The 57671-nt window shown below is 53.5% G+C and carries 51 protein-coding genes and 3 tRNA genes (1 of these 54 cut by a window edge); 24 read left to right on the top strand and 30 right to left on the bottom strand.

The window, feature by feature from the left end:
* On the top strand, positions 1-940 hold the 3' portion of the coding sequence (locus OGW17_RS01860) for a DUF2955 domain-containing protein (RefSeq protein WP_071257453.1). It extends 125 nt beyond the left edge of the window; the window shows 940 of its 1065 coding nt (coding positions 126-1065); the start codon falls outside the window, past its left edge; the stop codon is at positions 938-940.
* 104 nt (positions 941-1044) lie between these two features.
* On the opposite strand, the gene symE is transcribed toward OGW17_RS01860, so the two are convergent.
* The 4 genes from symE to hsdR all read right to left on the bottom strand — a co-directional run bounded on the left by symE (position 1045) and on the right by hsdR (position 7249).
* Positions 1045-1389, bottom strand: coding sequence for an endoribonuclease SymE (gene symE, locus OGW17_RS01855; protein WP_071257458.1), 345 nt, complete (start codon positions 1387-1389; stop codon positions 1045-1047).
* Between the two features lie 215 nt (positions 1390-1604).
* A complete protein-coding gene (locus OGW17_RS01850) occupies positions 1605-3281 on the bottom strand; it encodes a restriction endonuclease subunit S (RefSeq protein ID WP_071257461.1) in 1677 nt (558 codons plus the stop codon).
* The gene (locus OGW17_RS01845; protein WP_071257463.1) at positions 3281-4750 is read right to left on the bottom strand and encodes an N-6 DNA methylase; all 1470 of its coding nucleotides are present in this window, start codon (positions 4748-4750) and stop codon (positions 3281-3283) included. Before OGW17_RS01845 ends, OGW17_RS01850 begins: the two co-directional genes overlap by 1 nt.
* Positions 4751-4825: 75 nt before the next feature.
* The gene (hsdR, locus tag OGW17_RS01840; protein WP_071257466.1) at positions 4826-7249 is read right to left on the bottom strand and encodes an EcoAI/FtnUII family type I restriction enzme subunit R; all 2424 of its coding nucleotides are present in this window, start codon (positions 7247-7249) and stop codon (positions 4826-4828) included.
* Positions 7250-7390: 141 nt separating this feature from the next.
* Between hsdR and OGW17_RS01835 the strand changes: the two genes are divergently transcribed.
* Positions 7391-8359, top strand: coding sequence for a hypothetical protein (locus tag OGW17_RS01835; protein WP_071257468.1), 969 nt, complete (start codon positions 7391-7393; stop codon positions 8357-8359).
* 117 nt (positions 8360-8476) lie between these two features.
* On the opposite strand, the gene yjiA is transcribed toward OGW17_RS01835, so the two are convergent.
* The 3 genes from yjiA to btsT all read right to left on the bottom strand — a co-directional run bounded on the left by yjiA (position 8477) and on the right by btsT (position 11930).
* Positions 8477-9433 carry a GTPase gene (gene yjiA, locus OGW17_RS01830; protein WP_049008293.1) on the bottom strand — a complete coding sequence of 319 codons (957 nt, stop codon included), beginning with the start codon at positions 9431-9433 and terminating at the stop codon, positions 8477-8479.
* Positions 9434-9444: 11 nt separating this feature from the next.
* On the bottom strand, positions 9445-9648 hold the full coding sequence (locus tag OGW17_RS01825) for a YbdD/YjiX family protein (RefSeq protein WP_024130742.1): 204 nt from the start codon (positions 9646-9648) through the stop codon (positions 9445-9447).
* A gap of 131 nt (positions 9649-9779) precedes the next feature.
* Positions 9780-11930: a pyruvate/proton symporter BtsT gene (btsT, locus tag OGW17_RS01820; RefSeq protein ID WP_047459136.1), complete on the bottom strand. Its 2151-nt coding sequence runs from the start codon at positions 11928-11930 to the stop codon at positions 9780-9782.
* A gap of 366 nt (positions 11931-12296) precedes the next feature.
* On the opposite strand from btsT, the gene tsr reads away from it, so the two are divergent.
* Positions 12297-13961: a methyl-accepting chemotaxis protein gene (gene tsr, locus OGW17_RS01815; RefSeq protein ID WP_012134223.1), complete on the top strand. Its 1665-nt coding sequence runs from the start codon at positions 12297-12299 to the stop codon at positions 13959-13961.
* Between the two features lie 134 nt (positions 13962-14095).
* Here the strand turns inward: tsr and OGW17_RS01810 are convergent, their stop codons facing one another.
* The 7 genes from OGW17_RS01810 to OGW17_RS01780 all read right to left on the bottom strand — a co-directional run bounded on the left by OGW17_RS01810 (position 14096) and on the right by OGW17_RS01780 (position 20422).
* On the bottom strand, positions 14096-14611 hold the full coding sequence (locus OGW17_RS01810) for a GNAT family N-acetyltransferase (RefSeq protein WP_071257470.1): 516 nt from the start codon (positions 14609-14611) through the stop codon (positions 14096-14098).
* A gap of 65 nt (positions 14612-14676) precedes the next feature.
* A complete protein-coding gene (gene opgB, locus OGW17_RS01805; RefSeq protein WP_058668532.1) occupies positions 14677-16968 on the bottom strand; it encodes a phosphatidylglycerol--membrane-oligosaccharide glycerophosphotransferase in 2292 nt (763 codons plus the stop codon).
* Between the two features lie 254 nt (positions 16969-17222).
* On the bottom strand, positions 17223-17714 hold the full coding sequence (locus tag OGW17_RS01800) for a YjjA family protein (protein ID WP_058668533.1): 492 nt from the start codon (positions 17712-17714) through the stop codon (positions 17223-17225).
* A 63-nt stretch (positions 17715-17777) separates the two neighbouring features.
* Entirely contained in the window at positions 17778-18515 is a 738-nt protein-coding gene (gene dnaC / locus OGW17_RS01795; protein ID WP_049008305.1) for a replicative helicase loader DnaC, read from the bottom strand.
* A 2-nt stretch (positions 18516-18517) separates the two neighbouring features.
* Positions 18518-19057, bottom strand: coding sequence for a primosomal protein DnaT (gene dnaT / locus OGW17_RS01790; protein ID WP_049008309.1), 540 nt, complete (start codon positions 19055-19057; stop codon positions 18518-18520).
* A 124-nt stretch (positions 19058-19181) separates the two neighbouring features.
* Positions 19182-19655: a threonine/serine exporter gene (locus tag OGW17_RS01785; RefSeq protein ID WP_012134217.1), complete on the bottom strand. Its 474-nt coding sequence runs from the start codon at positions 19653-19655 to the stop codon at positions 19182-19184.
* Positions 19646-20422 carry a threonine/serine exporter family protein gene (locus OGW17_RS01780; RefSeq protein WP_047459113.1) on the bottom strand — a complete coding sequence of 259 codons (777 nt, stop codon included), beginning with the start codon at positions 20420-20422 and terminating at the stop codon, positions 19646-19648. The genes OGW17_RS01785 and OGW17_RS01780 overlap by 10 nt, the downstream gene beginning before the upstream one ends.
* A gap of 569 nt (positions 20423-20991) precedes the next feature.
* On the opposite strand from OGW17_RS01780, the gene OGW17_RS01775 reads away from it, so the two are divergent.
* Together OGW17_RS01775 and bglJ are read left to right on the top strand one after the other, a co-directional pair.
* Positions 20992-21714 (top strand): LuxR C-terminal-related transcriptional regulator, encoded by a 723-nt coding sequence (locus OGW17_RS01775; protein WP_012134215.1) that lies wholly within the window; start codon positions 20992-20994, stop codon positions 21712-21714.
* Positions 21675-22343 carry a DNA-binding transcriptional activator BglJ gene (gene bglJ, locus OGW17_RS01770; RefSeq protein ID WP_049008312.1) on the top strand — a complete coding sequence of 223 codons (669 nt, stop codon included), beginning with the start codon at positions 21675-21677 and terminating at the stop codon, positions 22341-22343. Before OGW17_RS01775 ends, bglJ begins: the two co-directional genes overlap by 40 nt.
* Positions 22344-22407: 64 nt before the next feature.
* Here bglJ and OGW17_RS01765 read toward each other — a convergent pair whose 3' ends face one another.
* On the bottom strand, positions 22408-22866 hold the full coding sequence (locus tag OGW17_RS01765) for a YbaK/EbsC family protein (protein ID WP_012134213.1): 459 nt from the start codon (positions 22864-22866) through the stop codon (positions 22408-22410).
* Between the two features lie 363 nt (positions 22867-23229).
* On the opposite strand from OGW17_RS01765, the gene OGW17_RS01760 reads away from it, so the two are divergent.
* Positions 23230-24573 (top strand): PTS sugar transporter subunit IIC, encoded by a 1344-nt coding sequence (locus OGW17_RS01760; RefSeq protein ID WP_071257472.1) that lies wholly within the window; start codon positions 23230-23232, stop codon positions 24571-24573.
* A 30-nt stretch (positions 24574-24603) separates the two neighbouring features.
* On the opposite strand, the gene fhuF is transcribed toward OGW17_RS01760, so the two are convergent.
* Both fhuF and OGW17_RS01750 read right to left on the bottom strand, forming a co-directional pair.
* Entirely contained in the window at positions 24604-25392 is a 789-nt protein-coding gene (fhuF, locus tag OGW17_RS01755) for a siderophore-iron reductase FhuF (protein ID WP_012134210.1), read from the bottom strand.
* Between the two features lie 122 nt (positions 25393-25514).
* Positions 25515-26582: a GGDEF domain-containing protein gene (locus OGW17_RS01750; protein WP_071257474.1), complete on the bottom strand. Its 1068-nt coding sequence runs from the start codon at positions 26580-26582 to the stop codon at positions 25515-25517.
* A 252-nt stretch (positions 26583-26834) separates the two neighbouring features.
* On the opposite strand from OGW17_RS01750, the gene OGW17_RS01745 reads away from it, so the two are divergent.
* Complete coding sequence (locus OGW17_RS01745) at positions 26835-27071, top strand: DUF1435 domain-containing protein (RefSeq protein WP_080516675.1); 237 nt, start codon at positions 26835-26837, stop codon at positions 27069-27071.
* A gap of 39 nt (positions 27072-27110) precedes the next feature.
* On the opposite strand, the gene OGW17_RS01740 is transcribed toward OGW17_RS01745, so the two are convergent.
* From OGW17_RS01740 to rsmC, 4 genes are all read right to left on the bottom strand, one after another.
* A tRNA-Leu gene (locus OGW17_RS01740) sits at positions 27111-27197 on the bottom strand.
* 32 nt (positions 27198-27229) lie between these two features.
* A tRNA-Leu gene (locus OGW17_RS01735) sits at positions 27230-27316 on the bottom strand.
* Between the two features lie 27 nt (positions 27317-27343).
* Positions 27344-27430, bottom strand: a tRNA-Leu gene (locus OGW17_RS01730).
* 206 nt (positions 27431-27636) lie between these two features.
* Entirely contained in the window at positions 27637-28665 is a 1029-nt protein-coding gene (rsmC, locus tag OGW17_RS01725; RefSeq protein WP_071257476.1) for a 16S rRNA (guanine(1207)-N(2))-methyltransferase RsmC, read from the bottom strand.
* A 103-nt stretch (positions 28666-28768) separates the two neighbouring features.
* Between rsmC and OGW17_RS01720 the strand changes: the two genes are divergently transcribed.
* From OGW17_RS01720 to OGW17_RS01685, 8 genes are all read left to right on the top strand, one after another.
* A complete protein-coding gene (locus OGW17_RS01720) occupies positions 28769-29182 on the top strand; it encodes a DNA polymerase III subunit psi (protein WP_024130737.1) in 414 nt (137 codons plus the stop codon).
* Positions 29151-29597 carry a ribosomal protein S18-alanine N-acetyltransferase gene (gene rimI / locus OGW17_RS01715; protein ID WP_012134203.1) on the top strand — a complete coding sequence of 149 codons (447 nt, stop codon included), beginning with the start codon at positions 29151-29153 and terminating at the stop codon, positions 29595-29597. Before OGW17_RS01720 ends, rimI begins: the two co-directional genes overlap by 32 nt.
* Before the next feature lie 14 nt (positions 29598-29611).
* Positions 29612-30289: a pyrimidine 5'-nucleotidase gene (gene yjjG, locus OGW17_RS01710; protein ID WP_024130736.1), complete on the top strand. Its 678-nt coding sequence runs from the start codon at positions 29612-29614 to the stop codon at positions 30287-30289.
* A gap of 92 nt (positions 30290-30381) precedes the next feature.
* A complete protein-coding gene (prfC, locus tag OGW17_RS01705) occupies positions 30382-31971 on the top strand; it encodes a peptide chain release factor 3 (protein WP_012134201.1) in 1590 nt (529 codons plus the stop codon).
* Between the two features lie 329 nt (positions 31972-32300).
* Complete coding sequence (gene osmY / locus OGW17_RS01700; RefSeq protein WP_047459081.1) at positions 32301-32918, top strand: molecular chaperone OsmY; 618 nt, start codon at positions 32301-32303, stop codon at positions 32916-32918.
* 128 nt (positions 32919-33046) lie between these two features.
* Complete coding sequence (locus OGW17_RS01695; protein ID WP_047459078.1) at positions 33047-33208, top strand: DUF1328 domain-containing protein; 162 nt, start codon at positions 33047-33049, stop codon at positions 33206-33208.
* A 123-nt stretch (positions 33209-33331) separates the two neighbouring features.
* On the top strand, positions 33332-34405 hold the full coding sequence (locus OGW17_RS01690; RefSeq protein ID WP_071257478.1) for a patatin-like phospholipase family protein: 1074 nt from the start codon (positions 33332-33334) through the stop codon (positions 34403-34405).
* A complete protein-coding gene (locus tag OGW17_RS01685; protein WP_071257480.1) occupies positions 34402-35178 on the top strand; it encodes a metal-dependent hydrolase in 777 nt (258 codons plus the stop codon). The genes OGW17_RS01690 and OGW17_RS01685 overlap by 4 nt, the downstream gene beginning before the upstream one ends.
* A 126-nt stretch (positions 35179-35304) precedes the next feature.
* On the opposite strand, the gene OGW17_RS01680 is transcribed toward OGW17_RS01685, so the two are convergent.
* Positions 35305-36159 (bottom strand): YjjW family glycine radical enzyme activase, encoded by an 855-nt coding sequence (locus tag OGW17_RS01680; RefSeq protein WP_071257482.1) that lies wholly within the window; start codon positions 36157-36159, stop codon positions 35305-35307.
* A gap of 71 nt (positions 36160-36230) precedes the next feature.
* Positions 36231-37817, bottom strand: coding sequence for a YjjI family glycine radical enzyme (locus OGW17_RS01675; protein ID WP_071257483.1), 1587 nt, complete (start codon positions 37815-37817; stop codon positions 36231-36233).
* Positions 37818-38079: 262 nt separating this feature from the next.
* On the opposite strand from OGW17_RS01675, the gene deoC reads away from it, so the two are divergent.
* The 4 genes from deoC to deoD all read left to right on the top strand — a co-directional run bounded on the left by deoC (position 38080) and on the right by deoD (position 42412).
* The gene (gene deoC, locus OGW17_RS01670; protein ID WP_024130733.1) at positions 38080-38859 is read left to right on the top strand and encodes a deoxyribose-phosphate aldolase; all 780 of its coding nucleotides are present in this window, start codon (positions 38080-38082) and stop codon (positions 38857-38859) included.
* A 135-nt stretch (positions 38860-38994) separates the two neighbouring features.
* Positions 38995-40317 carry a thymidine phosphorylase gene (gene deoA / locus OGW17_RS01665; RefSeq protein WP_071257485.1) on the top strand — a complete coding sequence of 441 codons (1323 nt, stop codon included), beginning with the start codon at positions 38995-38997 and terminating at the stop codon, positions 40315-40317.
* A gap of 52 nt (positions 40318-40369) precedes the next feature.
* Positions 40370-41593, top strand: a complete 1224-nt coding sequence (deoB, locus tag OGW17_RS01660; protein WP_024130731.1) for a phosphopentomutase — start codon at positions 40370-40372, stop codon at positions 41591-41593.
* Between the two features lie 99 nt (positions 41594-41692).
* Positions 41693-42412, top strand: a complete 720-nt coding sequence (gene deoD / locus OGW17_RS01655; RefSeq protein ID WP_012134191.1) for a purine-nucleoside phosphorylase — start codon at positions 41693-41695, stop codon at positions 42410-42412.
* Between the two features lie 193 nt (positions 42413-42605).
* Here the strand turns inward: deoD and OGW17_RS01650 are convergent, their stop codons facing one another.
* The 6 genes from OGW17_RS01650 to OGW17_RS01625 form a co-directional block, all read right to left on the bottom strand.
* Entirely contained in the window at positions 42606-43172 is a 567-nt protein-coding gene (locus OGW17_RS01650; RefSeq protein WP_071257487.1) for a DUF1120 domain-containing protein, read from the bottom strand.
* The gene (locus OGW17_RS01645) at positions 43169-45589 is read right to left on the bottom strand and encodes a fimbrial biogenesis outer membrane usher protein (RefSeq protein ID WP_071257489.1); all 2421 of its coding nucleotides are present in this window, start codon (positions 45587-45589) and stop codon (positions 43169-43171) included. Before OGW17_RS01645 ends, OGW17_RS01650 begins: the two co-directional genes overlap by 4 nt.
* 31 nt (positions 45590-45620) lie before the next feature.
* Positions 45621-46331, bottom strand: a complete 711-nt coding sequence (locus tag OGW17_RS01640; RefSeq protein WP_071257491.1) for a fimbria/pilus chaperone family protein — start codon at positions 46329-46331, stop codon at positions 45621-45623.
* Positions 46332-46413: 82 nt separating this feature from the next.
* Complete coding sequence (locus tag OGW17_RS01635; protein WP_012134187.1) at positions 46414-47112, bottom strand: DUF1120 domain-containing protein; 699 nt, start codon at positions 47110-47112, stop codon at positions 46414-46416.
* Between the two features lie 398 nt (positions 47113-47510).
* Positions 47511-48527, bottom strand: coding sequence for a lipoate--protein ligase (gene lplA, locus OGW17_RS01630; protein WP_012134186.1), 1017 nt, complete (start codon positions 48525-48527; stop codon positions 47511-47513).
* Between the two features lie 54 nt (positions 48528-48581).
* A complete protein-coding gene (locus OGW17_RS01625) occupies positions 48582-49229 on the bottom strand; it encodes a YtjB family periplasmic protein (protein ID WP_012134185.1) in 648 nt (215 codons plus the stop codon).
* Between the two features lie 117 nt (positions 49230-49346).
* Between OGW17_RS01625 and serB the strand changes: the two genes are divergently transcribed.
* The 3 genes from serB (at position 49347) to nadR (ending at position 53166) form a co-directional block, all read left to right on the top strand.
* A complete protein-coding gene (gene serB / locus OGW17_RS01620; RefSeq protein WP_047459052.1) occupies positions 49347-50315 on the top strand; it encodes a phosphoserine phosphatase in 969 nt (322 codons plus the stop codon).
* Between the two features lie 97 nt (positions 50316-50412).
* On the top strand, positions 50413-51795 hold the full coding sequence (gene radA / locus OGW17_RS01615) for a DNA repair protein RadA (protein ID WP_024130728.1): 1383 nt from the start codon (positions 50413-50415) through the stop codon (positions 51793-51795).
* Between the two features lie 138 nt (positions 51796-51933).
* Positions 51934-53166: a multifunctional transcriptional regulator/nicotinamide-nucleotide adenylyltransferase/ribosylnicotinamide kinase NadR gene (gene nadR, locus OGW17_RS01610; protein WP_012134180.1), complete on the top strand. Its 1233-nt coding sequence runs from the start codon at positions 51934-51936 to the stop codon at positions 53164-53166.
* Positions 53167-53254: 88 nt separating this feature from the next.
* Here nadR and ettA read toward each other — a convergent pair whose 3' ends face one another.
* The gene (ettA, locus tag OGW17_RS01605) at positions 53255-54922 is read right to left on the bottom strand and encodes an energy-dependent translational throttle protein EttA (protein WP_071257493.1); all 1668 of its coding nucleotides are present in this window, start codon (positions 54920-54922) and stop codon (positions 53255-53257) included.
* A 214-nt stretch (positions 54923-55136) separates the two neighbouring features.
* On the opposite strand from ettA, the gene sltY reads away from it, so the two are divergent.
* Positions 55137-57074 (top strand): murein transglycosylase, encoded by a 1938-nt coding sequence (gene sltY, locus OGW17_RS01600; RefSeq protein ID WP_012134178.1) that lies wholly within the window; start codon positions 55137-55139, stop codon positions 57072-57074.
* A 90-nt stretch (positions 57075-57164) separates the two neighbouring features.
* Positions 57165-57494, top strand: a complete 330-nt coding sequence (gene trpR / locus OGW17_RS01595) for a trp operon repressor (RefSeq protein WP_024130726.1) — start codon at positions 57165-57167, stop codon at positions 57492-57494.
* Positions 57495-57671: the final 177 nt, after the last annotated feature.

The following is a 57671-nucleotide window of genomic DNA, read 5'->3' as shown; positions in this document are numbered from 1 at the left end:
CTACAACGTGCAGTACGGCGTGTTTTTTGTGGTTTATCCGCTGATGCTGTTGTCGCTGGTGCCGGTGTTTAACCGCCATGTTGCTCGTCAGTTTGTATTCAGCGCGGCGGTGAACTGCGTTGAAATGGTGTTGATTGTCGGCTATCTCTCACAGTGGCCGGTAATTATGACGCTGGTGGTGTTTGGCCTGTACGTGATGCGCTTTCGTTTTATGAGCAAGGGGCCGCTGTTTTTGCTCGGTTCGATGGGCGTGGTGTGCCAGAGCACGATGCTCAACTTTATGAGTTACCCTGGCACCAACTGGCACACGCTGATGTTCTCCAATATGGAGGCCTGCGTGATGGCGGTAGCCCTGAGCGCGCTGCTGCACTATCTGATCCCGGATGTCGAACCGCGTCAGCCGCCGCCGCGTATTGAGAAGGATGATGCCCGTATTCGCCATGAATCGCTGCTTTCCGGCACCGTGGCGACGATGATCTTTGTGATTTTCCAGATCTGCGATTTGAGCGACTCGCTGTCGGCGCTGATGGCGGGAATTTTGATTTTGTTTCCGATGCATTATCGTGGCGCGGTGCTCAGCTCTATCTGGCGCGTCGTCGGCGTGGTGCTGGCCTGCCTGTATATCCTGCTGGTGCAACTGCTCATTTATGACTTCAGCAACCATATGCTGCTGATGATGCCGCTGATCGGCCTCGGGCTAGGCTTCAGCGCTCGTCTGCATGTGATGGAAAAGGTTGGTGCGGGCGTTGGTTTTGCCAGTATCACCACCATCGGCATTATGTTCGGCCAGAACCTGCACCCGGACAGCGATCTGGTGTTCAGCGATCTGTACCGCATCACCTCAGTCACCGTCGCGCTAGTAGCGACGCTGACGATGGTGTTTCTGGTGCACCGCATCCTCAACTGCTTTGCAGCGACACGGTTTGTGATTACTGAGTGAGTGGGGGAAGGGGTAGTGAGTGCCGGATGGCGGCTGCGCCTTATCCGGCCTACGTAGTTGATTTCCAGGCCCGGTAAGCGCAGCGCCACCGGGCATCCGGGCGGCTATTTCTGCCTGGCAGGCTTCGCCGAAATTACGTCGATAAACTCCTGCACCTGCTGTTGCTTACGCGCGGACAGCTTGCACACCCGACGCAGCGACTGTAATAACGCCGGTTCTTCCGGCTCCGGTAGCTTTGCCGTTAATACAATGCAACTGGGCATCACTCTGACATCGAATTTGCAGCCGGTGGCGAAACCGGCGGTTTCCAGCCACTGGCCTTTCATAATAATTGCCGGAACATGCGTGTAATCCGGATAACGACTCGCATAAGTGACGGTGCCCAGACGATTATTTGCCGGGGAGACTTCTGGATCGGTGAATTCTGCAATAGAATGCGGGGTAGTCATGATGGCTATTCTCTGTAAATAGTGATTGTGATTAGCGAGGCGCTCGTGTTGCAGCACGGGCGCCTTGCGAAAAGTACCTGTACATATCATCAGGGAATAGAAGGAAAGTCCAGCTGAAAATGAATGAAAATAATGGCGTGGATGCGGGGATAGATTATTTTTGGTGATGGGAATAAAGCGGCTATTTAGCCGCTTTATTGGTTTCTGGGGAAGGGTTAATTTATGGCGGCCTCGGTGAGGGCGTCGGCCAGGTGGAGCTGGGTTTGTTGGGCGGATTGAATGTGTGATCTTAATTGTTCACAAACTCCATTCAGTTCATTGATCTTTTCAATTATCTGATTCTGCTCTTCAAGTGGAGGGTAAGGAATGGGATATCCTTTTACAGTTGAAACATTAATTCTTGGAGCAGCTCCGCCAGTAGTCATTTTTTGAGCCAAAGACGTAATTAAAGGGCTGTTTAATACAATCTCAAGATACTCAGAAGAAATATTCTCCTTAGGTCTAATCAACATCATCCTTTGCCCTAAACAAATCTTAATTTTTTCGGGAACTCGGCATGCGACCCCTAATATTCCACCTTCCCTGCTATAAAGTATGTCACCATACGATGGTTCTAAACGTTGGGTTCGTTCAATATAAGTTTGTTCGCTGACGTATCTTGAATTATTTAAATCTAGATATCCTGGTTTAAATTGGTTTGTTCTTACACAAATAAAACCTTGTTCTGTCCATTTAGGTGTCGAATGTGGACAATCTATGATAGCTGCTGATATCTGATCCAAGGTACAAAGATTCCAATGTGCTGGAATATATTGCATTAGGTCACTGAAGATAGAGTTGTTTTGTGCGGTTGTATTTTTGTTCTTTGTAGAGGGAGATATTTTCGGAGTTGTTATTTTGCCCATCACTGCCAGTTGCAGAATGGTCTGTTTTAAGGCGTCAATGCTGGCTTCGGTGGTAAAAAACGTGTCGAAATGCTCGCTGATACGCGCCCAGTTTTCGGCCAGTTCATCGGCGTTCTGGCTGTCGGTGAGTGTGGTTAGCAGGGTTTCAACCAGCTGTTGATGAGCGTCCAGACTGGTCAGGGAGTGCTGTTCCAGTTGGTCACAGAGGGACATCAACTCCTTAACTTTAACAACAATTTTATTTTGTTCATTAAATGGAGGGAATCCCGTGATGTAATTCACCAATTGTTCTTGCTTGATTCCTTCTACTGTTGTGCCTGTACCTTTTATTTTTACAGTGGAATAGGTATTAAAGAAAAAATCAGGAATAATATTACTTGTGAGCTTTACCGATTTTAAATCTTGGTTAAATGCTATTGGGCAAGAAGCAATAGCAATCTTTCCTAATCCCATACGAGTGCAAATTAATACATCTCCAGAATCAGCTAATTTACTACCAGATAACAAACCTGCCTCTGTAATATAGTCTTGGGTTTTCGAAATATATTGCGAAGAGCCTAGGTCTTTTACGCTGGCCCAAGGTATATCCCCTCCCCAAAATGCAGGGTTGATTTTGCTTGGAGTTCCTCCACTCTGGATTGAGTTAAATAAGGTTCCCAGCCGCACCCATTCCCACCCCACCGGTAGCTCAAACGGTTTCTCCTCCTCGCTAATCTCCGGCAGCGGCTTGGGTTTCTTAATTTTCCCCAGCTTCACCAGCTCGGCTTTTTCCGTCGCAATACGCTCCAGCAGCACCGACGCTGGCTCATCGTTCGGATCCTGCGGCACCAGCTTGCCGCGCACCGCCAGCTCCAGAATCAGCTCGCGCAGCTTCTTGATGCCGTACAGGTCAATCTTACCCGAACTGCCGCGCCCGGCCGTGGAGCGGGTTTGCAGCGCCGTGGTCCAGGTATCGATATGGTCGACAATCAGTTTTTCCACCGCCATCAGTTGGCCTCCTTGCCGGAGAGCGCCGCGCCGAGGATATCGCGCAGCTGGTGGCGTAGGGTCTGAATCGCTTCCTGCTGCTTGGCGTACTGCGCCAGCAGTTCATCCGGATCGTGACTGACGGTTTCCGCCTGGTGGGGGTTCTTGATATCGAGGTTAAAGTTGCGGGCAATCACCTCATCGATGCTGACCTTCCACGCCTGCTCGTTTTCGACGCGGCTGGCGAAGCCGTCGGCCTCGTTGCCCCACCAGTCGATCTCGGCCTGGAATTCTTCAAACTTCATCGGCTTGGTTTTGCTGTAGTTCTTCACGCCCGCCGGGTACGGATGCTCGTAGAACCAGATGTCTTTGGTCGGCTGGCCTTTGGTAAAGAACAGCAGGTTGGTTTTGATCCCGGTGTACGGGTTAAACACGCCGTTCGGCAGGCGTACGATGGTGTGCAGGTTGCACTCCTCGGTGAGCAGCTTTTTGATCTTGGTTTTCACGCCTTCGCCAAACAGCGTACCGTCCGGCAGCACCACCGCTGCGCGGCCGTTTTTCGCCAGCACTTCAACGATCAATTGCAGGAACAGATCCGCCGTTTCGCGGGTCTGCATCTCTGCCGGGAAGTTCTTCTCAATGCCGTCTTCTTCGGTGCCGCCGAACGGCGGGTTGGTGACAATCACATCCAGCTGTTCATCCCACGACGACAGTGGCTTGTTGAGGGTGTTGTCGTGACGAATTTTCACTGGCACTTCGATGCCGTGCAGCAGCATATTGGTGGTCGCCAGCAGGTGCGGGAGCTGCTTTTTCTCCACGCCGTGGATCTGCTGTTGCAGCGTCTGGTGATCGGCTACGCTCTTCACGTAGTTGTTTTTTACGTGATCGAACGCGCAGGCGAGGAAGCCGCCGGTGCCGCAGGCCGGGTCCATAATTGACTCGCCGAGCTTCGGATCAACGCGATCGACCATAAAGCGGGTGACGGCGCGCGGGGTATAAAACTCACCGGCATTGCCCGCCGATTGCAGATCTTTGAGGATCTGTTCGTAAATGTCGCCGAACAGGTGACGTTCGCTGGCGCTGGTGAAGTCGATTTCGTTGAGTTTGTTGATCACCTGACGCAGCAGGGTGCCGTTTTTCATGTAGTTATAGGCATCGCTGAACGCCTGTCTGACCACAAAGCCGCGCGGATTTTTATCGATGGGGGCGGTGAGGTTTTTCAGTGTCGGGAACAGGTCGTCGTTGACGAATTCCAGCAGGGAATCGCCGGTAATGCCCTCGGCGTTCGCCGCCCAGGTGCGCCACAGGTAGCGCTGTGGGATCGGGTACTGATAGTTATCCTGCTCCAGTTCCAGCGCCTCTTCCTGGGCGTCAAAGATTTTCAGAAACAGCAGCCAGGAGAGCTGGCCGAGGCGCTGCGCATCGCCGTCCACGCCGGCGTCTTTGCGCATAATGTCCTGTAATGATTTGATAACCGAGCTGATTGACATGATGTGTTCCATGTTTCATTAACAATAAGGCCTTCTGCTACGCGGTGGCAGCAGAAGGCGCAAAAGGGGGAGTGGTTACGCGGAGCGGGGCGGTAAGTGGTAGATTTCGCTCTCCAGCTCGCTGATGGCCTGATTATACCCGTTACGGTCGCCGAATCCGCTTTTAATGATCTCCGGCAGCGTACCCATGCTGTCGAACGGCTTGAGCTTCAGCACCTGAATACTCTCTATCTCCTGCACGCCCGCGTCGGCGTATTTATCCAGCAGCGTATTCAGCACCGCCTGCGCGGCGTCGGAGTATTTGGTGAAATAGTTGCGCTTACGCACGTTCTCCGCCCGCTCTTTGCGGGTTAACGGCGGCTGACCATACACCACGTGGCACAGCATGTCGAACGGGTCGAGGTCTTTACCGACCTCTTCCGCCAGCACTTCCCAGATGATGCCTTGTTGTTCCAGTTCCTTGATGATGGCCTCTTTGCGCTCAGCGTCCAGCCATTTGCGGGTGAAATCATCCAGCGAGGCGTACTCTTTGAGCAGCGTTTTGCGGGTGTAGTCTTTAAAGGATTCGGTGACCAGCTTGCCGTCGGCATCGTAATACTGCACGCGCTGGGCGATCACGCCGACGGCCACGCCGTTGACGTGGAACTTCCGCACTTTGTTCTCGTCGTCTTCCGGCAGCGGGCCGACATCATCTGAACCGGTGACGGTATACGGCGCGGGATCTTCATTGGCACCGATGATGTCGTCTTCGGCTTCTTCCTCGTGCTCGTCGAACTGCTCTTCAAAATCAGACTCCGGGTCGGCGATATCTTCCGGCGTGGTATCCATCACCTTTTCCGGGATGCCGTCGAAGCGTTCGTCGGCGAACAGTTCGGTGGCCTTTTTGAAGTCGAGGATGGTGAACCATAGCTTGCCGTAGCGTTCATCGATGCGGGTGCCGCGACCGATGATCTGCTTGAATTTAGTCATCGACTGAATGTTTTGGTCCAGCACCACCAGTTTGCAGGTTTTGGCATCCACGCCGGTGGTCATCAGTTCGGAGGTGGTGGCTATAACCGGATAGGCTTTTTTGGGGTTAATAAAGTTATCCAGTTGGGCTTTGCCGATGTCGTCATCGCCGGTGATTTTCATCACGTACTTGTCGTTCTTTTTCACCTGTTCCGGGTTGAGATTGACCAGCGCGCGGCGCATTCGCTCCGCGTGATCGATGTCGTTACAAAAGATGATGGTTTTATCCATCGGGTTGGTGCGTTTGAGGTAATCGGTAATGGTTTTGGCCACCAGTTCGGTGCGCTCATCAATCACCATCGTGCGATCAAAATCTTTCTGGTTGTAGATGCGGTCGTCAATCAGCTCGCCGTTTTTATCCGCCTGGCCTTTGGTCGGGCGCCAGCCCTGGAGATCGACGTCGATATCGACGCGCACCACTTTATAAGGGGCAAGGAAGCCGTCCTCGATGCCTTCTTTGAGCGAGTAGATATACACCGGGTCGCCGAAGTAATCGGTGCTGGAGACTTCATGAGTCTCTTTCGGCGTGGCGGTTAGGCCAATCTGCGTGGCGGCGCTGAAATAGTCGAGGATTTCGCGCCACGCGCTGTCTTCCGAGGCGCTGCCGCGATGGCATTCGTCGATCACAATCAGGTCGAAGAAATCCGGGGCCACCTGTTTAAAGGCTTTTTGATCTTCTTCCGGGCCGGTGATGGCCTGGTACAGCGCGAGATGGATTTCAAATGCCGGGTCGATGGTGCGCCCGGTGACCTTAGTCATCGCCGTGCCAAACGGCAGGAAGTCGTTGTTTTTGGTCTGATCAACCAGAATGTTGCGATCGGCGAGAAACAGGATCCGCTTCTTACTTTTCGCTTTCCATAAGCGCCAGATAATCTGGAAGGCGGTGTAGGTTTTCCCCGTTCCGGTCGCCATCACCAGCAGAACGCGGTTCTGCCCGGCAGAGACCGCTTCAATCGTTTTATTGATGGCCTGTAGCTGATAGTAGCGCGGCGCTTTGCCACTGCCGTCATCGTAGTAGTCCTGGGTAATAACCGGAAGCTGAGTTTCGGTGTAACCTTTCCAGACGCAGTATTTTTGCCACAATTCGTCAGGCGTTGGGAATTCGTCGAGGGTAATTTCTCGCTCAATCGCGCCGATTGCCGTTTTATCGTGGAAGATAAAGCCATCGCCGTTAGAAGCAAACGCAAAGGGAACGTCCAGCAGGTGGGCATAACCCAGTGCCTGCTGCATGCCTTTGCCGATTTCATGTTTATTGGCTTTGGCTTCGATCACCGCCAGTGGCATGTTTAATTTGTGATACAGCACGATATCGGCAGATTTCACCGTTCTGCGCGCCGCGACTTTGCCGCGCACAATGACCTTACCGTCCCGGAGTTTGACCTCTTGTCTGATTTGCGTTGTGTCGTTCCAGCCAGCATCAAGGATGGCGGGCATAACGCGTTTGGTGATGATGTCTGCTTCCGTCAGGGTACTCAGGTTCAGGTCAGCCATTGGGGATTCTCATCAAATAGCGATGCGCGAATTCTACACAAAAAATCAGATGAAATCATTACACGCTATGTGCATTATTGGTGTTAAGTCTCTGTTTTAGATGAATTCGTGAATTCTGTACCCAACATATAAGGTTTTAATATGGAAGTTATTAATATTTGGAGATCCTTTCTTAAACATTTTAAACAGAAAAAATTAGACTCTGCGGTGGTTGTCTACGGCATGATCGCAATCTATTTAATTCCCTATAAGTTTCCTTTAAAAAGTTACCTGGTTGCATTTCTTTTTATATCTATTCTGATATTCTCTTGTACTCAAGAAAATCGAGTCAGGGAATATATTAGTTTCTTTATACGTACAGACAATAACTATTTATTGACTCGGTTTGCTGGTATTCTATCGCTAACTGCATGGTCAATTTTTTTGCTTTTGTTGTTGTCTGCTAATGTGTTTGTTAACACCATAACGTATTGGTTAGCAATTTTATTTTCAGTCTCTATCCTCATTAGTAGCATTTTGACTGTTTTAGATCTTGCCAGAAATAATACAGCAAAAACCCTTAAGGTAATCGGCCTGGCTGTTACCGCATTTTCAGGTATTTTTGCTTTTACTAGTAGTTACTCTGCCAGCATTTTCTGGCAAATTAGTAATCTGGCGCTATCCTCTTCTCCGTGGTTAGAATATTGTTGGAAAGCCACCGCATTTCTTATGTTTTTCTTGTGGTTATCACAACCTATTTGCTATGGGCTATTTTTGCGTTACGGTGATAAAGCAAAAGGGTATCGAATCTTTACATTAACGGGTGCCTTTATCATGTCAATATTTTTGTTTCTGCTTGTTCCTATGCTGATCGGTGATGCCGCTTATTTTGTGCTAAAAAAGACCATCAACTATGAATGGCGTGATGAAGCAAAATGTGGTGAGCTAAAAATTAAGAATAAAAACGAAAAGTATTTTGGTTTTAATACTAATAAATATACTGTCTTTTATTCAGATAAAAATGAAAAATGGGGGTTCTATGAGCTTACCTGCAAAAAAGGGAGTGACAGGAGAGATTCTTATATTGTAGAACCTTTGCCGGAATATAATATACCCTCGTGGTTAAGGTAGCTTGTATTTATCCTTATGTGGTGGTGTGCTGGTGATGGGAAGAGTACGACAACGGCGAATGGGGTGTTTCTTATCAGCTCAGCAGGGGCCATCATCCCGTGATGGCCCTGATACGCATTACTTCTTCAACCCCGCAAACGCGGCTCTGATCTCATCTTCCGGCAGTTGAATGCCGATAAACACCAGCGTGCTGTGCGGCTGTTCGTCGCCCCACGGGCGGTCCCAGTCGGCGCTGTACAGACGCTGGACGCCCTGGAACAGCAGGCGGTTCGGTTCGCCTTCAATCCATAGCATTCCTTTGTAGCGCAACAGTTTCTCGGCGGACTCCAGCAGCAGGTTTTCCATGACGCGGGAAACGTCGCTGATGTCTACCGGATAATCCAGCTCCACCACAATTGATGAGATATCGTTTTGTTTGTCGGCGATAAAGTGGAAGCGCGGTGTGGCGCTGACTACGTTCTCCTCCAGCATAAAGCCGTTGGTGTCGAACAACAGGGAGAGGTCGATATCGCCGTGCGTGACGGTGTAAACCGGAGCGCGGGCGTTGATGCGCGCTAAGCGTTCACGCAGTTTTTCGCTAACTCCCGCCACGTCGGTTTTGGTCAGCAGGATGCGGTCGGCATAACCGACCTGCGACTGGGCGATGGTGAACTGGTTCATCTGATCGTCGGCGTGTACCGCATCGACCAGCGAAATCACGCCGTCCAGCAGGTAGCGCTGGCAAATCACGTCATGGGAGAAAAAGGTCTGAATGATCGGGCCGGGGTCGGCCATACCGGTGCACTCAATCACCAGACGGTCGAAATGGATGTTGCCCTGGTCGAGGTTGTCGAGCAGGTCTAACAGCGCGTCCTCCAGTTCACTGGAGCGGGTGCAGCAAATGCAGCCGTTAGTCAGGGTTTTGATCTGGGTGGCGCGGTCGCCAATCAGCTGATCGTCAACGGAAACTTCGCCGAATTCGTTTTCGATAACGGCAATCTTGTAGCCGTGCTTTTCGTTAAGAATGTGGCGCAGCAGGGTGGTTTTACCCGCGCCGAGAAAACCGGTGAGTAGGGTAACTGCAATCGGGGTCATCAGTGCCTCCATTAACAGCAGCGCATGCCGCCTTTTCCGTCGCCGCCGTAACGTGCCTGCTGGCGCTCGCGGAAGAATTCTTCATAGCTCATGTACGGCTTGTCTGGATGGTTGGTTTGCATATGCTCGACATAGTTGTCGTAGTCTGGAATGCCAATCAACATCTTCGCCGCCTGGCCGAGATATTTTTTTGCCTGACCTAAGTTACCAAACATTTTCTCATCCAGATATGAATAAAGCCCAGCGAACCGGGCGTTGGTTTTGCCGGATGGCGGCTTGCGCCTTATCCGGCCTACGTTAACTGCATTTTGTAGGCCGGGTAAGCGTAGCGCCACCCGGCATCCGATTAATGGTGTGAAGAGGTCTTCACGCCGCCTTCCGGCACCGGTACATACGGCGTCTCTTTATCGGTACGACCGTTGATGGTGCGGGCTTTCTGCCAGGTACGGAACCCATAGAAGATGATGCTGTACACCACTACCAGGAACAGAATACTCAGGCCTGCGTTGGTGTAGTTGTTCACGACGATGTGGTTCATATTGGCAATTTGCTGCGCGGTCAGTTCGCTGCCGTTGGCAATCTTCTCTTTGTACTGGTTAGCCATGTAGAAGAAGCCTTCCATCTGCGGGTTGGTGCTGAACAGTTTCAGACCCAGCGCCCAGGTGGTGCAGATCAGCAGCCATACTGCCGGGATAACGGTAACCCAGATGTATTTGGTGCGCTGCATTTTAACCAGTACCACGGTGCCCAGAACCAGCGCCACAGCGGCCAGCATTTGGTTGGAGATACCGAACAGCGGCCACAGGCTCTTCACGCCGCCCAGCGGATCAACCACGCCCTGATACAGCAGGTAGCCCCACAGACCGACGCAACCCGCAGTACCGATGACGCCAGCAACCAGAGAGTCGGTTTTCTTCAGGAACGGGACGAAGTTACCCAGCAGATCCTGCAACATAAAGCGGCCGGAGCGGGTGCCTGCATCCAGCGCGGTCAGGATGAACAGCGCTTCGAACAGAATACCGAAGTGATACCAGAAGCCCATGTCAGCCATCGGCAACACTTTGTGGAATACGTGAGCGATACCGACCGCCAGCGTCGGTGCGCCACCTGCGCGGTTCAGTACCGACGGTTCGCCGATGTCTTTCGCGGTTTGCAGGATCTGCTCAGGCGAAATCACAAAGCCCCAGGAACTGACGGTTGCCGCCGCGTGCGCGGTGACGTCTTTCAGCTGCGCCATAATCAGCGGCGCGTTCTCGCCACCCATTTCGTGCAGGTTCGGCATGGTGATACCGAGGCCCGCTGGCGGGGTGTTCATCGCGAAGTAGAGACCCGGTTCGATGATAGACGCCGCAACCAGCGCCATGATCGCCACGAAAGACTCCATCAGCATTGCGCCATAGCCGATGAAACGCGCGTCGGTTTCACAAGCCAGCAGTTTCGGCGTCGTACCGGAAGAGATCAGCGCGTGGAAGCCAGATACCGCGCCACAGGCGATGGTGATGAACAGGAACGGGAACAGCGCGCCTTTCCACAGCGGGCCGGTACCGTCGATGTACTGGGTCATCGCCGGCATTTTCAGCTCTGGGTTGAGGATCAGAATCCCCAGCGCCAGACCGACGATAACGCCGATTTTCAGGAAGGTTGCCAGATAGTCGCGCGGGGCGAGGATCAGCCATACCGGCAGCAGTGCGGAAATAAACGCGTAACCGATCAGCGCGAAGGTAATGGTGGTGTCTTTAAAGGTCAGCGCCGGGCCCCAGTACGGGTCGTGCGCAATCACGCCGCCGAAGTAAATAGAGGCAACCAGCAGCACGATGCCAATAACGGAGACTTCACCCACACGTCCCGGACGCAGGAAGCGCATGTAGATCCCCATAAACAGCGCGATAGGTACGGTTGAGCAAACGGTGAAGACGCCCCACGGGCTTTCGGCCAGCGCTTTTACCACGATCAGCGCTAGTACCGCGAGGATGATGATCATGATTAAGAAGCAGCCAAACAGGGCGATGGTACCCGGCACCGGGCCCATCTCTTCTTTGATCATCTCACCGAGAGACGCGCCGTTACGGCGGGAAGAGATAAACAGCACCATGAAGTCCTGTACCGCACCGGCCAGCACTACGCCCGCCAGCAGCCACAGCGTACCCGGCAGGTAGCCCATTTGCGCGGCCAGAACCGGGCCGACCAGCGGGCCGGCGCCAGCGATAGCGGCAAAGTGGTGACCAAACAGTACGTAACGGTTTGTCGGGACGTAGTTCAGGCCGTCGTTATTAATGACCGCAGGCGTAGCACGCGTTGGGTCGAGTTTCATCACCTTCTGGGCGATGTACAGGCTGTAGTAGCGATAAGCCACCAGATAAACAGAGACGGAAGCGACCACGATCCACAGGGCGCTGACGTGCTCACCTCTGCGTAAGGCGACGACCGAGAGGCAGAATGCACCGATGATTCCAAGAATCACCCAGGGTATGTGCTTGAATATCTTTTTCGTATCCATAGTAAAACCTGGTTTTTAAGATTAATAATTGGCCGAAGCCGTTGGGTTTGAGTCTGTGTTTGAGGAGGTAAATTGACTGCTATGCTGAGGTGATCCTGCCAGAGATACGCGCGCGTAAAGTAAGGTAAATAAGTGAGTGGTTATATGTGGGCTTAAGCGGTCAGGAGTGTCAGTGAGTGGTTTTTCCGACGGAGGGATGCGGTCATTTATGTGATTGAGATCACTAATTAAAATCCAGCATTTCTTTTTCGTCGATCGTGAACGGAGAATCATTCGTGCTGATATCGTCCCAACCAGTACGAATTCGGTAAAGTTTTCCCTTTCCAGGCCGAAAATTCTGGTATCTGTCTAGCGGAAAGAGAAAACATGTTAAAACGAATCAAGATTGTGACCAGCTTGCTGCTGGTCCTGGCAATATTTGGCCTTTTACAACTCACCTCAGGCGGTTTGTTCTTTAACTCATTGAAGAATGACAAAGAGAACTTCACCGTTCTGCAAACCATTCGTCAGCAACAGTCCACGCTGAACGCCAGCTGGGTTGCGCTGCTGCAAACGCGAAACACCCTGAACCGGGCGGGTATCCGTTACATGATGGATCAGAACAATATTGGCAGCGGCGCGACCGTTACCGATCTGATGCAAATTGCGACGACCTCTCTGAAACTGGCGGAAAAACACTGGGCTGAGTACGAGGCGTTGCCTCGCGATCCGCGCCAGAGTGAAACGGCGGCAGTGGAGATCAAGCGTAACTACGATATCTACCATAATGCGCTGGCGGAGCTGATCCAGCTGTTGGGCGCAGGTAAGATCAACGACTTCTTCGATCAGCCCACTCAGGGTTATCAGGACGGTTTTGAGAAGCAGTATGTTAACTACATGCAGCAGAACGATCGTCTGTATGACATTGCGGTAGAAGATAATAACCGTTCATACAGCCAGGCGATGTGGGTACTGGCGAGCGTGTTAATCGTTGTGCTGCTGGTGATCGTCGCCGTCTGGTTCGGTATTAAGCTCTCCCTGATCGCGCCGATGAACCGTCTGATCGAAAGTATTCGTCATATTGCGAACGGCGATCTGGTGAAACGCATTGATGTGGAAGGCTCTAACGAAATGGGACAACTGGCGCAGAGCCTGCGTCATATGCAGGGCGAGCTGGTTCGTACCGTCGGTGATGTGCGTAACGGCGCGAATGCGATTTACAGCGGCGCCAGCGAAATCGCGATGGGCAACAACGATCTCTCTTCCCGTACTGAACAGCAGGCCGCCTCTCTGGAAGAGACCGCCGCCAGCATGGAAGAGCTGACCGCCACGGTGAAACAGAACGCCGAGAACGCGCGTCAGGCCAGCCATCTGGCATTGAGCGCGTCTGAAACCGCGCAGAAAGGCGGTAAAGTGGTGGATAACGTCGTGCAAACGATGCGTGATATTGCTTCCAGTTCGCAGAAAATTGCCGACATCATCAGTGTGATCGACGGTATTGCTTTCCAGACCAACATCCTGGCACTGAACGCGGCGGTAGAAGCGGCGCGTGCGGGTGAACAGGGTCGTGGTTTTGCCGTGGTAGCGGGTGAAGTTCGCAACCTGGCACAACGCAGTGCGCAGGCGGCGCGTGAGATCAAGAGCCTGATTGAAGACTCCGTCAGCCGTGTGGATGTGGGCTCAACGCTGGTCGAAAGCGCCGGTGAAACGATGGATGAAATCGTGAACGCGGTGACGCGTGTGACCGATATCATGGGGGAAATCGCCTCGGCATCTGATGAGCAAAGCCGTGGTATCGACCAGGTTGGCCTGGCGGTAGCGGAGATGGATCGCGTTACCCAGCAGAACGCCTCGCTGGTGGAAGAGTCTGCCGCCGCCGCTGCCGCGCTGGAAGAGCAGGCCAGCCGCTTGACGCAGGCCGTTGCCGTATTCCGCATTCAGCAGGAACAGCAGCGTGCGCGTGATGCCGCAGCGGTGAAACCGGCTTCTGCGTCTGTACTGCCGCGTAAAGCAGCCGTCGCGGATAGCGGCGATAACTGGGAAACCTTCTAAGCCGTCATGCCGGATGGCGCTGGCGCTTATCCGGCCTACGGGCAGGGAGCTGCTGTGTTGCCGGATGAATCCGGCCTACGGTATGGATGCGGTGCTATGTAGGCCCGATAAGGCGACAGCCGCCATCGGGCGCTTCAAACCAGCCTCAGGCGCATGGCGCAGCGTGATTCATACGCCAGACCGTGCGCCGCTTCTTCCTCTCGCTTTTGACGTAACCCTGGCGACAGGCGCTCATCATCCAGCACCACAAATCCCATTCGCGCATAGAGCGGCTCATTCCACGCCACGTCCCGAAAGGTGGTAAGCGTCAGCGCATCAAAACCGCTGCTGCGCGCCTGCTCCGCGACGTATGCAATCAGTTGACGGCCAATGCCTTTTCCCTGCCATTCACGCAGCAGAGACACCTCGGCGATAAACAGCGATGAATCCAGCGCTTCGGCCAGTAAAAAACCGACAGGACGCTCATCGGCCAGCGCCAGCCAGCTCAATCCTTTTGCGGCGTGTTCCCGGTGTTGTTCAACTGAAATAACAGGGCCGTCGGCTATCCATGCCAGCGCAGGCACGTCCCGAAAGCGTTGACCCGCAGAGCATTCAATGGCGGGCATGACGGTGATATCAGCCAGCGTGGTAGGGCGAAAAGTCATCTTCATGCGCGGGAGTATAGCGTGGATTGCGCAGACCCGATAAACGTTGTGTTATCGGGCCTGTACTAAATTTAGCCTTCGGCATTCACCACTTTAATCTCAACCATCCCGATACCCAGCTTACGCGGGGAGTGGCCGAGAATATTGCCTTCATTGGTCGATACCGGGTCGGGCGGCACAATCACCAGCGTACTGGCATTTGACGGGTTATCAAAATGCAGCGTTGTTGTGGTGACTTCGTTCTCTAACACCAGCGTCTGTTCTTCCTTGCCTACGCGAACAGGAATAGGGCGATTAGCATTCGCGCCAAAGGCTTTGGCGGTGATCACCAGATCGAATTTCTTCGGTAACGGCGTGTTGTATTCAATCTTCACCTCATCACCCAGTTGCGCATTAGACCAGCGCCCCCACGATTCCGGTCGTGAAATCCCGCTGAACTGCTTCACCTCTTCCGGCGCGCCAGCCACGTTAAAGATAAAACTGTCGGCTTTGTAACGAATATCGTTATCGACGATCTTCAACGTATCAACGTTGCCTTTGTAACGCTCCATATCGATAACCGTATCTTTAAACGCCGTTTTGCCTTTCCACTGTGCTTTATCGACGTGCTGGACGCTTTGTTGCCCGCCCAGTTGCCCTTGTGAAACGCACCAGTCGGTGGAGAGCGCCAGCTCCGGCGCCCACAGTTGCGCCATTTTGTAGCAGCGATCGACCCAGACGAAGTTATCGCGTGGGGCAAAATTAGCCAGCTGGAAACGCAGCGGGGCGGAGTATTCACTTTCCGGCAGCGGTTCGACGCGCTTATCCGACACTCGCAACAGCAGCGGCAGGCGGAAGTGGCTCCCTGAGAAAGCGATCATGTCTTTATCCCGATCGACGGTAAAATCCTTCATCTCTTTCGGGAAGTTCCACAGGCGAATAATGTCCGGCTTCATCGCCAGGATCTTCTCTTTGCTGTTCAGGAAGACTTCCGACAGCGACTGGCCGGAGAGGCTGCTGCGCCCCAGGCCGATAAAGTTATCCCCGCCCAGAATATCCAGCACGGTCGCGCCGTTATCCATCGTGTTGCGTTTCACCGCCAGCGTATCCTGCTGAGGCTGGTCGCCGCGCAGCACGAAAAACAGGTTGTTGCGATCCTGTTTGTTCAGGTACTTCCACGCGGTGTTGTTCATCGCCAGATGGTCGGAGGAAACCACGATGACGGTATTTTTAAACCACGGCGATGCTTTGATTTTATTGATAAATTCGGCAATGTTCTCCTGGCTGCAACTGACGGCGCTAAAGGACTGGTTCGGCTTACCGTCGAAGTCGTAACGCTTGCGGTTACAGGTGCGTGAGATAAACCCGTCCGGGTGGTGAGTATCCACCGTCAGCGTAAACAGCGAGAAACGCTGGCCGGAGCGAGAGAGTTCTTCAAACTTTTTCCATGCTTCGTCGAGCACCGTATCGTCGTAAAAGCCCCAGTCGTTACGATAGCTCGGGTCAGCCACCACGGTTTTTAACTCTTCCGCACCATACAGGTGGTCGAAACCGTGGGATTTGAGGAACACGTCTTTTCCGGCGAAACGCAGATTTGCGCCCTGCACAAAATAGTTCTGATAGCCGGAGTTTTTCAGGATATCGCCCAGGCAGATATTCTGCGGGAAGAAGCTGGATACGGAAGCCGACGCGTTGCCTTCAAACGGCGCAAACAGCGGGATGCCGCACTGCGAGGCGACCATTCCGGCGATGGTGTAATCTGTGCCCGGCAATTGCATGGTGTGGCTGAAATCCAGCCCTTCGTTTTTCAGCGCTCCGAGTTCCGGCGTGAGATCCGGGAAGGCATCGTTATCAAAATAGGTGCGCTCCAGGCTTTCACCGTAGATATAGACCAGGTTGAGCTGTGGATTCGGGATCGTTTTCGACGGTTCTTTGTAATAAGCCGGGAAGTCCGGGTCGCCATCGCGCGACTGGGATTTGACCAGTTCGGAGATCTGGCGAAATGCCGGGCTGGCATCCACCGATCCCAGCGCCAGTAAGAGCGCCAACAGGCTGTAGCCAAAATGGTGAGGATGGTGGCGACGCCTGCGCAGAACCCAGCCTAACGCGCCAAATACGGCGGCCAGCGCAAGTACGATGCCGGCGCCGGGCAGAATATATTTGCTGACGCCGGCACCCGTCAGGCTGTTGGTCAGCGTGTAGAGAACCGCATCGTTAATGCCGTCACCGGTAAAGTAATCACTGGCATAGAGCGTAATATTTAAGACAACAAAAAGCCCAAGTACCGCTAAAATGGCGGCAAACCACCAGGTGTTGCGACCCGCTTTCCACGCATAAATCAGCACGGACGCGAGAAACAGGGCGATGGAAAGTAACTCAGACAACTGATGATCCTCAATAAACCCGCATTCGGCAGGCGGCGTAATCTCTTTTCAGGACATACAATGTAATGGCGATGTCATATTGCTGCAATTATGGTGACATTAAAATGTGCAGTGATTAAGAATTGGTTTAGAACCTGGCTTTTTTGATCGTCGTCACTTCCCGTGATGCGGGGAAGGCGAGACAGAGAGAAGTAGAAAGAGAGAGGTCAGGCCGCGCTCAACGCTAAACGGTTGAAACGCGGCATGTTGGCGCATCAGGAAATGAAGTTCATCCCCTGTTTTAACACCAGGTCGCAGGCTTTGGTTTTCACTTTTTCCGCCAGCGGCGTGCTGCCAATATTATCCAGGCTAAGCTGTTCGCCGTTTTGGGTATTCAGCAGACCCTGAATGCCATCCAGATAATTGGTGTCCTGCTTCTGTTCGGCGGCGCCAAGTCCCAGTTTATCCAGCACCTGGTTTTTAACGTTTTCCGCATCGGTAACGGAAGTCAGTTTCTGTTTCGCGCAATACTGCAAAATACCCGCCGCGTTGTTCATGTTATCAGCGCTTAATGCCTGATTGCCGCCATTCAGCAGGCTGGTCAGGGAAGACAGCGACATGCCGCCCTGCTGTGAAGAGCTGCTTTGTTTGCTCAGTTCGCTGGCGGCGCTGGAGAGAGAATCCTGCCAGGACGCGGCGAAGGCGCTGGTGGCGATAAACGCGCTGGCGGCAACCGCGCAGCACAGAAGACGTTTTGTGGTTTTCATCGTTATGACTCGTGTGTGTGTACCTTTCGTCGCAGTATAGCGCTTGCCTGGGTCGGAATGGTCTTAATACTCTTTGCCGGTGACGCGGCTACGGTAGCTTTCCCAGTTGAAGATCACCCACAGACTGTTTCCCAGACGCATACGATCCATTACGCGTTCGCCAAGGAGTTTGGTCATCTCATCCATATTGCTGTTGGTTAACATCCCGGTAGGGCGTTTGGATGATGAGCGGCGATCGACGATCTGGTTGATGATCACTTTTTCATAGCGGGATTCGGTCTGCATGCCGATCTCGTCGATCACCAGCAGATCCACATTGCTGAGATCGTTGAGCAACTGCTCTTCGCTGGTTTCGCGATTGCTAAAGGTGCCTTTCATCGCGGACATAATATCGGCGACGGTAATGATCAAAACCGATTTTCCGCGCAGCAGCAGTTCATTGCAGATTGCCGCCGCGAGATGGTTTTTCCCGGTGCCGGGTTTGCCCGAAAAGATAAAGCTGGCGATGTTGCCGTCGAACTCTTCGACGTACTGCCGCGCTTTGCTCAGCGCGTTCATCTGCCCGTCGTTCTCAACACGATAGTTATCAAACGAGCAGTTTTGATGCAGCGGACGGATGCCGGAACGGTTGAACGTGCGCTGCATTTTCATCGCCCGGTTTTCACGCGCCAGCGCTGCCGCACGCATTTCGCCTTGCTCTTTCTGCCATGCCAGCAGTTCTTCGCCCGTTTTGAATGCAGGCTCAACATTTGCTGGCATCATTTTTTGCAGACGTTTCATCAGGTCGCCAACGTTTTTCATCGTTACCCTCGAAAACCAGGTGGAATATGGTCGTCAGGTTCGCTGACGTTGTTCACATCACGTTTCGGCATACCGCCGTTACTGGCCCGGCTGATTTGCACGCTGCGCGCCAGCTTTTGCTGCCACTGGATGTGGTGAAAAATCTTACCTTCCGCTTGCCAGTAAGCCACAAACGAGGCCAGCTCTTCGGCGGTGACGGGTTCCCTTAGCGCGACGCCCCACAGCGCAGCCTGCCGCTGGAAGTCAGCATCCGGCTGCCAGTCTGCGTACATGGCGAATTTCCCCAGCGGAACGGCCACAGGCGCGGCCTGGGAGTCTTCGTAGAGTTGAGCATCCAGTGTGACATCGCTTCCCGGACGCGATAACTTTTCCTCCAGTGCCAGCAGTTCCGCCAGACGTGCCGGCGTCACGGCATAAAACGCAGGCGCGTTATTGGCGAAGACCGCCACCGCGCCGCTTGCCGATTTTGCCAGCACCGCGTTGTGATCGTGTAATAAGGCGTCAATACCGATGACGTCCGGGGTCAAAATTCTGGAAGACATAATGTTTCTCAACAGGGAACCACAACCGAGAAGGAATACTGTTTTTATAGTAACACACAGACGGGAGATATCGGCAGGGTGAGGGAAAGCAGCCTCACCCTGCCTGAGCGCAGGGAGAAAAGCATCATACCCGTGGGCGTTTGCGATACAGCCACAGACCGGGAACGGAAAGCCCGATGGAAAGCGCGCCGACAATAGAGGAGGCTTTCAGGAAATTGGTCAGCAATGTGATCATCAACGGTTCGCTGTAGCCAAAGTGGCTGATTTTGACGGCGGAGATCATTGCCGTATAGGCGGATATCCCCGGAAACATCGGGATGACTGCCGCGACGGTAAAGACTTTGGGGTGCGCCAGATACCAGCGTGACCACTGAATGCCGATGCTCCCTACCAGCAGCGAGGCCATAAATGTTGACCATTCGATATTAAACCCGGCGGTCATCATCACCATGCGTGAGCCGTGGCCCAGCGCGCCGAGCAGCGCACACCAGGGGAGCGCCCGGTGCGGCACGTTGAACACCATCGCAAAGCCCACTGCCGGGATTGCGGAGAGAATCATGTCCTGCATCAGCGCCAGAAGAAAATCGATTACACCCATCCGCGTAGCCCCCACAGCGTCATCGACATCACCACGCCGACGCACGTCGCCAGCGTTAACAGACTGGCAATCGCCCAGCGCGCCAGACCGGTATTAATGTGGCCCTTAAACATATCCGCGACGGAATTAATCAGCGGAAACCCCGGCACCAGCAGTAAGACGCTGGCGGCCATGGCGATGGTCGGGGTATGGCTGAAAGTGGGCAAGCGAAGCAAAAGGCCGGAAATGGTAGTGGCGACAAAAGCGGTGACGCAAAAGTTGATTTGTGGGTGTAAATGCCGGTGCGCCAGCATCTGGCGAATATACATCGCCACCATGCTGGCGAAAAAGGTGATCACCGCGCCATCCCATCCGCCGTTATTCAGTTTGCAGAAGCAGGCGCAGGAAAGCCCGACCATCAGCGATACCAGCCACCGCGGGTAGCGCAACGGTCTGAGCTGGCTAAAGCGCTTCTCTACGCCTTTTATATCCAGCAAATTATGTTCGGCCAGGATGACAATATGCTGCACCTCCGTGACAACGTGCATATTAATGCCGCGATCCTGGTTCTTACGTGTCGATGTCAGACACTGCCCATCTTTAATGGTGGTGAGAACGATAGCGTTGGAGGAGATGGCGCTTTCCACGCTGTCCATCCCTAACGCCAGCCCCAGGCGGGTGGAGAGTTCATCAACCAGCGCGCTCTCCGCGCCGTGTTGCAGTAAAAAAAGCCCGCATTGAATACATAACCGTGTAACCGTTCGCTGTAACGACTGCTCTGTTTGCATGACTCGCCCTGACTGAAAAGACGCGTTGCGTACCATCTGAATGACGAAAGTCTTCTTTGTATCATGAAGCCCGACCCTTTTGGCTCTGGCTAAGATCAATTTTGTGATGAAAAAAGAGGCAGGATGCCAGACAATCAGTCGCTGAATGTCATAATTGCAGTATATTGAATGCCTTACGTCGGACGTGAATGACAGGGAATGAAGTATCGTCTGTAACCTCTGAAATTAATGAGACGATATTCTTTTCTTGTGCTTCCTGAAAGCATAACTATCTGATGCGAAACATAGCGTGAGTTTATTAAATTCCCCTTGCATATGTTAGAAATGCTAATGATCTAATTTAGTTAATTTAATTGTACCGCAATTATTTTTAGCGGTAATTATGCAATAATAGTTTGGTGATTTTATACTATGCGGATCATTGTATAGAGTCGTTATTGCTATAACATTTCAAATAAAAGCCAAGGATAAACAATTCACTTCGTCTATTACCACGTCTGTTTTTCTCATTAATTATATTATTTATTAATGAGTGAACAGGAGGGGAGACCTGTGGATATGGAGGAGATATGTTGCCAGGATGCCGCAAAAACATAATTATTATCAGTAAAATACCTGTTATACAGACGGGGTTAAAAGAGGTGGTGCAGGGCCATTTCCCTGCTTATGAACTGATGTACTGCCGTTCCGTAGAAGAACTGACATTAATGCAGCTGCGCCGCTCCGATGTAGTGATTACGGATTTAACGGGAGAATGTAAACATCCCCGCGCTGTCTGCGAGCAATTTTACGCTTTATTATCTCAATACCATGATATTCACTGGGTATTTCTTGTTTCCCGTGCGTTTTACTCACAGGCGATTGAGCTTCTGATGAGCCCCTTCAGTACGTTGCTGTCTGACGTTGAACCGGTTGAGAATCTGGTAAACGTGATTGAAGCAGGCAATGCCCATACGGACAGGATCAGTAAGACGCTGCTATCTCCCGCTCTGCCAGATGTCTCGAGTTTTGGCCATCGTCCGGTTGTTCTTACGCTGTCGGAACGGAAAGTGTTACGGCTTCTGGGTAAGGGTTGGGGGATTAATCAGATAGCGATGTTGCTTAAGAAGAGTAATAAAACGATTAGCGCGCAGAAAAACAGTGCGATGCGACGTCTGTCAATACACAGCAATGCTGAGATGTATGCCTGGATAAACAGTTCTCAGGGAGCAAGAGAATTGAATTTACCTTCAGTTTATGGAGATGCTACTGAATGGAAAACCGAATTGCCAAGGGAAATGTCGCACTCATAGAGAAGTGCGTAATGAGCAGTATTGGAATGAAGAGTTTATTTGACGCGTTTCCTGATTGCCAATATAAACTTCATATTTTTCCAACTCAATCTGCTTTCCAGAAAGCGATGTTAAGTACTCCCTTTTCCGTCGTTATTTTTTCACTTTCTGCGATGCGGGAAGATCGCCGGATGGGGCTGGCTTATCTGGCGGAACTGGCTGTGAATTTTCCTCGTGTGCGCCGACTGGTCATCGCGGATGATGATGCGGAAGCCCGGTTAATTGATTCGCTGTCGCCTTCGCCGTTAGATGGGGTCTTAAGTAAAGCGTCGTCACTGGCCAGTTTGCAGGAAAAGCTCTTTTTATTATTGAACAGTAAGCGAGAGGTGACGGAACACACTCTGAACCTCTGGTATCTCAATCAGAGTCGAATGATAAGCCCCACTGAGCGTGAAATTCTGCGTTTTATGTCGAATGGTTATTCGATGCCACAGATAGCCGTCCAGCTGGAACGCAATATCAAGACGATTCGCGCCCATAAATTTAATGTGATGTCTAAACTGGGCGTCAGCTCAGATGCCGGATTGCTTGATGCGGCGGATATCCTGCTGTCTCTGCGCGCCGAAAAGCCGGGTCGCTTATCCGCGTAATTCTGTAGTCGCTCTGTATTTACAGGTTGCTTGTGCCGGGTTTATCGCCCGGGCACAAATAGCATCACTGGCACACATCAATCCAGGTTGCTGAAGTGAGTTCTGCCATTCTGTCGGGGGAAATTCGGACTGCACTGTGCGTTGCCCCTGCTGCTGGTAAGACTTCAGCATAATGTTTTAATGAGACGTCGCAATAGACGGGCAGAGGCGTTTCCAGCCCGAAAGGGCAGACACCGCCGACCGGGTGCCCTGTGGCGATCACGACTTCATCGCTGCTGAGCATTCGCGCTTTTGCGCCAAACGTGCTCTTGAGTTTCTTATTGTCCAGGCGGGCATCGCCTTTGGCGACAACCAGAATAATGTCGTCTTTCACCTTAAGCGAAAGCGTTTTCGCTATCTGTCCTGGCGCAACATTATGCGCTTTCGCTGCCAGTTCCACCGTCGCCGTACTCTGATTTAATTCGATGATTTCAATATCCGGGGCACGTTCGGCCAGAAACTGCCGTACCGATTGCAGACTCATTCTTTTCTCCTGACGCTGTATTAGCAGTCCTGTTTTTCAGAAAACCGCGTGGCGTAATTTGTCATAAGGAAAGCGGCACTGTAAATAATTTATGTAATAAACCAGCAGCATGAACGATTTTTCGATCGTCTTCACATTCACGGAAACCGGTTACAGTAACCGGTTGCAGTCCGGCGGGCGGGGATTAATACTGAACCTGTCACTTCCTCTGTATCACATAATAAGAGCCATTTATGAAACTTCATTCTCTCTGCTGTATCGCTGGTGTTCTCCCCGGCGCGGTCGCGAAAAGTAGTAATGGACCCTTACACGGCGGTGCTGCTGCCAGCACGTCTATGTTGTTTTGACTGACAGGAGAACGCTATGTCTACCAACCATGCTGTGTTTAATGTGATTTTTCGGTTTGTCGAAAACTACGTGAGTCCCGTTGCCGGACGTATTTCCTCACAACGTCATGTTATGGCTATTCGTGATGGCTTCATTTCGGCAATGCCGTTTATGATTGTCGGCTCCTTCCTGCTGGTTTTCGCCTATCCTCCTTTCTCACCGGACACCACCTGGGGATTTGCCCGTGGCTGGCTGGCGCTGGCGAAACAGTTTGAAAGCCAGATTTTGACGCCGTTTGATATGACGATGGGGATCATGTCCATCTATATCTGTGCGGCCATTGCCTATAACCTGGGCAAACACTATGCTAAATCGCATCAGTTAGATCCGTTTATGTGCGCCATGCTCTCGATCATGGCCTTCTTGCTGGTTGCCGCGCCGAAAACAAACGGCACTATGCCGGTTGACAGCCTGGGAGGAACGGGGATTTTTACCGCGATTCTGGTGGCGATTTACTGTGTTGAAATGATGCGCTTCCTGAAGGCGCATAACATTGGCATTCGCCTGCCCGACCAGGTGCCGCCGATGATCAAGAACTCCTTTGATCTGCTGATTCCGGTGCTGGTGGTGGTTCTGACCTTGTATCCGCTGAGCCTGGCGATCCAGTCGCAGTTCGATATGCTGATCCCACAGGCGATCATGGCGATCTTTAAACCGCTGGTTTCCGCTGCGGATTCATTGCCCGCTATTTTGCTGGCGGTGCTGATTGGGCATCTGCTATGGTTTGCGGGGATTCACGGAGCAGCGATTGTCTCCGGGATGTTGCAAATGTTCTGGCTGACCAATCTCGGTATGAACCAGACCGCGCTGGCGCAGGGGGCGCCGTTGCCGCACATTTTCATGGAAGCCTTCTGGACTTTCTTCATCGTCATTGGCGGTTCTGGCGCTACGATGGGGCTGGTGATTTGTTATTTACGCAGCCGTTCCGTACATTTGCGCTCTATTGGCCGCTTAAGCGTCGTGCCGAGTATCTTTAATATCAACGAACCGGTTATTTTCGGGACGCCGATTGTGATGAACCCGGTGTTCTTTATCCCGTTCCTGCTGGCGCCAATGGTGAATGCCGTGCTGGCGTGGGCGGCGATGAAACTGGATCTGATTGGGCGGGTGATTTCCGTGGTGCCGTGGACTGCGCCCGCACCGGTTGGCGCTGCGTGGGCATTGGGCTGGGACTACCGTGCGGCGATCCTGGTGGTCATACTGGCGCTGGTGTCCGCCATCATATACTTCCCGTTCTTTAAGGTTTATGAGAAGCAGCTTCTGGCGCAAGAGGCAGAAGAAGCCGGGCGTGCAGAAGAGGAGAGCCAGCAGATGGCCTGACGTGTTGAACAAGGCGCTGCGGCGCCTTGTTTATTTCAGCGTACAGTCACCGCATTGCTGAACGTCTGGCAACCGGTAGCGTTGACAGCAGGTTCGGCGCACCAGCAGACCTTCGCGAGGGACGACGGTACGCCACAGCGGGTTATCCTGGCCACTGGAAAGTTGCTTTTCGAAGAAGCAGCTCTGGCGCAGCGTTGCCAGCAATGCTTCGCCAAGTAGCGGTTTCATTTCGGTCAGATACCAGTTGATCAGATACCCGGTGTTACTCCAGATAAGCTTACCGTTAATATCGCCGGTTGATTCCAGTGCCTGAACGACCGGCATCAGCGCAGAGACGATCAGCGTTTCCATTCTCTGTTGAGGAGAATGCGCGGTTGCCCGCTCGTCCTGATGCACATCAACCCAAAAACAGGCTGCGCGTCCGGTTTCGTGGAACTCAACGTGCATGTGCTCGGGCGAAACGTCAATGGCCCTTTCCTGGGTGAGCAGGGCAAGCATCAGAGGCGGTACCATCAGACCGATATACCATTGCGCCCAAAGCGAAATGAGCGGCTTATTTTCGCGTGGTTGCGTCGGTTGATGACGATAAATATGGTCGGAATAGATAGCCAGCAGGGAGCGCATCGTACCCGGTCGAGCCCACTGCGCCAGCGTCATGGCGCCCGTTGGGTGCGGTTCGTCCAGCCGAATAAAATCAAGCAGATGTTCGCGCGTCCGGGTTATCGTTTCACGCACGGCTTCAGCCAGCGAGGGCATCTCAGGCTGGAGATGGGCTCGCCAGGTGACATCTTCAATGATCGGTGCGGAACGGTAAGGCATAGCGCTGTATATAAGGATAGTAATCTAAATGATAATGATTGCTAATCCTAATGATGGCGATAGCTGATGGCAAGCGCTTTGTCGTGACGCTGTGCGCGGTAGCACGATGATATCGCCCTGTGTCAGACCGTACGCAGTTCGTCACTCGCAAGAATGTTGTTGCGCCCCAGGTTTTTGGCTTCATACAGCGCTTTATCCGCCTTGACGATTGCAGCCTCCATGTCCTGACCCAGTAGCGGCGCGATGCCAACGCTGATGGTGACATTGGTCGCCACGCTGACATTAAACATATGTGGGATTTTGAGATCGTAGACCTTCTGGCGAATACGTTCGGCGGTCGTGCGCGCCTCCTGTGGATCGGTCGCGGTCAGCAGGACCATAAACTCTTCGCCGCCAAAACGGGTGACAATATCCCGGGAACGGACAGCGTCACGAATCGCGGCTGAAACGCGAATGAGAGCCTGGTCGCCCATCATGTGCCCATAGTGATCGTTATAAGCTTTGAAGTGATCGATATCCAGCAGCAATACGTAGTGTTCTTCGTGCGTTTCCAGAGCAAGGAGCGTATTCAGCTTATTTTGCAGGCCGCGGCGATTATACAGGCCAGTCAAAGGATCGAGCATACTCAGCCCGTTCAGCGTTTCTCTCTCTTCCAGCAGTTTGTACATCAGTTGTTGAGCGAAATCGTCATAGCGTTTTTGAATAACATGCTGGATGGCAATGCCCGCCATCGGGAGCGCCATGAGATAAATAATCCGTATGCCGTGTTCGCTGCCATTAAGCCACAGGCAGGCCAGAACGGAAGGCAATGAATGGAACGTAAACGCAATGATATTATTAGCAAAGGCGATGGAGCCAATAAATAACACGCAGAGAAGGGCGATGAGTAGAAAAGTATAATCGCTATGGTTCATAGCATTATATTTCAGTGTGATATGCCAGGCCCACAATATGCCTGATATAACAGAAATAAAGGGGATATTAATCTTTTTATGCGTATATTTTCCGTGCCATATCAGAATTAACGTACTTGCAACAAAGAGCAGTATTGCCGGGACTGAGACAGCCCTGACCTCATAAAGAGGAAAGACAAGCGTAAACAGCCCGGACACCGCATTGAGAAACAGAAAAAGGCGTAAAGAGAATTGATATTTTTTGGTGCGTAATGCGCGCCAGGATTGAGCTGTCATATCTGAATGTCGTTATTTATCTATGAATTACGCTGGTTGGGGCCAAAATGAAAAATAACGTGCGGGAAAAAGCCCGCATAAATAAACGTTTTTATTGTTTGTAAGTTAACCACCGCCCAATCTATCACCTTGCTGAATTCATGTCATCAATTGTTAAGACAATCTCATACAAGGAAGTGTGACGAACTGCTGACAAATGAGAAATTTTATCATATGCTATTGGTTATCATTATCGGTATCAGAGGTAAAGCCATGTTGCAGCGTACACTGGGCAGTGGATGGGGGATATTGTTGCCGGGTATTTTTATTACCGGACTGGCGTTTGCCGGCCTCTCCATTGACGCATGGAAGGTACTGATTGTGTTAGGGTTACTGCTGACTTCGTTGATGCTGTATCACAAACGCTTACGGCATTTCGTCCTGCTGCCGTCATGTGTCGCGCTGATCAGCGGCATGGTGCTGGTTATGATGAATTTGAATCAGGGATGAACAAACAAGACGTAAAACAGAGAAGGGAAATAAGATAATTGGTGCGAGGGGGGGGACTTGAACCCCCACGTCCGTAAGGACACTAACACCTGAAGCTAGCGCGTCTACCAATTCCGCCACCTTCGCACAGTCATCTTACTTTTTTGATATCGCCTCGTTGGTGCGAGGGGGGGGACTTGAACCCCCACGTCCGTAAGAACACTAACACCTGAAGCTAGCGCGTCTACCAATTCCGCCACCTTCGCCCAGTGCGAGCAATATCAACGTGGTTTTGGTGCGAGGGGGGGGACTTGAACCCCCACGTCCGTAAGGACACTAACACCTGAAGCTAGCGCGTCTACCAATTCCGCCACCTTCGCATACCATCGATTCTTAAAAAGAATCGCTACCACGGAGGCGCATTCTAGTGGTTTTCAGCTTTTCGTCAATAGTTAATTACGCAGGATGGATTGATTGCTGCAAAAATGGGCGCTAACCGCAGGCCGGATAAGCGAAGTGCCATCCGGCATCCGCAAACCATGCCGGATGGCGGTGCAGGCACCTTATCCGGCCTACGATGACCACTCTACTTCTTCGCCTGGCGCGTCATCACCGTGCGGTAAACTTTAAAGCGCCCGGTTTGCGCAATCACTTCGTGGAAGCCAAACGTTTCATCCAGCACTTTCGGGTAGGGCAGGAAGGCGTTAGCCACGATACGTAACTCACCGCCGCTGTTGAGGTGGCGAACCGCGCCGCGAATCAGCGTCTGCGCGGCATCCAGGCTGGTTTGTATTCCATCGTGGAACGGCGGGTTAGAGATGATCATATCAAAACGCCCTTTTACGTCAGAAAAGACGTTACTGGCGAATACCTCACCCTCAACGCCGTTTGCCGCAAGCGTTGCGCGACTGGCCTCAACGGCAGGCGCGGAAACATCACACAGGGTTAAACGCACTTTTGGCGAGTGGCTGGCTAAGGCCGCAGAGAGCACGCCTGCGCCGCAACCGACATCCAGCACTTTGCCTTTGGTATGTGGCGTCAGCGTGGAAAGCAGCAACTGGCTGCCGACATCCAGACCGTCGCGGCTGAAAACGCCGGGCAGCGTTTTGATGGTCAGATCGTTAATGTGGTACTCGCCCCAGTATTTTTCCGCATCAAAGACAGGCTGTTTTTCCAGACGGCCATGATACAGCCCGCAGCGGCGCGCGCTGTCGATTTTGTTCAGCGGCGCGTAGTCGGCCAGCATTTGCTCTGCGCTGCGAACGCCGCTACGGTTTTCGCCCACCACGAAGATGTCGGTGCCGAGCGGCAGCAGCGACAGGATATTCATCAACTGGAACTGGGCTTCAGGTTTATTTTTCGGCCAGTAGTAGATCAGCGTGTCGCAGTCCGCGACGTCGTCAGCGTGGGCGACCAGGCTAAAGCGCGCCTTCTCGCCCATCAGCTGGCTTAACAGCTGCCAGTGGTGGAATTGTTGCGTATGCACGCGGCTGGCGGCGCTTTCGAAGCGGGCTGGCAGGTCATCCTGCAAATCTCCGGCAAACAGAATACGGCTTTGTTCGAAATCATCACTGTGGCGCAGCAAGACTTCACTTGCCGGGGTAAAAGCAGACATGAAAGGTTCCTCTATTGTTCCTGGCGGCGATTATAGTTGTTTGTTGGCGCAGTTTCGACGAATTTGCTATATTTGCGCCCCTGACAGACAGGAGCGTTTCGCTATGACATCCCGACGAGACTGGCAATTACAGCAACTGGGTATTACCCAGTGGTCGCTGCGTCGCCCTGGCGCGCTACAGGGGGAAATCGCGATTTCCCTTCCGGCGCACGTTCGTCTGGTGGTCGTGGCGGAAGAATTACCGGCGCTGACCGAACCCCTGATGAGCGATATTTTGCGCGCATTGACCGTCAGTCCCGACCAGGTATTACCGTTGACGCCTGACCGCGTCGCCATGCTGCCGGAAGGCAGCCGGTGCAACAGCTGGCGGCTGGGTACTGAAGAGCCTTTGCTGCTGGAAGGCGCTCAGGTGACAAGTCCTGCGTTTAATGAATTACGGGCAAACCCAACGGCACGCGCCGCACTATGGCAACAAATTTGCGCATATGAACACGATTTCTTCCCTCAATCCGACTGATTTACCTGCTGCGTTTCTGATTGAAAAACGCGCCCATGCGTTTCCGTGGAGTGAAAAAACCTTTGCCAGCAATCAGGGCGAACGTTACCTCAACTATCAACTGACGGTCGGCGGAAAGATGGCGGCGTTCGCGATTACGCAGGTGGTGCTGGATGAGGCGACGCTGTTCAATATTGCGGTCGATCCAGATTTTCAGCGTCGGGGGCTGGGGCGAGAACTGCTGGAACATCTGATTGATGAACTGGAAAAACGCGGCGTCCTGACGTTATGGCTGGAGGTGCGCGCCTCAAATGCCGCCGCCATCGCACTCTATGAAAGTTTAGGTTTTAATGAGGCAACGGTGCGCCGTAATTACTACCCGACGGCTGACGGGCGTGAGGACGCGATAATCATGGCATTGCCAATCAGTATGTAAGACAAGGTGGAATGATGAAGTGGGACTGGATTTTCTTTGATGCCGACGAAACGCTGTTTACGTTTGACTCGTTTACCGGCTTGCAGCGGATGTTTCTCGACTATAGCGTCACCTTTACCGCTGAAGATTTTCAGGACTACCAGGCTGTCAATAAACCGCTGTGGGTGGATTATCAGAACGGCGCTATCACTTCGCTTCAGCTTCAGCGCCAGCGCTTTGTCGGCTGGGGCGAGCAGCTGAACGTCCCACCTGAAGAGTTAAATGATGCGTTTATGAATGCTATGGCGGAGATTTGCGCACCGCTGCCGGGCGCGGTTTCGCTGGTTAACGCCCTGCACGGTAAGGTGAAGATGGGCATCATCACCAACGGATTCACCTCATTGCAGCAAATTCGCCTTGAACGAACAGGGCTTCGCGATCGTTTTGATCTGCTGGTTATTTCTGAAGAAGTGGGCGTGGCGAAGCCCGATCCGCGCATCTTTGATTACGCGCTGGAGCAGGCGGGCAGCCCTGACCGCTCTCGCGTGTTAATGGTCGGCGATACCGCAGAGTCTGATATTCTCGGCGGCATTAACGCCGGGCTTTCCACCTGCTGGCTGAATGCGCACCATCGCGAGCAGCCTGCGGGCATTGAACCGACCTGGACCGTGGCGTCATTAAGCGAACTGGAGCAACTCCTGTGTAAACACTGATTGCCTCCCCCCCGTTGATGGGTAAAATAGCCGCAATTTTTCGTATTCAACATGCGTGGTCAGACGCCGCGCTTACTCAAGAAGATTGAACTATGACGTTGTCTCCTTATTTGCAAGAGGTGGCTAAGCGCCGCACTTTTGCCATTATTTCTCACCCGGATGCCGGTAAAACCACTATCACTGAGAAGGTATTGCTGTTCGGACAGGCTATCCAGACTGCCGGGACGGTAAAAGGCCGTGGCTCCAGCCAGCATGCAAAATCTGACTGGATGGAAATGGAAAAGCAGCGTGGTATTTCTATTACCACGTCGGTAATGCAGTTCCCGTATCATGATTGCCTGGTCAACCTGCTGGACACCCCCGGGCACGAAGACTTCTCGGAAGATACCTACCGCACGCTGACGGCGGTGGACTGCTGTCTGATGGTGATTGACGCGGCAAAAGGCGTCGAAGATCGTACCCGTAAGCTGATGGAAGTAACCCGCCTGCGCGATACGCCGATCCTCACCTTTATGAACAAACTCGACCGTGACATCCGCGACCCGATGGAGCTGCTGGATGAAGTTGAGAACGAACTGAAAATCGGCTGTGCGCCGATCACCTGGCCGATTGGCTGCGGGAAGTTGTTCAAAGGCGTCTATCACCTTTATAAAGACGAAACTTACCTGTACCAGACCGGTAAAGGCCACACTATCCAGGAAGTGCGCATTGTAAAAGGTCTGGATAACCCGGAACTTGACGCTGCCGTAGGGGAAGACCTGGCGCAGCAGTTGCGCGACGAGCTGGAACTGGTGCAGGGCGCGTCCAACGAGTTCGACCATGAGCTGTTCCTGGCAGGTGAAATCACCCCGGTCTTTTTTGGTACAGCGCTGGGTAACTTCGGCGTTGACCATATGCTGGATGGTCTGGTGGAGTGGGCGCCTGCGCCGATGCCGCGCCAGACCGATACCCGTACGGTAGAAGCGAAAGAAGAGAAGTTCACCGGTTTCGTGTTTAAGATTCAGGCCAATATGGACCCAAAACACCGCGACCGCGTGGCGTTTATGCGTGTGGTCTCCGGTAAGTACGAGAAAGGCATGAAAATGCGCCAGGTACGTATCGGCAAAGACGTGGTGATTTCTGATGCGCTGACCTTTATGGCGGGCGATCGTTCCCACGTTGAAGAGGCGTATCCGGGCGATATTCTGGGCCTGCACAACCACGGCACCATTCAGATCGGCGACACCTTCACTCAGGGCGAAATGATGAAGTTCACCGGTATTCCGAACTTCGCGCCGGAGCTGTTCCGTCGTATCCGCCTGAAAGATCCGCTGAAGCAAAAACAGCTGCTGAAAGGGCTGGTTCAGCTGTCTGAAGAAGGAGCGGTACAGGTGTTCCGTCCGATCGCCAACAACGATCTGATCGTGGGTGCTGTCGGCGTGTTGCAGTTCGACGTGGTGGTTGCCCGCCTGAAGAGCGAATACAACGTTGAGGCTATCTATGAGTCCGTCAACGTCGCCACCGCACGCTGGGTTGAATGTACTGACGCGAAGAAATTCGAAGAGTTCAAGCGTAAGAACGAAGTACAACTGGCGCTGGATGGCGGTGATAACCTCACCTATATCGCACCAACAATGGTTAACCTGAACCTGACGCAGGAACGCTACCCTGACGTTCAGTTCCGCAAAACGCGCGAGCACTAATTGTCCCTCCAGGGCGCGTCATCCGGCTCGCCCTGTTACTTTCCCTGCCTTTTTAACCGCTTGCGGAATGTTCTTAAATCCCTCAGTTTTTCTTATGGTTGCTTGTTTTTTAAGCGTATCAGCAAGCGATTTTGCGATTGTGATCTATATTTAACAAAGTGATGACATAAATGACGACTTTTAACACTGTTCAATGCGTGAATACTGGTTGTTAAGGCCGTCATTTATCTTGTCTGCGATATTAATAACTGAATAAAGATGGGATTAGCGCCGCGATTCTGCATAAGTATGTTGATTGTGACGGCTGCCATCCATACAGGAATGAATCGATGACGACGACAAGACTGAAGATTTCTAAAACTCTCCTGGCCGTAATGTTGACCTCCGCTGTCGCGACCGGTTCTGCATTTGCGGAAACCTCTACGCTGGATAAGGCACAGTCCAGCGCAGAAAGCGCGGGACAGAAAGTCGATAGCTCTATGAATAAAGTCGGTAACTTCATGGATGACAGCGCCATCACCGCAAAAGTGAAAGCGGCGTTGGTGGATCATGAAAGTATTAAGAGCACCGATATCTCGGTCAAAACCGATAACAAAGTGGTGACATTAAGCGGCTTTGTTGAAAGCCAGGCTCAGGCTGAAGAAGCCGTGAAAGTGGCGGAAGGCGTTGAGGGTGTGACCTCCGTCAGCGACAAACTGCATGTTCGCGACAGCAAGTCCGGCACGATGAAAGGCTATGCCGGGGATACGGCCACTACCAGCGAGATCAAAGCGAAACTGTTGGCGGATGACATCGTGCCTTCCCGCAAAGTGAAAGTCGAAACCACCGACGGCGTGGTGCAGCTCTCAGGAACCGTAGATTCTCAGGCGCAAATCGACCGTGCTGAAAGTATCGCAAAAGCGGTTGATGGTGTGAAAAGCGTCAAAAATGACCTGAAAACTCAGTAATTCGTCTTAATTCGCCCTCCCGACGTTTGTCGGGAGGCGCAATGTACACCACACTAAAAATATCGCGAATGAGCAACCTGAACGCTCATATCAAGCGGTCGACATTAACTATGGTAAAGGAGAAGCTTATGTTTCGTTGGGGCATTATATTTCTGGTTATCGCGTTAATTGCCGCCGCTCTGGGTTTTGGTGGACTGGCAGGCACCGCGGCAAGCGCAGCGAAAATTGTCTTCGTCGTCGGGATTGTCCTGTTCCTGATCAGCCTGTTTATGGGCCGTAAACGACCCTAGCACGTCACCCGTAATACCCATGATTCATGCTAAGCCAGTCCATCGGACTGGCTTTTACGGTTTTAGCTATCGCGAATTTGCGTTACTTTGTCATTCTATAAAATAAAACACAGGAAGGCAGAGGTGGGGCAGCGAATACCCGTGACGCTCGGCAATATTGCGCCATTATCATTAAACGCGTTCCGACCAGGCCGAATGGCTCTGGTGTGCGAGGGCGGGGGGCAGCGGGGAATCTTTACCGCTGGCGTGCTGGATGAGTTTATGCGCGCGAAGTTCAATCCGTTCGACCTCTACCTCGGCACCTCTGCCGGGGCGCAAAACCTTTCTGCCTATCTCTGTAACCAGCCCGGCTATGGGCGCAAAGTTATTATGCGTTACACCACGAAGCGGGAGTTCTTCGACCCGGTGCGTTTTGTTCGCGGGGGGAACCTGATCGATCTCGACTGGCTGGTGGACGCGACATCCGGGCAGATGCCGCTGGCGATGGACACCGCCGCGCGTCTGTTTGATAGCGGAAAATCCTTCTATATGTGCGTCTGTCGTGGGGATGACTACACGGCGAACTATTTCTCGCCGACGAAGCAAAACTGGCTCGATATTATTCGTGCGACCAGCGCGATTCCGGGGTTCTACCGTACAGGCGTGGCGCTGGATGGCATCAATTATCTGGACGGCGGGATCAGCGATGCGATCCCGGTACAGGAGGCGGCAAAGCGTGGCGCGAAAACGATTGTGGTGATCCGCACGGTGCCTTCGCAAATGTACTATACGCCGCAGTGGTTTAAGCGCATGGAGCGCTGGCTGGGGGAGAGCAGTTTGCAGCCGCTGGTGAATCTGGTACAGCACCACGAAACCAGCTATAGCGCCATTCAGCGTTTTATTGAGAAGCCGCCGGGTAAGCTGCGTATCATTGAAATCTACCCGCCGAAACCGCTGCAAAGCATGGCGTTGGGCAGCCGTCTTCCTGCGCTGCGCGAAGATTACAAAATTGGACGCCTGTGCGGGCGCTATTTTCTGGCGACGGTGGGGAAACTGCTGACGGAGAAACCGCCGCTCTCCCGCCACACGCCGAAGATTGTCATTCCTGGCCCGGTGGTGGTGCCTCCGGCGGCGGTGGCCAACGATATGCACGTAGCAACGGTCAGCGGCGCAGCGCAGGCCAACGACACTACCTTCAATAATGAGGATCTGGCGTGAGTTGCCGATTTATCGACACGCATTGTCATTTTGATTTTCCGCCTTTCACCGGTGATGAAGCGGCCAGCATTCAGCGTGCCGCTGACGCGGGGGTTGGCAAAATCATTGTTCCGGCGACGGCTGCGGTCTGTTTTTCACGCGTGCTGGCACTGGCGGAACGCTTCCCGCCGCTGTTCGCGGCGCTGGGGCTGCACCCCGTGTTTATTGAGCAGCACGCAGATGACAGTCTGGATCGCCTGCAACAGGCACTGGATCAACGCCCGCAGAAAGTCGTGGCGGTAGGGGAGATCGGGCTGGATCTTTACCGCGATAATCCTCAGTTTGATGAGCAAGAACGGCTCCTGGAGGCGCAGCTTAAACTGGCGAAACGCTACGATCTGCCGGTGATCCTTCACTCGCGTCGCACCCATGACAAGCTGGCGATGCATCTCAAACGCCACGCCCTGGCGCGAACCGGGGTGGTACACGGTTTTTCCGGCAGTCTGCAACAGGCGGAACGCTTTGTTCAGTTAGGCTACAAAATTGGCGTTGGCGGCACGATTACTTATCCGCGCGCCAGTAAAACGCGTGATGTGATGGCGCAACTGCCGCTGGACGCATTGCTGCTGGAGACCGACGCGCCGGATATGCCGCTAAATGGTTTTCAGGGGCAGCCAAACCGCCCGGAACAGGCTGCACGGGTATTCAGCGAGTTGTGTGCGCTACGCGATGAACCCTCTGAGGTGATAGCCGAAACGCTGTATCGCAATACGACGGCGTTATTTCGTCTCTGATTGCCGGATGCGACGCAAAAGCGTCTTATCCGGCCTACGGGCCGACATCATTTGTGGGCCGGATAAGGCGGCCAACGGGTCGACATCATTTGTAGGCCGGATAAGGCGCAGCCGCCATCCGGCGATTCACAAATATAAAGCTGGGAAAATCAGGTTATGCACCCCGTGCGCCCATAATGCGTTTGCCAGCTGTTGCACGTCGTCAGGCGTTGCGCCCGGCCACGTTTTTGCTTCGCCATACACCCCATGCGCATGGAAAGCGTTTAACCGGACGGGAATATCGCCCAGACGGGAGATAAACGCGGCCAGCGGCGCTATCTGTTGCAGGTAATCCACCTGACCAGGAATCACCAGCAGCCGTAGCTCGGCCAGCTTGCCATGCTCCGCCAATATCCTGATGCTGTGCTTGATCTGCTCGTTATCCCGCCCGGTAAGACGCTGATGGCAGGCGCTATCCCAGGCTTTTAGATCGAGCATCGCGCCATCACAAACGGGCAGCAGTTTCTGCCAGCCGGTTTCGCTCAACAGGCCGTTGCTGTCGACCAGACACGTCAGCGTACACAGCTGCGGATCGGCCTTGATCGCGGCAAACAGCGCGCAAATAAACGGTAACTGGGTGGTGGCTTCGCCCCCGCTGACGGTGATGCCTTCAATAAATGGCGATGCCTTACGGATATGGCCCAGCACTTCATCGACGCTCATCGTCTGCGCCATCGGCGTGGCCTGCTGCGGGCACATCCGCAAACAGGTATCGCATTGCTCGCAGACGTCAGCCTGCCATACCACTTTCCCCGCGCTGAAGCCCAGCGCCTGATGAGGGCACTGGGGAACGCACTCACCGCAGTCGTTGCAGCGCCCGATCGTCCACGGATTATGGCAATTCTTACAGCGCAGATTGCACCCTTGTAAGAACAGAGCCAGACGACTGCCGGGGCCGTCCACGCAGGAGAACGGTATGATTTTACTGACTAAACACTTCATCCTTCGAACTGCCTCTTTGTTGGCTGCACTTATTCACCCCAGTCACGTACTACGTGTACGCTCCTGGGGGGTCATTCGCTTGCCGCCTCGATGCCTCTCGAATGATTTTGCGTTAGGAAGCGCATCTGCTGTTCATGACTTATTACGCGTGCTTGTCGTTCCAGAATGCGCGTATTGCGCGCGGCTTCTTCCCCCAGCCAGGTGGTGTTTGTTCGCGATCCTTCGGCGCGATATTTTTCCAGATCCGACAGGCGCACCATATACCCGGTAACGCGCACCAGATCGTTGCCGCTGACGTTGGCGGTAAACTCCCGCATGCCGGCCTTGAACGCGCCCAGACAAAGCTGCACCAGCGCCTGAGGATTCCGCTTGATGGTTTCGTCCAGCGTCAGGATGTCGCTGATCCCGGCATGGTAGTGCGCATGATGGGGGGCGACGGTTTGCAGGTGGGTAATGGGATCGGGTTCATCGCCGTACGGTAAACGCGCGCCCGGCGTCGTACCGATATCGGAGCTGATGCCTGACTGGGCATGCAGCATCGCCCGCTGTTTCCAGCCATGCTTAACGGGCGTGTTTGCGACGAAATCGGCCAACTGCGCGCTGATGCGATAGCCCAGCGCATTGGCCGCGTCGTCTTTCCCGTAGCGCGCGTTCATCCCCGCGTTTTCACACAGCAGGTTTACCGCTTCGGCCAGGCCATACATCCCAAACATCGGTACAAAACGTCCGGGATCAAGCAACCCTTCCTGCACCAGGAAGCTATTCTCAAAGAAATGTGATTGTTCATAGAGGAAGTCACATCGGGCATCAATGATGGCGATCTGCTGCTGGCAGTAGTGCGGTAGCGTGCGCGTAAAGAAGTCATCGACAGAGGTGCTGCGCTCTGCAACGGCTTTCAGATTGATCCTGACCAGCGTGCTGCCGCCGCCCGCAAGCGGCAGAGAGTTGTAACAACTGACGACGCCATATTGACCTTTTGTGAAAATTTTATCATTTACCGGGCCATTAGAAATATGCGGTTTGCTGCATTCAAAAATGTTTTTAGCGACATCAAGCAGTAAATCATCCGGTGTGATATCGGGATCGTAGATAAACGTCAGGTTAGGTGAAACCTGCTTTAACTCAGCATCGGCACGTAAAATAGCGCGGGTGACAGGCGTGTCGGCCGGGCCAATATTGGCATGCATAAAGGCGTCCGGCAGCGTTCTGTCGAGATAGCGCCAGAAACGTTTTATTCGAATATCGATCTCGTCTTGTGTTAGAATTTTAACATGCGGCTGCAATAGTGCATCCAGTTGCCCCAGATAGACCGGCATCGATGTTACGGAAGGAACGTGATGGTAGAGGATGGTCAGCAAAGATAGCGCGTCATCCAGATCTTTTGCGCCTTCCAGCTCCAGCCACTGTGAGCCATTAGCCAGAAAACGGGCGTAATCGGGCAAAACATAACGAGGTTTGAACGGGGCATGACCTTCGAACATATCGCAGATAACCCCGTCGTCCAGCGCCTGGCGAGCCTCTGCGGGCAAGGCCGGATAAGGCAAAGCGTTCTCAGCTTCCAGCGCCAGAAAATGACGTTTTTGTTCGGGGCTGAGCACCGGACTGGTCACAATTTGCTGGCAACGATGTTGCAGCGCGGTTTCGCATGAAGTGGGCATCTTCGTTTCCTTTTTGTGCCGAAGGTTAAGCGCCATTGTAGGAAGTTGCGTGATGATGGCTTTTGATCAGGATGCGCCTGTTGCCCACTCGCGAGGCCGGGAAAGGTCATTTATTTGAAGTGGATCTCGTTACAGTAATGCAAATTTGTACGTAGTTTTCATTAACTGTGATGTATATCGAAGTGTAATGGCGAGCGGATGTTAGAATACTAACAAACTCGCAAGGTGAAATTTTATACCGGCGATGAGCCAGGAGAATGTAATGACTGATTTAACCGCAAGCAGCCTGCGTGCGCTGAAACTGATGGACCTGACCACCCTGAATGACGACGACACCAATGAAAAAGTGATCGCGCTGTGTCATCAGGCGAAAACCCCGGTTGGGAATACTGCCGCTATCTGCATCTACCCGCGTTTTATTCCGATTGCGCGTAAGACTCTGAAAGAGCAGGGCACGCCGGATATCCGCATTGCGACCGTCACCAACTTCCCGCACGGTAATGACGACATCGACATCGCGCTGGCAGAAACCCGCGCAGCCATCGCGTACGGCGCGGACGAAGTTGACGTGGTATTCCCGTACCGCGCGCTGATTGCCGGTAACGAGCAGGTGGGCTTCGATCTGGTGAAAGCCTGTAAAGACGCCTGTGCGGCGGCAAACGTGCTGCTGAAAGTGATCATTGAAACCGGTGAGCTGAAAGAAGAAGCGTTAATCCGTAAAGCGTCTGAAATTTCCATCAAAGCCGGTGCGGATTTTATCAAAACCTCTACCGGTAAGGTTCCGGTTAACGCAACGCCGGAAAGCGCACGCATCATGATGGAAGTGATCCGCGATATGGGTGTTTCCAAAACCGTTGGTTTCAAACCGGCTGGCGGCGTGCGTACCGCTGAAGATGCACAGCAGTTCCTGGCCATTGCTGACGAACTGTTTGGCGCTGACTGGGCGGATTCCCGTCACTACCGTTTCGGCGCATCCAGCCTGCTGGCAAGCCTGCTGAAAGCGCTGGGTCACGGGGACGGCAAGAGCGCAAGCAGCTACTAAGCCTTATATTGCCGGAGTTGTAGTGACGTAGGCCGGATAAGGCGCAGCCACCATCCGGCATCAATACGACTGCCGGGTGGCGCGTTGCTTACCCGGCCTACAATGGCCTTCTACTCTTTTCCCCTGGGGGTTACCGTGTTTCTCGCACAAGAAATTATTCGTAAAAAACGTGATGGTCATCCGTTAAGCGACGAAGAGATCCGCTTCTTTATCAATGGTATTCGTGATAACACCATCTCTGAGGGGCAGATTGCCGCTCTGGCGATGACCATTTTCTTCCACGATATGTCGATGCCTGAGCGTGTGTCGCTGACCATGGCGATGCGAGATTCAGGAACCGTTCTGGACTGGAAGAGTCTCAACCTTAACGGCCCCATCGTTGACAAACACTCCACCGGCGGCGTGGGTGATGTGACTTCGCTGATGCTTGGCCCTATGGTGGCGGCCTGCGGCGGCTACATTCCGATGATCTCCGGGCGCGGCCTCGGTCATACCGGCGGTACGCTCGACAAACTGGAAGCAATCCCGGGATTTGATATTTTCCCGGACGACAACCGTTTCCGCGAAATCATTAAAGACGTGGGTGTGGCGATTATTGGGCAGACCAGTTCGCTCGCACCGGCGGATAAACGTTTTTACGCCACCCGCGACATTACCGCGACGGTGGACTCCATCCCGCTGATCACCGCTTCAATCCTCGCGAAAAAACTGGCGGAAGGGCTGGATGCGCTGGTGATGGACGTGAAAGTGGGCAGCGGCGCCTTTATGCCGACCTACGAACTCTCTGCCGCGCTGGCTGAAGCCATCGTTGGCGTTTCCAACGGTGCAGGCGTGCGCACAACTGCGCTGCTCACCGACATGAACCAGGTGCTGGCCTCCAGCGCCGGTAACGCCGTCGAAGTGCGCGAAGCGGTGCAGTTCCTGACAGGTGAATACCGCAACCCGCGTCTGTTCGACGTCACGATGGCGCTGTGCGTGGAGATGCTGATCTCCGGCAAGCTGGCGAAAGATGACGCTGATGCGCGAGTGAAACTACAGGCGGTGCTGGATAACGGCAAAGCGGCGGAACTCTTTGGTCGCATGGTTGCGGCACAGAAAGGGCCGAGCGATTTCGTGGAAAACTACGCGAAATACCTGCCGACGGCGATGCTCAGCAAAGCTGTCTATGCCGATACTGAAGGTTTTGTATCCGCAATGGACACTCGCGCGTTGGGTATGGCGGTGGTCTCAATGGGCGGCGGTCGTCGCCAGGCGTCGGACACCATTGATTACAGCGTCGGCTTTACCGACATGGCGCGTCTGGGCGACAGCGTTGACGGGCAGCGTCCGTTGGCTGTTATCCACGCCAAAGACGAAGCCAGCTGGCAGGAAGCGGCGAAAGCCGTCAAAGCGGCAATCAGCCTTGACGACAAAGCGCCTGAAATTACACCGACAGTCTATCGTCGTATTACCGAATAGCTGTATACTGATCTGATCGCTTTTTTGCAGCGCAAGATGTATGGAGAACAAGATGAAACGTGCATTTATTATGGTGCTGGACTCCTTTGGTATTGGTGCAACTGAAGATGCGGATCGCTTTGGCGACGTAGGTTCAGATACCCTGGGCCATATTGCAGAAGCCTGCGCCAGGGGCGAGGCCGACAATGGCCGTAAAGGCCCACTGAATTTGCCTAACCTGACCCGCCTGGGTCTGGTGAAAGCGCATGAAGGTTCTACCGGTAAAATTGCTGCGGGTATGGACGGCAATGCGGAAGTGATTGGCGCGTACGCGTGGGCGCACGAGCTCTCTTCCGGTAAAGATACCCCGTCTGGCCACTGGGAAATCGCGGGTGTTCCGGTTCTGTTTGACTGGGGCTACTTCAGCGACCACGAAAACAGCTTCCCGCAGGAACTGCTGGATAAGCTGGTAAAACGCGCCAACCTGCCGGGTTATCTCGGTAACTGTCACTCTTCCGGTACGGTCATTCTGGATCAATTGGGCGAAGAGCATATGAAAACCGGTAAACCGATTTTCTATACCTCCGCTGACTCCGTATTCCAGATCGCCTGCCATGAAGAGACCTTTGGGCTGGATAAACTGTACGAGCTGTGCGAAATCGCCCGTGAAGAGCTGACCGAAGGCGGCTACAACATTGGCCGCGTTATCGCGCGTCCGTTTATCGGCGATAAGGCCGGTAACTTCCAGCGTACCGGCAACCGTCACGATCTGGCCGTTGAACCACCGGCGCCGACCATCTTGCAGAAACTGGTCGACGAGAAAAAAGGGCATGTGGTTTCCGTCGGTAAGATTGCGGATATCTACGCCAACTGCGGCATCACCAAAAAAGTGAAAGCCACTGGCCTGGACGCGCTGTTCGACGCCACCCTTAAAGAGATGAAAGAAGCGGGCGACGAGACGATCGTCTTTACCAACTTTGTTGATTTCGACTCATCCTGGGGGCATCGCCGCGACGTAGCGGGCTATGCTGCGGGTCTGGAGCTGTTTGACCGCCGTCTGCCGGAACTGATGGAACTGGTCGGTGAAGATGACATTCTGATCCTGACCGCCGACCACGGTTGCGACCCGACCTGGACCGGTACGGACCATACTCGCGAGCACATTCCGGTGCTGATTTATGGCCCGAAAGTGAAAGCGGGCTCGCTCGGTCACCGTGAAACCTTCGCGGATATCGGTCAGACGCTGGCAACGTACTTCGGTACGTCGCCGATGGACTACGGCAAAAACATGCTGTGATGCAATTGCCCGGTGGCGCAAGCTTACCGGGCCTACGGTTTTGTAGGCCTGATAAGGCGTAGCCGCCATCAGGCAATAACAACGAGATAAGGATAAAAGATGGCAACTCCACATATTAACGCAGAAATGGGTGATTTCGCTGACGTCGTTTTGATGCCGGGCGACCCGCTGCGTGCGAAGCACATTGCTGAAACTTTCCTTGAAGACGTGCGTGAAGTGAACAACGTTCGCGGCATGTTAGGTTTCACCGGGACGTACAAAGGCCGTAAGATCTCCGTCATGGGTCACGGTATGGGTATCCCGTCCTGCTCCATCTATACCAAAGAGCTGATCACCGATTTCGGCGTGAAGAAAATCATTCGTGTCGGTTCCTGCGGTGCGGTACGCAACGATGTGAAACTGCGCGATGTGGTGATTGGTATGGGTGCCTGTACCGATTCCAAAGTTAACCGTATCCGCTTCAAGGATCATGATTTTGCGGCGATCGCTGACTTTGACATGGTGCGCAACGCGGTAGACGCGGCGAAAGCGCTGGGTGTTGACGCACGCGTGGGCAACCTGTTCTCCGCCGATCTGTTCTATTCTCCTGACGGCGAAATGTTTGACGTGATGGAAAAATACGGCATCCTGGGCGTGGAAATGGAAGCGGCGGGTATCTACGGCGTAGCGGCTGAGTTTGGTGCGAAAGCGCTGACCATCTGCACCGTGTCTGACCATATCCGTACTCACGAGCAGACCACTGCCGCTGAACGTCAGACGACCTTCAACGACATGATCAAAATCGCGCTGGAATCTGTTCTGCTGGGCGATAAAGCGTAAAAAAGAAGGGGGCAGTTTGCCCCTTACGCCTGATGGCGCTTCGCTTATCAGGCCTACAAAATATTTTACGTGATTTGTAGGTCGGGTAAGGCCAGGCCGCCACCCGACATAAATGCTGCACAATCCTTTGTCAGCACTCTGAAGGGGCAGTTTGCCCCTTTTTCCTGCCTGTTTATTTACCGCCCTTTGGCGATTAATGCGTTAGCAACTCCCAGCTTAAATTACTCTCCATCTCAGTATTGTCGCTGACGTTACGGAACTGCTTTTCGTTCAGCACTGGCGTTAGCGTTAACGTAAAGTTCAACTGCTGCCCGCGCGCGGCTTCATTGTTCTCGATAGCGATAATGGCTTCATTATTGTGCAGCAGCTGTGTATCGGCATGGCCGTCTGCGGGAATGAACTCATTGCGATCGGTTGTTTTCCCGATCATATAGCTGCGGCCATCCAGTATCATTTGGCTGGCTTTCAACGCCAGCCCCCCGCCGTTACCGAAAAGAAATCGCCCTTGTGGGCCTGCGGCGCCATGTACAAATAGCGCCATCACCTGTGGTTGCGGGCAATAGATGCTGACATTGATATCGCGCGAGGGCATTTTAAACCAGTTTTGCTGTGAGCCGACGTTGTCATTTCGCTGCATCGGGGGAAAGGCCACGGTAGCGCGAGAGAGCGATACCTGGCAGTTCTCGTCTGCCCATGCTATGCGTGACCCCAGCGCTGCTAACGTACATAATGCAATGATCCACTTTCCGTATGACTTCATTGGCAAATACCCTCCGCCGTTTCGTAAAACGCCTCTTTATTCTGCACATTGCTTAATGTGTAAGTGATTTTGCAGATACGGTTCATATTGTCATCAACGCTATAGAGCGTTGGCGTTTCGTCAATATTGCTAATAAAGACGCGGCCGCTGTCCACTGCGCTGACCAGGTAGTTTCCTTTTTCATCAACAACAGACGTGCCTTTAGGTAGCCAGGAGCCATCCTGCTGTTTTATCTTCAGCATGACGCGACGGGTGTTTAGCACGTTAAAATCCAGGTCGCTGACGGTGGCATGAGCGGGCACCAGTAGCTTTGTTCCGTTAGCCAGATCCATATTTTTGGGCAGCGTATTTGCGTTCACCTCAATACGTGACTTACGCCACTCCGTCAGTCCTGGCACCACGGCCTGCCCCCAGAAATCTGTCCAGACCGGGCCTTGCGGCGTTGCGATTTCGATGCCGCTTTCTGGTTCGCTCAGGTGGGCAATACCAAAGGTATCTTTAATGGTATAGGGGGAGAAGGTTACCCCCTGGCGATGCAGGGCAATGCCGCCCGACAGCATTGCGCTGTAGGTACGCTGATCGTCATTGTTGGTTGTTGCGCCAACGCTCATCTGCGTGTAGTGCAGGTTGCTGTTGATGTTGCCGTTGAGGGTGTTGAGATCGTTTCCGATATCGCGATCCGCCGAAACGGAATAGCTGGTATTGTCGCTGAGAGGGCCACTGCTGCGTAAGCCATATGTCGTTCGGTCGCCCTGATTGCGCATATATGCGTTAATCGACTGCGACTGGAAAGGAATGTTGAGGTTGATGTAAAACACATCATCGTCATAGCTGTCATCGTTGATGTCGTCATTATCGTTATCGTTGCTAACAGAGTGCTGCCAGTTCACGTTTATTGACGCGTATTTAAATGTTTTTCCCCATGAAAGACTCACGTAACTGGAGTCTTCATAATCATCCGTGGCCTGATTATAGCTATAGGCTAACGAGAAGGTTCCTGCTGTTCTGCCGCTCCAGTTCACATTGGCGCTATAGCTGCTTTGATAGCTTGCGCTGTCGTCGTCCATCGCCTCGGACAACTCACGATAGTCGTCAGAATAACGCGCGGTGCTGACCCCAACAGAGACATGGCCGGGAAGTGTCAGCTGGTTTTGAATTTCCGCCTTTATACCGCTGCGCGTATCGCCGAAGGATTCACGGCTGCCCAGCAGACTGGCAAATACTTGCCATTTCTCGTTTGAACTCCACTCCAGCATTGCACCGCTTGCCTGATAATCCTCGGCAAGAACCCCCGCCGCCAGCAAACTTGTTTGTGGGGTAAGGCGCCAGCCGTCTGAAATGTTATATACCCAGGGGTCGCTGTAATCGCTGTCGACGTTGCGCACCTGGCCTACTGACATCATAAGCCCTTGTGGTCGCGGAAGGCCGTTCAGGTTGATTGAGGAGGCAGGTACGATGAAACTGGTTGTGACGTTGTCGGTTTCGACGATGCTGACCTGAAGATCGGCGTTATTTAACAGGATGGGGACATTGTCCAGCCTGAATGCCCCCGCGTTTACCAGCGTGGAATAAACAAGCTGCCCCGCCTGGCGGACTTCTACTCGCGCCTGGTTCGTGCGGGCAATCCCCGTCACGGTGACGCCTGAATTATCAGAGGTCATGCTGGACTCGGGGAGTAACTGAATGCCGCTGAGGGATGTTCCAGAAAACAGCGCCGATCTGGAGCTGATTTGCCCAACCTGGACACGCATCTGTTGCGCTTCAAAAACGTGTTCGCCATAAGTGAATAAATTTTTAGCGCTGCGATCGCCGTCAGAGTCCAGCAGAAAATAGCGGCTGCGCAATGCCCAGTTGGCCAGATTGGCGCCCGCTTCTATATCGCCCTGCGTGTAGTTATGGCTGTCGCCGCCGTTGTATTCATTTCGCGTGGAAAACAGGCTGTAGTTGAGCAGCCCGGCGCTGCCGCCGTGGCTATAGTTTTTCTCCCGGGACGCGCTATTTTCCAGTGCGTCGGGCGGGACAGTTAACTCCAGCATCTCCTTACCGGGAAGGGACTTTATGACGGCGGAGGGATAATCTTTTTGCAGGTCATGACAGTGTTCTTGCAGGGAGATCCCCAGAGGACGTAGCCCGATCGCTGTCAGAAAATCGTCATCTACGCAGAGTTGCCCTTGTTCGTCAAATTTGGCGCCCAGCGAACCTTTTTCTGACCCGTTTACGTTGATTAGAACGCTATGTACACCGGGCAAAAAACGCGGCTCTTCTGCGAAGTAATTTGCGATATTTTTACTGATGCCGCGCGTATTGAGTATATCGGTACTGAACGTTACCTCACGGGCTAACGCCGTTGAGGTTAATAACGTACATGAATATAACGCGATCTGAATATGGCGAGACAGCAGGTTGATTCCTTTCATATACACTTACTTTGTCCCCGTTTTTTATTGATTATGGTGTTAACGGCGCAGTGAAATTGGGTATGTCGATGCCGTAGCGGCTGGCCGGGAAGAAGCGTACAGATTGATCGGAAATGATGGATTTCTTGACGGTTACATCCAGAACTTCTCCGGGTAAAATATAGGTTTTTGCGATTTCCCCGGCTGTTTGCGAAGGTAAAAAAATCACCTGTTGCGCCAGGCGCACCACATAGGCGGAAGGGTTGCTGACTTTAATATGCTGCCCGGAGCTGGACCATTTCAGCAGCTTCCACGCATCGGTGACGACCGGTAAATTTTTGGGGCGAATTAATACCGGCAGATCCTGACGCAGATTGAAGTTAACTTTCATTGCGCCTTTAGACACGCCTGATGGCGGGATGCCTTCAAAGGTGACGCGTTTATAGTGCTCTTTGGTTAGCGGGGCGCTGCTTTCCATAATAAAGCGGACCTGCTGTTCCTGACCGGGTTCCACGCGTACGACGGGCTGGGTGACGTTGACGGTGATGCCATTGTCATCTTTTACATCTTCTATTGTGGTGTACAGCAACATCGGAACCGTATCGCTGTTTTTGACATTTATCGTTCCGCCATTATGGCTTTCTTCAATAACCAGTAGCGTGGAGGCGGGAACCATTCCTGCCGCATAAGCCTGAGATAAAGGTAAACAGAGAAGCGTGGCGGCAAATATATACGCTTTAACGGTACAAGATTTGTCAGACATTATTGTAATTCCTTCTATTGGAAAAACTCCCCACCCATCCATGTAGGGAGTTGTTGTACAGATATGATTAATAACGATGTGATTAGATATATCTCAGGGTAATGGTGGCGGAACCTGAAATATCGGTATCATCGCTAATGGCCAGTTTGGTGGTATTATCTACAGCCAGAGAAACCTTAAGCGGATAAGTTGCATTGTTATAGGCTGCTGGTTCCAGCGTGCCTTTGGCGCCGACGGTGATGATATCCTGCGTCCCTTCCTGGTTCCGAAAAGAAGTTTCCGTTGTCGCCTTAGCCCACAAACCCGTACTTGCGGCGGCGCTTACAATATAGTCAGCGTCAAAAGTGTCTTCGCCATTGACGGCTTTCGCGCTTGCAGCCTTGACAGAATCGATGGATACGGCATAGGCGCCAATGTTGACATTGCCTGCTGTTTTACCTACGCCGAATGAGACTCCTTTACCTTTAATGATGCCGGTTATCCAGATCTCTGCGTTGCTATCCGCTTTGTTATCGGTCAGCGTCCAGCCTACTTTCGTGGCGCTGGGGCACTCGATGACCAGATCGGTGTCTTTCGTGGCGATATCGTTGACGGCCGTTGAACTAAGGTCGCTGATCAGATGCGAGCCGAAGTCAAGTGCGTTGCCGCCGTTGACTGTCGCGGTACAGCCACCGACCAGCAGTTTCCCCGTTACGCGCAGTTCAGTGGTGGCGCCGTCGGCCGCCCATGCGTTAGACATGGTCAGTGCCGCGATTGCGGTGGCAAGAAGTGCTTTTTTCATTTGTTGATCCTTAACTTGAATTGTGTGATGGTACGAAAAGGCATGTTACTTGCCTTCTGAATACGTTTTATATCAACCAGATAGCTATGGAATATGGTTGGGATAGAGTTATATTCCAGAAGTAATATATTATCTGGACACAGCAGACAGTGGTTTTAGTTTTATTTAAAACTGATTTCTGGTGATCTTTATTATTTTTTGTTTTAGAGTTGCTGCTATTTTGTATGCGGTTGGAATATGGCGAGAGTGTATGTTTATATATTCATGCGGTGAATATTATTGATAAATAATATGCCAGCCTGAGCGTTAATCGGCAGGCTTTTAATGCATTACTGATGGTTATTGAGAAAGTAACGTGCCGCCCTTGTTAAGGGGAAACGGGCACGTCCTGGAGAGGGTTAACGCACCGCCCGCGCAATCCACGCCGACAATTCCCGTAGCTCTTTTTCCTGCTCTGGAAAATCGACTAACAGCGCATCACACTCCTGTTGCAGCATATCCGCACGGTACAGACACCCCTGTAAACGGCCCGCCAGCGCTTCCAGCGGCGCAGGATTAAGGCTGTCGGTAAAAACCTGAGTGCGCGTGATGTGCCCTTTTTCAACGTCGAAGTGCAGTTCAACGCCGCCCCAGATAAAGCGTTCGTCCAGAAGATGCGTAAAAGCTGGCGCCTGGCCGAAGTTCCATTCCCAACTGCTCTGGCGAGCAAACGTTTCGGCAAAATTGGGCAGATCCGGCGTTTTATCTGGAGAGATTATTTCGGCTTCCACGCGTTCGCCGTAGTGGCTGAAGAACGCCTCGGTAATGGCGTCGCAGATGTGTTCATGGGTAATACCAGGCAGCAGTTCGACCAGATTGGCGACGCGCCCGCGCACGGAGGCGATCCCTTTGGCCTGTAATTTTTTCTTATCAGGATTGAGGTAGTTCGCCAGACGGCTGAGATCGGCATTCAACAGCAATGTGCCGTGGTGGAAGCCGCGATCTTTGGTTTCCCGATAGGCGGAGCCGGAAACCTTGCGGTCGCCTTCCGGCGTTTTCACCACCAGATCGTTACGACCGGAAGCCTCTGCGGTAACGCCCAGCGCGTTCAGCGCATTGAGCACTATCGCGGTGGAGATCGTTTTGTCGTACTCCGGCTTCCCGGCCATAAATGTAAAACAGGTATTGCCGAGATCGTGGAACACCGCGCCGCCGCCGCTGCTGCGACGCGCCAGCCGGACATTGTCTTCTTCCATGCGCCGGGTGTTGCACTCTTTCCACGGGTTTTGCGCCCGCCCGATGACGACCGTATCAGCGTTGCGCCACAGGAACAAAACGCGCTGTGTCGCGGGCATCTGGCGAAAAATACACTCTTCAACCGCCAGGTTGAACCAGGGATCGTAAGAGTCAGAGATAAGCAGACGTAATGTCGTCATGGCAGCATTCCTTTTCGTGGTCTCAACTATATTAACGACAAAGCGGCGGCTATCCTATGGTTCTTTCTTCTCGCTCTCTTCCTCTTCCGGTACGGATTTACTGGCGGTGAGCAGGAAAGGCGATTGCTGCCAGCGCGTGCGTTTGCCCTGTAGCAAGGTGCGCGTGAGCACCACGCCAATTGCCAGTGACAGAAGCAGCATCAGGCGTAAAATGTTGGTGGTGTTATCGACCTGTTTCGCTTCGGTCGCCAGCGTATGCGTATCCAGCGTCAGGCGCAGGTAGCCCAGCGGGCCATTTTTACCCTGAATAGGTTCGACAATCTGCTGATTAAAATAGCCGCCCGCTTTTTTACCGTCCAGCGCCAGCCTGTCGCGCACATTGACGCTTTCGCCTGCGCGCGTAATGAGATCGCCTTGCTCGTCGTAGACACCGGCATCCAGAATGCGGCTCTCTTCCGTTAGCTGGCGGAGTACGACGGCGATCCGCTTCTCATCCGGCGTTTCGGTGCGCATCAGCGGCGCGATATTTAAGGTCACCTGGCGCGCCAGCGTGCGGGCCAGTTCTTCGAGCTGCGGATTGCGCTGCCGTTGATGGTTTTGACTGAACCAGGACGCCCCCTGCATCAGCCCGACGAGCAGTGCGAGACAGAACAATACAATCACTGCACGATGAAGCCGGAATTTCAGTTTTGCGCGAGCCATATTCCACCTGCTGAAAATTTGAGGCTTAATGTTGCCAGAAGCGATGGTTACAGGGTAGCCTCATGCGTTATTTTCCCCAGGATGATTCCCGACCCGAACGATTTTACAGGAGCTTTAATGCCTAACATTACCTGGTGCGATCTGCCTGAAGATGTTTCTTTGTGGCCTGGTTTACCCCTTTCATTAAGTGGTGACGAGGTGATGCCACTGGATTACCACGCAGGCCGTAGCGGCTGGCTGCTGTACGGTCGCGGGTTGGATAAGCAGCGCTTAACGCAGTACCAGAGCAAGCTGGGCGCGGCGATGGTGATCGTGGCGGCCTGGTGCGTTGAAGATTATCAGGTGATTCGTCTGGCGGGTTCCTTAACGCCGCGCGCGACGAAACTGGCGCATGGCGCCGGGCTGGACGTCGCGCCGCTGGGCAAAATTCCGCATCTGCGTACGCCAGGCCTGCTGGTTATGGATATGGATTCGACGGCGATTCAGATCGAATGCATCGATGAAATCGCGAAGCTGGCCGGGACGGGCGAAATGGTTGCGGAAGTCACGGAACGCGCGATGCGCGGCGAACTGGATTTTACCGCCAGCTTACGCAGCCGTGTGGCTACGCTGAAAGGCGCGGATGCCGATATTCTGCGCCAGGTGCGCGAGAATTTGCCGTTGATGCCGGGTCTGACGCAACTGGTGCTGAAGCTGGAAACGCTCGGCTGGAAAGTGGCGATCGCCTCCGGCGGGTTTACCTTTTTTGCGGAATACCTGCGTGAAAAGCTGCGTTTAACCACGGTGGTGGCGAACGAGCTGGAGATCATCGACGGGAAATTTACCGGCAATGTCATTGGCGATATCGTCGATGCCCAGTACAAAGCTAACACGCTGACCCGCCTGGCGCAGGAGTATGAAATTCCCGTGGCGCAGACGGTGGCGATTGGCGATGGCGCTAACGATCTGCCGATGATTAAAGCGGCCGGGCTGGGGATTGCGTACCACGCCAAACCGAAAGTGAATGAAAAGACGGAAATCACGATTCGTCACGCTGACCTGATGGGGGTGTTCTGCATTCTCTCCGGCAGTATGAATCAAAAATGATTGAATTGCCCGATGGCGCAGGGCCTACGGGAAAGTGACTGTAGGCCGGATAAGCGCCAGCGCCATCCGGCAACTGCATGAAATAAAGAGGTAAACCGTGGCAAAAGCTCCAAAACGCGCCTTTGTTTGTAATGAATGCGGGGCTGATTATCCGCGCTGGCAAGGGCAATGCAGCGCCTGTCATGCCTGGAACACCATCACCGAGGTGCGTCTTGCCGCGTCGCCAACGGTGGCGCGTAATGAGCGACTCAGCGGCTATGCCGGTAACGCAGGCGTGGCAAAGGTGCAGAAATTGTCTGACATCAGCCTTGAGGAGCTGCCGCGTTTTTCCACCGGGTTTAAAGAGTTCGACCGTGTGCTGGGCGGCGGTGTCGTGCCCGGCAGCGCCATCCTGATTGGCGGCAACCCCGGTGCGGGGAAATCCACGCTGCTGCTGCAAACGCTTTGCAAACTGGCCGAGCAGATGAAAACCCTGTACGTCACGGGCGAAGAGTCCCTGCAACAGGTAGCGATGCGCGCGCATCGGCTGGGATTGCCGACGGCTAACATGAATATGCTGTCAGAAACCAGTATTGAACAGATCTGCCTGATTGCGGAAGAAGAACAACCGAAGCTGATGGTGATCGACTCCATCCAGGTGATGCATATGGCGGATATCCAGTCCTCGCCGGGCAGCGTGGCCCAGGTGCGTGAGACGGCCGCTTATCTGACGCGCTTTGCCAAAACGCGCGGCGTGGCTATCGTGATGGTTGGTCATGTAACCAAAGACGGCTCGCTGGCTGGCCCGAAGGTGCTGGAGCACTGCATTGACTGCTCGGTGCTATTGGATGGCGACGCTGACTCCCGTTTTCGCACGCTGCGTAGCCATAAAAACCGTTTTGGCGCGGTAAACGAGCTGGGCGTTTTTGCGATGACGGAGCAGGGGCTGCGTGAAGTCAGCAACCCGTCCGCAATTTTCTTAAGCCGTGGCGATGAGGTGACTTCCGGCAGTTCGGTCATGGTGGTGTGGGAAGGGACGCGCCCGCTGCTGGTAGAGATTCAGGCGCTGGTCGATCACTCGATGATGGCGAATCCGCGTCGCGTGGCGGTCGGCCTGGAACAAAACCGTCTGGCGATCCTGCTGGCGGTGCTGCACCGTCATGGCGGATTGCAGATGGCCGATCAGGATGTATTCGTCAATGTCGTGGGCGGCGTGAAGGTCACGGAGACCAGCGCGGATCTCGCGCTATTGCTGGCGATGGTCTCCAGCCTGCGCGACAGGCCGCTGCCGCAGGATCTGGTGGTGTTTGGCGAAGTGGGGCTGGCGGGGGAAATTCGCCCGGTGCCCAGCGGTCAGGAACGTATTTCTGAAGCGGCTAAACACGGTTTCCGCCGCGCTATCGTACCGGCTGCCAACGTGCCGAAAAAGCCGCCGGAAGGGATGCAGGTTTTTGGCGTTAAAAAGCTTGCGGATGCGTTAAGTGTGTTTGACGACTTATAATCATCTGTATGCACTGATGTTGTATAATTTGCCGGATAGCGACGCAGTGCGTCTTATCCGGCCTACGGATTGATGTTGTAGGCCTGATAAGCGAAGCGCCATCAGGCATTGTTACGCGTTTTTTAGCAGGAGGCTCTTGTGTCATCGTTCGACTATCTCAAAACCGCGATCAAGCAAAAGGGGTGTACCCTGCAACAGGTGGCGGATGCCAGCGGCATGACCAAAGGGTATTTGAGCCAACTTCTGAACGCGAAGATTAAAAGCCCCAGTGCGCAAAAGCTGGAGGCGCTGCATCGTTTTTTGGGGCTGGAGTTTCCCCGGCAGCGGAAAAACATCGGCGTGGTGTTTGGCAAGTTCTACCCCCTGCATACCGGGCATATCTATTTGATTCAGCGCGCCTGTAGCCAGGTGGATGAACTGCATATCATTATGGGTTATGACGATACCCGTGACCGCGAACTGTTTGAAGACAGCGCCATGTCGCAACAGCCTACCGTGTCGGATCGTCTGCGTTGGCTACTACAGACCTTTAAATATCAGAAGAATATTCGTATTCATGCCTTCAATGAGGAAGGGATGGAGCCGTACCCGCACGGCTGGGATGTGTGGAGCAACGGCATCAAAGCCTTTATGGAAGAGAAGGGGATTCAGCCCAACTGGATCTACACGTCCGAGGAAGCCGATGCGCCGCAGTATCTCGAACACCTGGCTATTGAAACGGTGCTGGTCGATCCGAAACGAACCTTTATGAGTATCAGCGGGGCGCAGATCCGTGAAAACCCGTTCCGCTACTGGGAATACATTCCGACGGAAGTGAAGCCCTTTTTCGTGCGCACCGTGGCGATATTAGGCGGAGAGTCGAGCGGGAAATCCACGCTGGTGAACAAGCTCGCCAATATTTTTAATACCACCAGCGCGTGGGAGTACGGGCGCGACTATGTCTTCTCGCATCTGGGCGGTGACGAGATGGCGTTACAGTATTCCGATTACGATAAGATCGCACTGGGCCATGCACAATATATTGATTTTGCGGTGAAATACGCCAATAAAGTGGCCTTTATCGATACCGATTTCGTTACCACGCAGGCCTTTTGTAAAAAATACGAAGGGCGCGAGCATCCGTTTGTACAGGCGTTGATCGATGAATACCGCTTTGATCTGGTGATCCTGCTGGAGAACAATACGCCCTGGGTCGCGGATGGGTTACGGAGTCTGGGCAGTTCGGTGGATCGTAAAGAGTTCCAGAATCTGCTGGTGGATATGCTGCGGGAGAACAACATCAATTTCGTCCACGTAGAAGAGGCCGATTACGATGGTCGATTTTTGCGCTGCGTGGAGTTAGTGAAAGAGATGATGGGCGAGCAGGGTTAAGCCTGAAGCGCCGGATGGCGGCCTACAAGGTGTAGGCCGGATAAGTCTGTAGGCCGGATAAGCGTAGCGCCATCCGGCATCTGATACATTACTTAGCGATACGCTTGTACTTGATACGCTTCGGCTCCAGCGCGTCGGCGCCCAGCGTGCGTTTCTTGTACTCTTCGTACTCGGTAAAGTTACCCTCGAAGAACTCCACCTTGCCTTCATCCTGGTAATCCAGAATGTGCGTGGCGATACGGTCGAGGAACCAACGGTCGTGCGAGATAACCATTGCACAGCCCGGGAACTCCAGCAGGGCGTTTTCCAGCGCGCGCAGGGTTTCGATATCCAGGTCGTTGGTCGGTTCATCGAGCAGCAGCATATTGCCGCCAACCTGCAACAGCTTCGCCAGATGCAGACGACCGCGCTCACCGCCGGACAGTTCGCCCACGCGTTTACCCTGATCGACGCCTTTGAAGTTAAAGCGGCCCACATAGGCGCGGCTTGGCATTTCGGTGTTGCCGATCTTCATGATATCCAGCCCGCCGGAAACTTCTTCCCACACGGTTTTGCTGTTATCCATCGCGTCACGGAACTGGTCAACGGAAGCCAGTTTTACGGTTTCCCCCAGCGTGATGGTGCCGCTATCCGGCTGTTCCTGACCGGACATCATGCGGAACAGGGTGGATTTACCCGCGCCGTTCGGACCGATGATGCCGACAATCGCGCCTTTCGGTACTGAGAAGCTGAGATCGTCGATCAGCAGGCGATCGCCGTAGGATTTACGCAGGTTGCTGACTTCAACGACCTTGTCGCCCAGACGTGGTCCAGGTGGAATAAACAGTTCGTTGGTTTCGTTACGTTTCTGGTATTCGGTGCTGTTCAGCTCTTCAAAGCGCGCCAGACGGGCTTTGCCTTTAGACTGACGGCCTTTAGCACCCTGACGCACCCACTCCAGCTCTTTCTCAATGGATTTACGGCGGGCCGCTTCCTGAGAGGCTTCCTGCGCCAGACGCTGATCTTTCTGTTCCAGCCAGGAGGAGTAGTTGCCTTCCCACGGAATCCCTTCGCCACGGTCAAGTTCGAGGATCCAGCCCGCCACGTTGTCGAGGAAGTAACGGTCGTGGGTAATCGCCACAACGGTGCCTTCGAAGTCGTGCAGGAAGCGTTCCAGCCACGCGACGGATTCCGCATCCAGGTGGTTGGTCGGTTCGTCGAGCAGCAGCATGTCCGGTTTTTCCAGCAGCAGACGGCACAGCGCGACGCGGCGGCGCTCACCACCGGAAAGATTCGCGATTTTGGCATCCCAGTCCGGCAGACGCAGGGCGTCAGCGGCGCGCTCCAGCTGTACGTTCAGGTTGTGGCCGTCATGCGCCTGGATGATCTCTTCCAGCTTGCCCTGTTCGGCGGCCAGCTTGTCAAAGTCCGCATCTGGATCGGCGTACAGCGCGTACACTTCATCCAGACGTTTCAGGGCGCCGACCACTTCAGCCACCGCCTCTTCGATCGATTCGCGAACGGTATGTTCAGGGGTGAGCTGAGGTTCCTGCGGCAGGTAGCCAATTTTGATGCCTGGCTGTGGGCGAGCTTCGCCCTCAATATCTGTATCGATGCCAGCCATAATGCGCAGCAGGGTAGACTTACCGGCGCCGTTCAGACCCAGTACGCCGATTTTCGCCCCAGGGAAGAAGCTCAGCGAGATGTTTTTCAAAATATGACGTTTCGGCGGAACCACTTTGCCGACACGATGCATGGTATAAACGAATTGAGCCACGTTGGACTTCGCCTCTATAGGTTTATCGTGATGAAGAATAATTTTCAAAGGCGAAGTGTAGCCTTTTTCCCGGGCTAATCCCAGCCAGCAACTCTCACTCGCAATAAAAGTAAAAAAGTGTCCGTAACGTGGCGCATTTAGCAATGTCTGGTTAGCATAAATTCATTACGCGGCATGATGCTGCATTGATGTATTACGACAAGAGGAAGAGCTTGTGGACAAAGCCAAACCATTTACCTGGCGTCTTATCGCCGCCAGCGTATGCCTGCTGACGGTAAGTCAGGCGGCGCGAGCGGATTCTCTGGATGAGCAGCGCAATCGCTATGCGCAAATCAAACAGGCCTGGGATAACCGACAGATGGATGTCGTTGAGCAGATGATGCCTGGCCTGAAGAATTACCCGCTGTATCCCTATCTTGAGTATCGCCAGATCACCGACGATCTGATGAACCAGCCTGCGGTCACCGTTACCCAGTTTGTGCGCGCCAACCCTACGCTTCCTCCTGCGCGTACGTTGCAATCGCGTTTCGTTAATGAGCTGGCGCGTCGTGAAGACTGGCGTGGACTGCTAGCGTTCAGCCCCGAGAAGCCGGGCACCACCGAAGCGCAATGTAATTACTACTACGCGAAATGGAATACCGGGCAGACGGAAGAGGCCTGGCAGGGGGCGAAAGCGCTTTGGCTGACCGGGAAAAGCCAGCCGAACGCCTGTGACAAACTGTTCAGCGTCTGGCGCGCTTCCGGCACCCAGGACCCGCTGGCCTGGCTGGAGCGCATCCGCCTGGCGATGAAAGCAGGCAACACGGGGCTGGTAACGGTGCTGGCCGGGCAGATGCCTGCGCAGTACCAGACCATTGCTTCGGCGATCATCGCGCTGGCGAACGATCCCAATAGCGTGATGACTTTTGCGCGTACGACCGGCGCGACCGATTTTACCCGTCAGATGGCGGCAGTGGCCTTTGCCAGCGTCGCGCGTCAGGACGCAGAGAATGCGCGTTTGATGATCCCGTCACTGGTGCAGGCCCAGCAGCTTAATGAGGAGCAAACTCAGGAACTGCGCGATATCGTCGCCTGGCGGCTGATGGGGAACGATGTGACCGATGCGCAGGCGAAGTGGCGCGATGATGCGATTATGCGCTCGCAATCCACCACGCTGGTGGAACGCCGCGTGCGGATGGCGCTGGGCACCGGCGATCGGCGTGGGCTGAATACCTGGCTTGCCCGACTGCCGATGGAAGCGAAGGAGAAGGATGAATGGCGCTACTGGCAGGCGGATTTGTTGCTTGAGCGCGGGCGTGAGGCAGAGGCAAAAGAGATCCTCCATGCGCTGATGCAACAGCGTGGTTTCTACCCGATGGTCGCCGCGCAAAAGCTGGGTGAAGCGTATGTGCTGAAGATCGACAAAGCGCCGACGACAGTGGATGCTTCGCTTACGCAGGGCGCGGAAATGGCGCGAGTCCGCGAACTGATGTACTGGAACCTGGATAATACGGCGCGCAGCGAGTGGGCGAATCTGGTCTCCAGCAGGACGAAGTCGGAGCAGGCGCAGCTGGCGCGTTATGCCTTCAATAACCACTGGTGGGATCTGAGCGTACAGGCGACGATCGCAGGAAAACTGTGGGATCATCTGGAAGAACGCTTCCCGCTGGCGTACAAGGATCTTTTCGCCCGTTACACCGGCGGCAAAGCGATCTCGCAAAGTTACGCTATGGCGATTGCGCGTCAGGAGAGCGCCTGGAATCCGAAAGTGAAATCCCCGGTAGGAGCCAGCGGTCTGATGCAAGTTATGCCGGGCACGGCGACGCATACGGTGAAAATGTTCTCGATACCGGGCTACAGCAGCCCCAGCCAGCTGCTTGACCCGGAGACGAACATCAACATTGGCACCAGTTACCTGCAATACGTTTATCAACAGTTTGGTAATAACCGTATTTTCTCTTCAGCGGCTTACAATGCCGGGCCGGGGCGCGTTCGTACCTGGCTTGGCAACAGCGCAGGGCGCATCGACGCCGTCGCGTTTGTTGAAAGTATTCCGTTCTCAGAAACGCGGGGCTACGTGAAGAACGTGCTGGCTTATGATGCCTACTATCGCTACTTCATGGGCGATAAACCAACGTTGATGAATGACGCAGAATGGCAGCGCCGTTACTGATCGCATCGGTTATGTTATGCTATCGTACTCGTTAAAGAGTACAATCGGGGGAGGCAGATACGTTTCCCCCTGCAACGATGGCGACATTCTATGACTCAGCAATCACCCTATTCAGCAGCGATGGCAGAACAGCGTCACCAGGAGTGGTTACGCTTTGTTGAGCTGCTCAAGCACGCTTGTGCGGAAGACCTGCATCTTCCCTTACTCAATTTGATGTTGACGCCGGATGAGCGTGAGGCGCTGGGAACGCGCGTGCGTATCATTGAAGAGTTGTTACGCGGTGAAATGAGCCAGCGCGAGCTTAAAAATGAGCTGGGGGCGGGCATCGCCACCATTACGCGCGGTTCCAACAGCCTGAAATCCGCACCGGTAGAGTTACGCCAGTGGCTGGAGCAGGTGTTGCTCAAGAGCGAAAGGTAATTTCGCCTGATGGCGCTACGCTTATCAGGCCTACGGGAATGACGGACGCTCACGCCTGATGGTGCTACGCTTATCAGGCCTACAGGAATGATGAACGTTCACGCCTGATGGCGCTATGCTTATCAGGCTTACAGGAATGACGGACGTTCACGCCTGATGACAGGCCTACAGAAACGG

It is taken from the genome of Citrobacter sp. CK181 (assembly GCF_030333595.1).
In the GTDB taxonomy this organism is placed as follows: Bacteria; Pseudomonadota; Gammaproteobacteria; order Enterobacterales; family Enterobacteriaceae; genus Citrobacter_B; species Citrobacter_B koseri.
Note: the sequence above shows the minus strand (reverse complement) of the source record. Positions and strands in the feature narration are given on the sequence as shown.

Bases quoted from the DNA above. Each gene is read 5' to 3' on its own strand.
- OGW17_RS01645 (WP_071257489.1), bottom strand. From the start codon at position 45,589: ATGAAAGGAATCAACCTGCTGTCTCGCCATATTCAGATCGCGTTATAT.
- OGW17_RS01640 (WP_071257491.1), bottom strand. From the start codon at position 46,331: ATGTCTGACAAATCTTGTACCGTTAAAGCGTATATATTTGCCGCCACG.
- OGW17_RS01680 (WP_071257482.1), bottom strand. From the start codon at position 36,159: ATGAAGTGTTTAGTCAGTAAAATCATACCGTTCTCCTGCGTGGACGGC.
- OGW17_RS01780 (WP_047459113.1), bottom strand. From the start codon at position 20,422: ATGCAAACAGAGCAGTCGTTACAGCGAACGGTTACACGGTTATGTATT.
- rimI (WP_012134203.1), top strand. From the start codon at position 29,151: ATGAACACGATTTCTTCCCTCAATCCGACTGATTTACCTGCTGCGTTT.
- OGW17_RS01750 (WP_071257474.1), bottom strand. From the start codon at position 26,582: ATGACAGCTCAATCCTGGCGCGCATTACGCACCAAAAAATATCAATTC.
- OGW17_RS01695 (WP_047459078.1), top strand. From the start codon at position 33,047: ATGTTTCGTTGGGGCATTATATTTCTGGTTATCGCGTTAATTGCCGCC.
- serB (WP_047459052.1), top strand. From the start codon at position 49,347: ATGCCTAACATTACCTGGTGCGATCTGCCTGAAGATGTTTCTTTGTGG.
- hsdR (WP_071257466.1), bottom strand. From the start codon at position 7,249: ATGGCTGACCTGAACCTGAGTACCCTGACGGAAGCAGACATCATCACC.
- OGW17_RS01800 (WP_058668533.1), bottom strand. From the start codon at position 17,714: ATGAAAACCACAAAACGTCTTCTGTGCTGCGCGGTTGCCGCCAGCGCG.
- dnaC (WP_049008305.1), bottom strand. From the start codon at position 18,515: ATGAAAAACGTTGGCGACCTGATGAAACGTCTGCAAAAAATGATGCCA.
- OGW17_RS01810 (WP_071257470.1), bottom strand. From the start codon at position 14,611: ATGAAGATGACTTTTCGCCCTACCACGCTGGCTGATATCACCGTCATG.
- OGW17_RS01675 (WP_071257483.1), bottom strand. From the start codon at position 37,817: ATGCCCACTTCATGCGAAACCGCGCTGCAACATCGTTGCCAGCAAATT.
- deoD (WP_012134191.1), top strand. From the start codon at position 41,693: ATGGCAACTCCACATATTAACGCAGAAATGGGTGATTTCGCTGACGTC.
- prfC (WP_012134201.1), top strand. From the start codon at position 30,382: ATGACGTTGTCTCCTTATTTGCAAGAGGTGGCTAAGCGCCGCACTTTT.
- OGW17_RS01650 (WP_071257487.1), bottom strand. From the start codon at position 43,172: ATGAAGTCATACGGAAAGTGGATCATTGCATTATGTACGTTAGCAGCG.
- dnaT (WP_049008309.1), bottom strand. From the start codon at position 19,057: ATGTCTTCCAGAATTTTGACCCCGGACGTCATCGGTATTGACGCCTTA.
- OGW17_RS01825 (WP_024130742.1), bottom strand. From the start codon at position 9,648: ATGTTTGGTAACTTAGGTCAGGCAAAAAAATATCTCGGCCAGGCGGCG.
- lplA (WP_012134186.1), bottom strand. From the start codon at position 48,527: ATGACGACATTACGTCTGCTTATCTCTGACTCTTACGATCCCTGGTTC.
- OGW17_RS01835 (WP_071257468.1), top strand. From the start codon at position 7,391: ATGGAAGTTATTAATATTTGGAGATCCTTTCTTAAACATTTTAAACAG.
- OGW17_RS01850 (WP_071257461.1), bottom strand. From the start codon at position 3,281: ATGGCGGTGGAAAAACTGATTGTCGACCATATCGATACCTGGACCACG.
- deoB (WP_024130731.1), top strand. From the start codon at position 40,370: ATGAAACGTGCATTTATTATGGTGCTGGACTCCTTTGGTATTGGTGCA.
- deoC (WP_024130733.1), top strand. From the start codon at position 38,080: ATGACTGATTTAACCGCAAGCAGCCTGCGTGCGCTGAAACTGATGGAC.
- OGW17_RS01785 (WP_012134217.1), bottom strand. From the start codon at position 19,655: ATGGGTGTAATCGATTTTCTTCTGGCGCTGATGCAGGACATGATTCTC.
- rsmC (WP_071257476.1), bottom strand. From the start codon at position 28,665: ATGTCTGCTTTTACCCCGGCAAGTGAAGTCTTGCTGCGCCACAGTGAT.
- OGW17_RS01745 (WP_080516675.1), top strand. From the start codon at position 26,835: ATGTTGCAGCGTACACTGGGCAGTGGATGGGGGATATTGTTGCCGGGT.
- bglJ (WP_049008312.1), top strand. From the start codon at position 21,675: ATGGAAAACCGAATTGCCAAGGGAAATGTCGCACTCATAGAGAAGTGC.
- OGW17_RS01765 (WP_012134213.1), bottom strand. From the start codon at position 22,866: ATGAGTCTGCAATCGGTACGGCAGTTTCTGGCCGAACGTGCCCCGGAT.
- osmY (WP_047459081.1), top strand. From the start codon at position 32,301: ATGACGACGACAAGACTGAAGATTTCTAAAACTCTCCTGGCCGTAATG.
- OGW17_RS01720 (WP_024130737.1), top strand. From the start codon at position 28,769: ATGACATCCCGACGAGACTGGCAATTACAGCAACTGGGTATTACCCAG.
- OGW17_RS01845 (WP_071257463.1), bottom strand. From the start codon at position 4,750: ATGTCAATCAGCTCGGTTATCAAATCATTACAGGACATTATGCGCAAA.
- trpR (WP_024130726.1), top strand. From the start codon at position 57,165: ATGACTCAGCAATCACCCTATTCAGCAGCGATGGCAGAACAGCGTCAC.
- btsT (WP_047459136.1), bottom strand. From the start codon at position 11,930: ATGGATACGAAAAAGATATTCAAGCACATACCCTGGGTGATTCTTGGA.
- fhuF (WP_012134210.1), bottom strand. From the start codon at position 25,392: ATGCCTTACCGTTCCGCACCGATCATTGAAGATGTCACCTGGCGAGCC.
- symE (WP_071257458.1), bottom strand. From the start codon at position 1,389: ATGACTACCCCGCATTCTATTGCAGAATTCACCGATCCAGAAGTCTCC.
- OGW17_RS01775 (WP_012134215.1), top strand. From the start codon at position 20,992: ATGTTGCCAGGATGCCGCAAAAACATAATTATTATCAGTAAAATACCT.
- OGW17_RS01760 (WP_071257472.1), top strand. From the start codon at position 23,230: ATGTCTACCAACCATGCTGTGTTTAATGTGATTTTTCGGTTTGTCGAA.
- yjiA (WP_049008293.1), bottom strand. From the start codon at position 9,433: ATGACCCCGATTGCAGTTACCCTACTCACCGGTTTTCTCGGCGCGGGT.
- yjjG (WP_024130736.1), top strand. From the start codon at position 29,612: ATGAAGTGGGACTGGATTTTCTTTGATGCCGACGAAACGCTGTTTACG.
- OGW17_RS01635 (WP_012134187.1), bottom strand. From the start codon at position 47,112: ATGAAAAAAGCACTTCTTGCCACCGCAATCGCGGCACTGACCATGTCT.
- OGW17_RS01625 (WP_012134185.1), bottom strand. From the start codon at position 49,229: ATGGCTCGCGCAAAACTGAAATTCCGGCTTCATCGTGCAGTGATTGTA.
- tsr (WP_012134223.1), top strand. From the start codon at position 12,297: ATGTTAAAACGAATCAAGATTGTGACCAGCTTGCTGCTGGTCCTGGCA.